The sequence below is a fragment of the Burkholderia sp. THE68 genome, assembly GCF_009938265.1.
In the GTDB taxonomy this organism is placed as follows: Bacteria; Pseudomonadota; Gammaproteobacteria; order Burkholderiales; family Burkholderiaceae; genus Caballeronia.
Genome location: NZ_AP022315.1, coordinates 1,873,909 through 1,930,264 on the forward strand (window position 1 = coordinate 1,873,909; position 56,356 = coordinate 1,930,264).

Below are 56,356 nucleotides of genomic sequence, written 5' to 3' on the forward strand. Positions count from 1 at the left end.
GCGCACGATGTTCTGCATGCGCGACGCCTGCTGCTCCATCATGTCGAGATAACGCATGCGATCGGTTTCATCGAGCGGCAATTCGCGCATCGTTTCGAGAAAGCCCGAAAGCACCGTCAGCGGCGTCTTCAGTTCATGCGAGACGTTGGCGACGAAATCGCGTCGCATCGAATCCGTGCGCTCCAGCTCGGTGATGTCCTGCGTGAGAATCAGCTTGCGATGATCGCCATACGGAAACACCTGCACCGATACCGTGTACTTGCGGTTCACGCCCATGCCGCGCATCACGAGCATCTCTTCGTAGTGATGTGCGTTCAGATAGCGGACGAAATCCGGATGACGCACGAGATGCGTGATGTGCTGGCGCAAGTCGCGCTTCGCATCGAGACCGAAATGCTCCTCGGCGATCGCGTTGCACCACTCGATCTGATCGTGATCGTCGAGCATCGCGACGCCGTTCGGCGACGCCTGGATCGCCTGAATGAAGCGCGCATGCTGCTGCTCGACCTGGCGCACTTGCGCGTGCCAGCGCTTCGCGAGCTTGTGCAGACGGTAATAGATTTCGCCCCAGACGCCGAGCGCGCTCGGCACCTCGCCGTAGACCGGCGCTTCGAGCAGGCGCCACAGACGCTGCATGTGATACGTGACGAAGAAACCCTGCACGACCAGCATGAGCACCGCGAAAGCGAGCGCGACCCGCACGCCCGCGAGTGCGCCGATCGCGGCGCTTAACGCCGCGAGCAGCGCGAGGGACACGATCGCACGCGTCCAGATGATGTTCATGTTGTCGGTGAGTCTGAGTGACGTTGATGCGGCAAGCTGGAGCGGTTCACGTTGAACCCGGACTCAGGCGCTCTTCGCCAGCCGGTATCCGCTGCCGCGCACCGTTTCGATCATAGCATCGCAGCCCGCGGGCTTGAGCGCCGCGCGCAGACGCTTGATGTGCACATCGACGGTACGTTCCTCGACGAACACGTGATCGCCCCACACCTGATCCAGCAATTGCGTGCGGCTGTGCACGCGCTCCGGATGCGTCATGAAGAAATGCAGCAGACGGAATTCAGTGGGGCCGAGATCGAGCTTGATGTCGTTGCCCGAATGACTCGCCGCCACTCGATGCGTCGCCGGATCGAGCCGCAGGCCGTTGATCGCGACCACGTCCTCCGTCAACTGCGGCGCGCGACGGCGCAGCACCGCCTTGATGCGCGCCATCAGTTCCTTCGGCGAAAATGGCTTGGTGACGTAATCGTCCGCGCCGATCTCGAGGCCGAGCACCTTGTCCTGCTCGTCGCCGCGCGCAGTCAGCATGATGATCGGGATATGCTTCGTGCGCTCGTTGTTGCGCAACTCGCGCGCGAACGAGATGCCCGACTTGCCCGGCAACATCCAGTCGAGCAGCACGAGATCGGGCAGCACGTCGCTAATCAGGTTTTGCGCCTGCTCCGCGTTGTACGCGCGAATGGGGCAATGTCCCGCATGCTGAAGATTCACCGAAATCAGTTCGGAGATCGCGGGTTCGTCTTCGACGACGAGGATACTGCTGGGCATCGGCACCTCTTGACCTTTTGCTTGAGTTAAAACGATTGCGCGCAGCCGACGCTCAACTGAGCGCCTCGCGTTCGAGCTGGTCGCGCGAGATATGGCGCACGTCCGTACCCTTCACGATATAGATGATGAATTCGGCGATGTTCTTCGCGTGATCGCCGATGCGCTCCACCGCCTTCGCGATGAACAGATAGTCGAGGCCCGCGGAAATGGTGCGCGGATCTTCCATCATGTACGTCACGAGCTTGCGCACGAAGGCGCGGAATTCATCGTCGATGGCCTTGTCGTCGCGCACGATCTGCGCGGCCGCGACCGTATCCAGGCGCGCGAACGCATCGAGCGCGCGACGCAGGATCGACACCGCCATCTCGCCCGAAAGCTTGATCTCGGCGATGTTCACCGTGCGGCCCGCGCCGTCTTCGTTGATGCGCTTCACGCGCTTGGCGATCTTCTCGGCTTCGTCGCCGGCGCGTTCGAGGTTCGTGATGGTCTTCGAGATCGCCATGAGCAGGCGCAGATCGCGCGCGGCCGGCTGACGGCGCGCGATGATGTTGCTGCACTCCTCGTCGATCTCGACTTCCATCGTGTTCAGACGCACTTCGGCGGCGATCACCTGATCCGCGATGCCGATGTCGAATTCGTTCAGCGCCTGCATCGCGTTGATGATCTGCGACTCGACCAGACCGCCCATTTCCAGCACTTTCGACGACACCGCGTTGAGATCGGCGTCGAACTGGCTCGAGAGATGTTTATCGGACATATGTGCTCCTTAAGCCTGTGTGTTTGATCCGGCTTCGATCAGCCGAAGCGGCCCGTGATGTAGTCTTCCGTTTCCTTGCGGGCCGGCTTGATGAAGATCTTTTCCGTATCGCCGAACTCGATCAATTCACCGAGATACATATAGGCAGTGTAGTCCGAACAACGCGCCGCCTGCTGCATGTTGTGCGTGACGATGACGACCGTGTAATCGCTTTTCAGTTCGGCGATCAGCTCTTCGATGCGGCCCGTCGAAATCGGGTCGAGCGCCGAGCACGGTTCGTCGAGCAACAGCACTTCCGGACGGATCGCGATGCCGCGCGCGATGCACAGACGCTGCTGCTGGCCGCCCGACAGGCCATAGCCGCTCTGCTGCAGCTTGTCCTTCACTTCGGTCCAGAGCGCCGCCTTCGTGAGCGCCCATTCGACGCGATCGTCCATCTCCGAGCGCGACAGCTGCTCGAACATCTTCACGCCGAACGCGATGTTGTCGTAGATCGACATCGGGAACGGCGTCGGCTTCTGGAACACCATGCCCACGCGCGCGCGCAGCAGCGAGATGTCGCGCGTCGTGTCGAGCAGGTTCGCGCCGTCCATCAGGATTTCGCCCTCGGCGCGCTGCTCCGGATAGAGCGCGTACATCTTGTTGAAGGTGCGCAGCAGCGTGGACTTGCCGCAACCCGAAGGGCCGATGAACGCCGTCACCTTCTTCTCGGGGATGCGCAGATTGATGTTCTTCAGCGCGTGATACTTGCCGTAGAAGAAGTTGAGGTTGTTCACCTCGATCTTCGGCTTGATGGAATCCGCCGGCTGCGAGCTGTGCGTCGGGCGGATGCTGCCCGGCGCCGGACGGCGTTCGACCGGCGTTTCAGTCTTCGGATTCAGGTGGTTGACACCACTTTCGACCATATTCATGGAATCACTCCGCCCTTATTTCTTCGAGAAGATCGCGCGCGCCAGGATATTCAGACCCAGCACGCCGAGCGTAATCAGGAACACACCGGCCCACGCGAGCGATTGCCACTGCGGGAACGGACTCATCGCGAACTTGTAGATCGTCACCGGCAGGTTGGCCACCGGCTGACTCATGTCCCACGAGAAAAACTGATTCGACAGCGCCGTGAACAAGAGCGGCGCGGTTTCGCCTGCGATACGCGCAATCGCCAGCAACACGCCCGTGACGATGCCGCCGACCGACGCCTTCAGCGTGATCGACATCACCATCTTCCACTTCGGCGTGCCGAGCGCGAAGGCGGCTTCACGCAGCGCGTTGGGCACGAGCTTCAGCATGTTTTCCGTCGTGCGGATCACGATCGGAATCTGCAGCAGGGCGAGCGCGATCACGCCGGCCCAGCCCGAGAAGCGTCCCACTTTCGCGACGACGAGCGCATACACGAACAGACCGACGACGATCGAAGGCGCCGACAGCAGAATGTCGTTGATGAAGCGCGTCACGTTCGCGAGCCAGCGCTTCTGGCCGTATTCGGCAAGGTACACGCCCGCGAGAATGCCGAGCGGCGTGCCCACGCAGGTCGCGAGCACGACCAGCATCAGGCTGCCGACGATCGCGTTGGCGAGACCGCCGCCATCGGTGTTCGGCGGCGGCGTCGATTGCGTGAAGAGATCGATCGACAATCCGCCGATGCCGAGCTTGAGCGTCGTGAAGAGAATCCACACGAGCCAGATAAGCCCGAAGGCCATTGCGGCGAGCGAAAGCGCCAGCGCGACTGCATTGGTGCCGCGGCGGCGGCGTTGCAGCTTCATGCGCGTGGCTTGCACGCGTTCGGGATCCTGATTGAACGTAGCGGGACGGCTCATTATTTACGGCCCTCCCCGCGTTCCATGCGCAAGAGCATCAGCTTCGAGAGCGCGAGCACGAAGAACGTGATCACGAAGAGAATCAGACCGAGTTCCATCAGTGCCGACGTGTGCAGCCCCGGACTCGCTTCCGCGAATTCGTTCGCGAGCGCCGAAGTGATGCTGTTGCCGGGAGAAAAGAGCGACACGTTGTCGAGCAGATTCGTGTTGCCGATGACGAACGTGACGGCCATCGTCTCGCCGAGCGCGCGGCCGAGACCGAGCATGACGCCGCCGATCACACCGGCGCGGGTATAGGGCAGCACGATCTTCCACATCACTTCCCACGTCGTGCAGCCGATGCCGTATGCCGATTCCTTCAGCAACACCGGCGTCACTTCGAACACGTCGCGCATCACCGAGGCGATGTACGGAATGATCATGATCGCGAGAATCACGCCCGCGCACAGAATGCCGATGCCGATCGGCGCGCCCTGAAAGAACATGCCGATCACAGGGACATCGCCGAGCAGATGGCCGAGCGGCTTCTCGAAGTATTGCGCGAAGATCGGCGCGAACACGAGCAGGCCCCACATGCCGTAGACGATCGACGGAATCGCCGCGAGCAGTTCGATCGCGACGCCGAGCGGTCTGCGCAGCCACGCGGGCGAAAGCTCGGTCAGAAAGAGCGCGATGCCGAAGCTCACCGGCACCGCGATGATGAGCGCGATGATCGAGGTCGCGACGGTGCCGTAGATCGGCACGAGCGCGCCGAAGCTCTCGCTGGGCGGATCCCACTCGGCGCGCCACAGGAACGAGAGCCCGAATTTCTGGATGGTCGGCATCGACGCGACGAGCAGCGAGACGATGATGCCGCCCAGCAGAAGCAGCGTGACGACGGCCGCAAGCCGCGTCAGGCCGCCGAAAATGATGTCGCCGGTACGGCTCGGCGCGCGCTGGGTATGCGCCGCCGGCACCGCCGACGATAAGTTGATGTCCGACATGGGAGCCTTGGTTACGCTACGTGTCAGACCGCGCTGCAAGCCTTCCGGCCCGCGGCGCGGCTTTTTTGTTACCGACCGTCCCTCGCCTTCGGCAGCTTAGGACAGTTTCAAACTACGCGTACTTCGCTTACTCCGCGACAGACTTGCCCGCGGCGTCCTTGACCTTCGCCTTCCACTGCGTCTTGATTTCGGCCACGACCGAATCCGGCAGCGAGATGTAGTCGAGATCGTTCGCAGCCTGATTGCCGTTCTTGAATGCCCAGTCGAAGAACTTCAGCGTTTCCGTGCCTTGCTGCGGCTTTTCCTGCGTTGCGTGCAGCAGCACGAAGGTCGCGCCGACGATCGGCCACGCGTTCTGGCCCGGCTCGTTGGTCAGGATCTGGTAGAACGACTTCGACCAGTCCGCGCCGGCAGCCGCCGCCTTGAACGTGTCCGTCTTCGGCTCGACGATCGTGCCAGCCGAGTTCTTCATGCCGACGTAGGTCATCTTGTTCTGCTTCGCATACGCCCACTCGACGTAGCCGATCGCGCCCGGCAGACGCTGCACGAAGGCCGCAACGCCGTCGTTGCCCTTGCCGCCCGTGCCCGTCGGCCAGTTCACGGTCGAGCCTTCGCCGACCTTCGACTTCCACTCCGGGTTCACCTTCGACAGATAGTTCGTCCAGATGAAGCTCGTGCCCGAACCATCGGCGCGACGCACGACAGCGATGTCGGTATCCGGCAGCTTGACCTTCGGATTCAGCGCGGCGATCGCCGGGTCGTTCCACTTCTTGATCTTGCCGAGGTAGATGTCGCCGAGCACCTGGCCCGACAGCGTCACTTCACCGGCCTTCACGCCCGGCACGTTGATCACCGGCACGACGCCGCCGACTACCGTCGGGAACTGGAACAGGCCGTCTTTCGCCAGCTCGTCGTCTTTCAGAGGAGCGTCCGAGCCCGCGAAATCCACCGTCTTCGCGATGATTTGCTTGATGCCGCCCGACGAACCGATGCCTTGATAGTTGACCTTGCCGCCGCCCGTTTTCTGGTAGGCATCCGCCCACTTGGTGTAGATGGGAGCTGCGAAGGTGCTGCCCGCGCCGGTAATATCGGCTGCTTGCGCGGAGATGGCGAACAGGGCGCCAATTACGCCAGCCAGCGCGGTTTGCATCAATTTCATGAGACCTCCAAGGTTGTGAGCGTGTGAGTCGACACCGCGAAATATAGGAGGAGTCTGTGACAGTAATATGACTCTTCGTGAAGCCGACGTGTCATTTCGCTTACGTGCTGAAAGTTTGATCACACCCGATTTGTCAAGCCCTTGATGGAAATAAAAAAAGCGGGCCGAAGCCCGCTTTTAGCGAAATGTGACGACTTTCAGTAAACGCCTACGAAGTCGCCTCTTTCACGACCTGCGCAATCGTTTCCGCGTATCGAACCGCGTCCTGCTGCGCCGACGCTTCCACCATCACGCGCAGGACCGGTTCAGTGCCCGACGCGCGAATCAAGACCCGGCCGTGCGATTCGAGGGAACGCTCGGCTTGCTCGACCGCGCGACGAATCGCGTCGCTGCTTTTCCAGTTCGCGCCCGCGTTCATTCGGACGTTGATGAGTTTTTGCGGGAACAGGCTCACGCCATCGAGCAGTTTTGAGAGCGATTTGCCGCTGCGCTGGATCGCCGCCAGCACGAGCAGCGCCGACACGATGCCGTCGCCGGTCGAATGACGATCGAGCGACAGGATATGGCCCGAGCCTTCCGCGCCCAGTTGCCAGCCGTTCTCACGCAGTTTTTCGAGCACGTAGCGGTCGCCGACGGCCGCGCGCACGAACTGCACGCCCGCCTCCTTTAACGCCACCTCGACGGCCATGTTGGTCATCAGCGTGCCGACAGCGCCTGCCACCTTGCCGTCGGTTGCGATGCGGTCCTTGACCAGCACGTAGAGCAGTTCGTCGCCGTTGTAGAGGCGGCCGGCCGAATCGACGATCTGCAAACGGTCCGCGTCGCCATCGAGCGCGATGCCGATATCCGCGTTGTGCTCCAGCACCGCGCGCACGAGCGCGTCCGGGGCGGTCGCGCCGACGCCGTCGTTGATGTTGAAGCCGTTCGGCGACACGCCGATCGGCACGACTTCCGCGCCGAGCTCATGGAAAACGTGCGGCGCGACGTCATACGCGGCGCCGTGCGCGCAGTCGACCACGAGCTTCAGGCCACGCAGGTCGAAGCTCGCGGGAAACGTGCTCTTGCAGAATTCGATGTAGCGGCCGCCCGCGTCGTCGAGACGCCGCGCCTTGCCGAGACGCTCGGACGGCGCGCATTCCATCGGCTGCTCGAGTTGGCGCTCGATTTCGAGCTCGACTTCGTCGGGCAGCTTGTTGCCGTCGGCGGAGAAGAACTTGATGCCGTTGTCGTTGTACGGATTGTGCGACGCGCTGATCACGACGCCCGCCGAGAGCCGCAGCGCGCGGGTCAGATAGGCGACGCCCGGCGTCGGCATCGGGCCGGCGAGCATCACGTCGACGCCCGCCGCCGAAAAGCCCGACTCCAGCGCCGCTTCCAGCATGTAGCCGGAGACGCGCGTGTCCTTGCCGATCAGCACCGTCGGGCGATTGCCCTTCTTTTGCTGCGCGCGATCCGCGCCCGCGAGCACCTTGCCGGCCGCGTAGCCGAGCTTGAGTACGAAATCCGGCGTGATCGGCGCGACGCCTACGCGGCCGCGGATGCCGTCCGTTCCAAAATATTGACGTGCCATTATTGCCTGACCCTCCTCGCGAACATACGGCGCCTGTTTTCGGTCCGCGACTTTAGTTGAGATTTATATCGGCGCGTGCGCCTGCGCCTGATTTCTGATGAATGTGGCCAGGTTCAATGATGCCCACTTAGGGCAGCATCTTTTGTGGCCTGCCAGACCTTCAGCGCATCGACGGTCTCCGCCACATCGTGCACGCGGATGATCGCCGCGCCCCGCTCCGCCGCGCACACCGCCGCGGCGACGCTCGCCGCGAGCCGCTCGGCCGCGCCGCGCCCGGTGACGGCGCCGAGCATCGATTTGCGCGACATGCCCGCGAGCAACGGGAAGTGCGTCCCGGCGGGCAGCGTGGCGGCGAGATGCGCGAGCAGCGCGTAATTATGCTCGACCGTCTTGCCAAAGCCGTAGCCCGGATCGAGACTGACGCGCGCCGCGGCGATGCCGGCCTGCGCAAGTGCGGCGACGCGTTCCGCGAAGAAATCGCGCACATCGGCGACGACATCTTCGTACACCGGCTCGTGAAGCTGCATCGTGCGGGGTTCGCCGAGCATGTGCATCACGCATAGTCCGCAGTCGCTGCCCTTCACGGCATCGAGCGCGCCTTCCTGACGCAAACCCCAGATATCGTTGATCATGTCCGCGCCTGCGTCGAGCACGGCGCGCATCACGGCCGGCTTGTAGGTATCGACGGAAATCGGCACCTGCACGGCGCGCAGCGCCTCGACGATCGGCACGACGCGTTCCAGCTCCTCGTCGAGCGGCACGGGCGGCGCGCCGGGACGCGTGGATTCGCCGCCGATGTCGATCATGTCGGCGCCGTCAGCGAGCAACTGGTGAGCACGTGCGAGCGCGGCGTCGCGTGAAAGGAAACGGCCGCCGTCCGAGAACGAATCCGGCGTGACATTGAGGATGCCCATCACGAGCGGGCGTTCGAAGGTCAGCGTGAAGCGCCCGCACTGGAGCGGTGCGGCTGAGAGCGGGGATGAGGTCGGTGTGGTCAAGCGAGTCGAACGATACAAAGTGGTGACCGGACGCAATCCGCCGCCGCGCTCAGCACCTGATTAAAAAGAAGGCCGGAAATTGAAAATGGGCCGGCGTGCTATGCACACCGGCCCATGAACTCCCGCAGACGACTCAGGCCGTTGCCGGCGCGTTGCCCGGCTTGACCTCGGTGCCGCTGCTGCCGCCCGATGGCGTGTCGCCGGAAGGCGGCGGCAAGTTCTTCGGCGGACGCGGCGGACGATCCGCCATGATGTCGCTGATCTGGTCCGCATCGATGGTTTCCCATTCGAGCAGCGCCTTGGTCATCGCCTCGACTCTGACGCGGTTGTCCTCCAGCAGCTTGCGGGCGAGCGCGTATTGCTCATCGAGAATCCGACGGATTTCCGTGTCGACCTTCTGCTGCGTGGCTTCCGATACCGACTTCGCGCCCATCTTCCCGAACATGCCGTTGTCTTCGGTATCGACGTAGACCATCGTGCCGAGCACGTCCGACATGCCGTAGCGCGTCACCATGTCACGCGCCATCTTGGTCGCGCGCTCGAAGTCGTTCGACGCACCGGTCGACATCGAATTCAGGAATACTTCCTCCGCTGCGCGGCCGCCGAACAGGATCGCGATCTCTTCCAGCATCTTGTCGCGATACAGGTTCACGCGGTCGTGCTCCGGCAACTGCCAGGTGACGCCCAGCGCCCAGCCGCGCGGCATGATGGTGACCTTGTGAACCGGATCAGCATGCGGCAGAAGCTTCGCCACCACGGCGTGACCGGACTCGTGGTACGCCGTGTTGCGGCGCTCTTCTTCGCGCATCACAGCCGACTTGCGCTCCGGACCCATGAAGATCTTGTCCTTCGCGTCCTCGAAATCCTGCATCTCGACGATACGCTTGCCACGCCGCGCCGCGAACAGCGCCGCTTCGTTGACGAGGTTCGCCAGATCCGCACCCGAGAAACCCGGCGTACCGCGCGCGATGACCGATGCATCGACGTCGTTTGAGATCGGCACCTTGCGCAGGTGAACCTTCATGATGTGCTCGCGGCCGCGGATATCCGGCAGACCGACGTACACCTGACGGTCGAAGCGGCCCGGACGCAGCAGCGCCTTGTCCAGCACGTCGGAACGGTTCGTCGCTGCGATCACGATGACGCCCGAGTTCGCCTCGAAGCCGTCCATTTCGACCAGCATCTGGTTCAGCGTCTGCTCGCGCTCGTCGTTGCCGCCGCCCATGCCGGCGCCGCGATGACGACCGACCGCGTCGATTTCGTCGATGAACACGATACACGGCGCGTGCTTCTTGGCCTGCTCGAACATGTCGCGCACACGGGCCGCGCCCACGCCGACGAACATTTCCACGAAGTCAGAACCCGAGATGCTGAAGAACGGCACCTTCGCCTCGCCCGCGATGGCGCGAGCCAGCAGCGTCTTACCCGTACCCGGAGGACCGACCAGCAGCACACCGCGTGGAATTCGCCCGCCGAGCTTCTGGAACTTCTGTGGATCGCGCAGGAAGTCCACCAGTTCCGACACTTCTTCCTTGGCTTCGTCGCAGCCCGCGACGTCGGTGAAATTGATCGCGTTGTTGTTCTCGTCGATCAGCCGCGCTCGCGACTTGCCGAACGAAAACGCCCCGCCTTTGCCGCCTCCCTGCATCTGCCTCATCATGTAGAACCAGAAGCCGATGATCAGGATCGTCGGTCCGAGGTAGTACAGCGCGGAGACGAGCGCGTTCGGTTCATCGTCAGCCTTGCCGCTGACCTGAACGCCGTATTTCATCAAATCGCCGACCATCCAGATGTCGCCGGGCGACACGATCTGATACTTCTGGCCGTCTGCCGGAGTGACCGTCAGATTGCGCCCTTGAACGGTGACATTCTTGACCTTGCCGCTCTTCGCGTCGTCCATGAACTGCGAATAGGACACACCTTCCTGGACGCGGGGCTTATCGAACTGCTTGAACACCGTAAACAGCACCAGTGCGATCACGAGCCACACTGCCGCTTTAGAGAACATATTGTTGTTCAAAGCACCACTCCTCACTCATAGACGGGCGCCTACATAAACCTTGCGACGCCACGAAAGCATTCTAATCCAGACCGCTAACCCCTGCCATAAGGTTTATTTACCGCACAAATAGCAGTAGAGAGGCCTTTTTCGGCATAATCCGCGCAAATATCGCCGATTTTCGCCGAATCGCTTGAGCGAGCCGTTCAGTTCGGACGCTTCAGCCGCCGCCCGAGGATAAAAGTCTCCGACGATTTGTCGCGAGAAGCCTTGGGCTTGCGCGGCGCCACCACTTTGAACTGGTGCTTGAATTTCTCGACGATCTGACTATATCCGCTGCCATGAAAACATTTGACCAGAAGCGCACCCTCCGGTTTCAGGTGGTTCTGCGCAAACTCCAGCGCCAGATCGCAGAGATGTTCGATGCGCGCGGCATCCGCACTCGCTACTCCGGACAGGTTGGGGGCCATGTCTGAAATTACAAGGTCTACTTGCCGCTCGCCAACCATTTCATCGAGTTGCGCAAGGACAGTGTCCTCGCGAAAGTCGCCCTGAATGAACGTGACGTCCGCAATCGGCTCCATCGGCAGAATATCCAGCGCGATGATCGTGCCGTCGATGCCGCCCTCGCGCTCGGCGTCGCGCTTCGTGCCTTGCGCAAGCTTGTTGCGCGCGTACTGGCTCCAGCTGCCGGGCGTCGAGCCGAGATCGACGATCACCTGCCCGGGCTTGATGAGCTTGTCCTGCTCGTCGATCTCCTTCAGCTTGTATGCGGCGCGCGCGCGGTAGCCCTCGCGCTGCGCCATCTTCACGTAGGGATCGTTGATGTGGTCATGCAACCACGATTGATTAAAACGGTTCTTTGCCATTCAAACTGAGCTCATGTGACGCGCCCGATCGTGACGAGCGGCGCGCCCGGTGCGTATTTTGCTGCCTCGTGCGAGGCTTTTAGCGGATAATACGCGTCTTGTCGGCCGGACCGGTCCTCGGGCGCTTGCGCGCGCCGAAACCCGGCATCCGGCCTGTTCTGTTTCTGATGGGCGGTGGCGCGATCGATGCGCCACGAATCGCAGCGTGTTCGAACCGCCTCGCGAGCGTGCCCGGTGTCCTGATGCCGCCCACATTTTAGTCGAGTCCCGAATTCCTCATGCCAGCTATTGAACTCTCCCCCGCCGAACGCGCCGATCTGCGCTCCCAGGCCCATGCGCTCAAGCCCGTCGTGCTCGTCGGCGCGGAGGGTCTGACCGATGCCGTGCTCAAAGAGATCAACGTGCACCTCGAAGCGCACCAGCTCATCAAGGTCCGCGTGTTCGGCGACGAACGCGAGACGCGCGTCGGGATCTACGACGAAATCTGCGATCGCCTGAACGCGGCGCCCATTCAGCATATCGGCAAACTGCTCGTGATCTGGAGGCCGGAAGGCGCCGCGCCGAAAAGCCGCGCCACCCGCACGCGCAGCACGATGCCGCCGAGCGCGGGCGAAGCCGCCGACGACCGCTCGGCAAAAGGCCGTGCGCCGCGCGTCGTCAAAGCAGTGAAAATCACGCGTGACGGACCCGCGTTCAAAAAGCCGAAAAAGCAGACGCTGAAAGTGCTGGGTAATGAGCGCGTGACCGCCGGCGGCAACGTGAAGCGCGCGAAGAAGCGTCAGACCAGTTCGAAGCGCCAGCATCAGGCCGCGAAATGATCGAACGGCGCGTGCGTTTCCGATGAGACCACGCGCCGTCCTGAATTCGGCGCGATTCAGCTTCGCGCCCGCTTCGCCGCCACCTTGGCCGATTTGCCCTTCGGCACGATCTTCACCGGCGCCGCACCCGGCAAACGCCACACCAGCGCGATGCCAAACAGGCATTCGACCAGATAGATCGCACTCGAAATGCCGTGCAGAATGCCGAACTGCTTTGCATACGGCGAACTCGCGAGATCGGTGCCCGCTTCCTGCGCGGCCATGCGCAACGAGTTCATGAAAGGCTGCAAAGCGAAGTAGCCGATCAGCACGCATACGAGCATCGCCGCGACGATCCACCGCACGCGCTTGTAATCGACGATGCCGCTTTTCACGAAGCGATTGCTGATCACGATCAGCACGAGCGCGCTGATCACGCCGATGATCGCCTCGATCCGGAAGAGCTGCGCCGCCACCGAGCCCGCCGAAGTACGGTCGAGCAACGAAAAGAGCACCGGCGCGGCAATGAGGCCGAGGGTCAGCAAACTGCCGACCCAGACCATGCTGATGGTGCGAAAGAGCTTGTGCTCCATCAGACGTAGCGAACCGCGATGATTTCGTATTCGCGCGCGCCGCTCGGTGCCTGCACCGACGCTACGTCGCCTTCCGACTTCGCGATGAGCGCGCGCGCGATCGGCGAGCTCACCGAAATGAGGCCGTGATCGATATTCGCTTCGTCATCGCCGACGATCTGATACGTGACCGTGTTGCCCGACTCCAGATCTTCCAGTTCGACCGTCGCGCCGAACACCACGCGGCCTTCGGCCTCGACCTGCGTCGGGTCGATCACTTGCGCGGCGGCGAGCTTCGACTCGATTTCCGCGATGCGGCCCTCGATGAATCCCTGCTTTTCCTTCGCGGCATCGTATTCCGCGTTTTCCGACAAGTCGCCTTGCGCGCGCGCCTCCGCGATCGCAGTGATGACCGCCGGACGCTCCACGGCCTTCAGGCGTTGCAATTCGTCGCGCAGCAACTCCGCGCCGCGCTTCGTCAAAGGAATCGTGCTCATAGACCACTCACAAACAATTTCGTCAAAAAAATTACCGCGGTTAAGCGCATCTCCCGATCAAAGGAGACGCCGCTTAACCGCGGCTCGTGATACTTAGACTGGTAATCGAAGCCTTAGTTTAGGCGAGCATGCAAGCCTTGTAAATCATAGACTTCCAAATCGCTCATATAACGCAGCCCTTCGACCGCCGCGCGCGCGCCGGACATGGTCGTGTAGTACGTGACCTTGTTGGCCTGCGCGCTCATGCGGATCGAGCGCGAATCGGCGATCGCCGCGCGCGTTTCGTCGACGGTCGTGAAGACCAGCGCGATCTCGCCGTTCTTGATCATGTCGACGATGTGCGGGCGGCCGTCCTTCACCTTGTTCACGACCTTCACCGGCACGCCGGCGGCGGCGATGGCAGCCGCCGTGCCCTTGGTCGCGACGATCGGGTAGCCGAGCTCGTGCAGCATCTGCGCGACTTCGACGGCCTTCGGTTTGTCGGCATCCATCACCGTCAGCAGCACCGTGCCCGATTCCGGCAGGCGCGAACCGGCCGCGAGCTGCGACTTGAAGAGCGCTTCGCCGAAGGTGCGGCCCACGCCCATCACTTCGCCGGTCGAACGCATTTCCGGTCCGAGCACCGGATCGACAGCCGGGAACTTGACGAACGGGAAGACCGCTTCCTTCACGCTGAAGTACGGCGGAATCACTTCCTTCGTGACGCCCTGCTGCACGAGTTTCTGACCGACCATCGCGCGCGCGGCGATCTTCGCGAGCGGCAGGCCCGTCGCCTTCGACACGTACGGCACCGTGCGCGATGCGCGCGGATTCACTTCCAGCACGTAGATGACATCCTTCTTCGAGCCGTCGTCCTGCGGAACCTGCTGGATCGCGAACTGCACGTTCATCAGGCCGATCACGTTCAGCGCTTTCGCCATTGCGGCAGTTTGTCGCTTCAGTTCGTCGACGGTTTCCTTCGACAGCGAGTACGGCGGCAGCGAGCAGGCCGAATCGCCCGAGTGCACGCCCGCCTGCTCGATGTGCTCCATCACGCCGCCGATGAACACGTCGTCGCCATCGGAGATGCAGTCGACGTCGCATTCGATCGCGTCGTTCAGGAAGCGGTCGAGCAACACCGGCGAATCGTTCGAGACCTTCACGGCCTCGCGCATGTAGCGTTCGAGATCGCGCGGCTCGTGGACGATTTCCATCGCGCGGCCGCCCAGCACGTACGACGGACGCACGACGAGCGGATAGCCGATTTCGTCCGCGAGCTTCAGCGCTTCGTCTTCCGCGCGCGCGGTGCGATTCGGCGGCTGGCGCAGGTCGAGATCCTTGAGCAGCTTCTGGAAGCGCTCGCGGTCTTCGGCGGCGTCGATCATGTCCGGCGACGTGCCGATGATCGGCACACCGTTCGCTTCGAGATCGAGCGCGAGCTTGAGCGGCGTCTGGCCGCCGTACTGCACGATCACGCCGACCGGCTTCTCGAGATCGACGATTTCGAGCACGTCTTCCAGCGTCAGCGATTCGAAGTACAGACGATCGGACGTGTCGTAGTCGGTCGAAACGGTCTCCGGGTTGCAGTTGACCATGATGGTTTCATAGCCGTCCTCGCGCATCGCGAGCGCGGCATGCACGCAGCAATAGTCGAACTCGATGCCCTGTCCGATCCGGTTCGGGCCGCCGCCCAGCACCATGATCTTCTTCTTGTCCGTCGGGTTCGCTTCGCACTCTTCCTCGTAGGTCGAGTACATGTAGGCGGTCTTGGTTGCGAACTCGGCCGCGCACGTGTCGACGCGCTTGTAGACCGGGCGCACCTTCAGTTCATGGCGCTTCTTGCGCACGTCGTCCTGCTTCGAACCCGTGAGCTTCGCGAGGCGCCGATCCGAGAAACCGCTCTTCTTCAGATACAGCAGTTCGTCGCGTGTCAGGCTTTCCAGCGTGCGACCTTCGAGCGCCTTTTCCTTCAGGATGATCTGTTCGATCTGCGCGAGGAACCACGGATCGATCGACGTCTCTTCGAAGATCTCTTCCATCGTGAGGCCGAGACGGAAGGCATCGCCGAGATACCAGATGCGGTCCGGACCCGGCTCGCCGATTTCGCGGATGACTTCGTCGCGGCTCGCGGTCTTTTCATCCAGACCGTCGACGCCCACTTCCAGACCGCGCAGCGCCTTCTGGAACGATTCCTGGAACGTGCGGCCCATCGCCATCACTTCGCCGACGGACTTCATCTGCGTGGTCAGGCGCGAATCGGCTTCGCGGAATTTTTCGAATGCGAAGCGCGGCACCTTCGTGACGACGTAGTCGATCGTCGGTTCGAACGATGCCGGCGTCTGGCCGCCCGTGATTTCGTTCTTGAGTTCGTCGAGCGTGTAGCCGCATGCGAGCTTCGCGGCGACCTTCGCGATCGGGAAGCCGGTTGCCTTCGACGCCAGCGCGGAAGAACGCGACACGCGCGGATTCATCTCGATCACGACCATGCGGCCGTCCTTCGGATTGATCGCGAACTGCACGTTCGAGCCGCCCGTATCCACGCCGATCTCGCGCAGCACCGCGAGCGACGCGTTACGCAGCACCTGATATTCCTTGTCGGTGAGCGTCTGCGCGGGCGCGACCGTGATGGAATCGCCGGTGTGCACGCCCATCGGGTCGAGGTTTTCGATCGAGCAGACGATGATGCAGTTGTCCTTTTTATCGCGGACCACTTCCATCTCGTACTCTTTCCAGCCGAGCAGCGATTCTTCGATCAGCAGTTCGCGCGTCGGCGAAAGATCGAGACCGCGACGGCAGATTTCCTCGAACTCTTCCTTGTTGTACGCGATGCCGCCGCCCGAACCGCCGAGCGTGAACGACGGACGAATCACGGTCGGATAGCCGCCGCTGCCGGTGGCTTCCGCGATCTGCGCCTGAACCGTGAGCGCTTCTTCCATCGAATGCGCGATGCCCGACTTGGCCGAACCGAGGCCGATCTTCGTCATCGCGTCCTTGAACTTCTGGCGGTCTTCCGCCTTGTCGATCGCTTCCGGCGACGCGCCGATCAGCTCGACCTTGTACTTCTCCAGCACGCCGTGATGGAACAGGTCGAGCGCGCAATTGAGCGCGGTTTGTCCGCCCATGGTCGGCAGGATCGCGTCCGGGCGCTCCTTCGCGATGATGCGCTCGACCACTTCCCACGAGATCGGCTCGATGTAGGTGACGTCGGCCGTGTTCGGGTCGGTCATGATCGTCGCCGGATTGCTGTTGACGAGGATGACCTTGTAGCCTTCCTCACGCAGCGCCTTGCAGGCCTGCGCGCCCGAATAGTCGAACTCGCACGCCTGGCCGATGATGATCGGGCCCGCGCCGATGATGAGGATGCTCTTGATGTCTGTGCGCTTCGGCATAACTGCTCTCGATGAATATTTTGCTGTGATCTGTTCTGTGGCTTTAAGCGGCGACCTTCGCCGACTCCATCAGCCTGATGAAGCGGTCGAACAGATACGCGATGTCGTGCGGGCCGGGCGACGCTTCCGGGTGGCCCTGGAAACAGAACGCGGGCTTGTCCGTGAGCGCGAAGCCTTGCAGCGTGCCGTCGAAGAGCGAGACGTGCGTGACCTTGGCGTTGGCGGGCAGCGTGGCGGCATCGACCGCGAAGCCGTGGTTCTGCGACGTGATCACCACGCGGCCGTCTTCCATGTCCTTCACCGGATGGTTCGCGCCATGGTGGCCGGTTTTCATCTTCATCGTCTTCGCGCCGACGGCGAGACCCATGATCTGATGGCCGAGGCAGATGCCGAAGGTCGGAATGCCGCGCTCGATGAACTCGCGCGTCGCGCGAATCGCGTAGTCGCACGGTTCCGGATCGCCCGGGCCGTTCGACAGGAAGATGCCGTCCGGATTGAGCGCGAGCGCCTCAGCGGCCGTGGCTTGCGCGGGCAGCACGGTCACGTGGCAGCCGCGCTCGGCGAGCATGCGCAGGATGTTGAACTTGACGCCGTAATCGAACGCGACGACGCGAAACTTCGGCGCTTCCTGCTTGCCGTAGCCGCTGCCCAGACGCCATTCGGTCTGCGTCCACTCGTAGTTCTTTTCCGTCGACACGACCTTCGCGAGGTCCATGCCCGCGAGACCCGGGAACGAGCGCGCGAGGCCGAGCGCCTTCGCTTCGTCGTCGCTGCCGCCGAGAATGCAGCCGTTCTGCGCGCCCTTCTCGCGCAGGATGCGCGTGAGCTTGCGCGTGTCGATGCCCGCGATCGCGACGACGCCTTGCGCCTTCAGATAATCGGAGAGCGACTGCTCGGAACGGAAATTGGAGGCGAGCACCGGCAGATCGCGAATGATGAGACCGGCGGCATGGACTTTGGTGGCTTCGACATCTTCGGCATTCACGCCGTAATTGCCGATGTGCGGATAGGTCAGCGTGACGATCTGGCGGGCGTAGCTCGGATCCGTCAGGATTTCCTGATAACCGGTGATGGCGGTGTTGAACACCACCTCGCCGATCGTCGAACCGGGTGCGCCGATCGATTGACCACGAAAGACCGTGCCGTCGGCAAGTGCGAGTAGTGCGGGGGAAAATGACGGCAACACGGGAAGCTCCTTGGGGAACACCCTGTTACCGACCTGTCTGTCCGAAATTCAGGCTTGGCTTCCCGTCGTTCGAAGAACGAGGGTTTCCTTGGCAACGAAAGCGGCGGCTCGCGGGGCGCGCATCGCGGCTCGAACCGGCACGCTCGTGCGTGACAACGGAGGATTCAAGCAGGCGGACGGCGGCATGCGGCGCGCATTTCGTGCGCAGCGAACGACGGTGAATGGGAGGTAGGCGCTAGGGTGCGGGTTGATATGCTCAAACCTTCGAATTATAGCGTGAAAACGCCACATCCGCCAGATTTGGGAACTGTCCGCTTGCAGTCGCCTGACGGGTTGCGCCCTGCCGGTCACGGCGCCGCGCGTTCCACGTCGCGATCGATCTTGTGCAGCACGCGGCTCGGGAATACGTACCAGACCGCGCTTGCGACCTGCAGTGCGATGAGCACGATCCACACCGTCAGATGCGCCGACACGGGATACCGACCGCCCTCCGATGGCCACAGCGACAGCATCCCGCCGACGCCTACCTGGAAGCCGAAGATCAGCAGGAAGATCACGAGCGTGAGCGTGGTATGCGCGCGTCCGATCATCTGCGACGGAAAGTACTCCGCCGCGACCGCGTAGCTCAGAATTCCCGTGCCGCCGAAAATCCCGTATGCGGTAATCAGCGCCGACGGCGGTAACGGCACGCGCAGCACCATCAGCAGTTGCGTGGCGACGAACAGCACCATGCCGGTTCCGCAAAACGCGTACACCGACACGCCGCGTCGCTCCATCCCGCGCGCCGCCGCGCCGAAGCCGACGCAGCCGAACATCATCGCGAAGCCGAGCACCGACACGAGCGCCGCGGCATGCGCGGGCGCGAGATTCATCACATCGAGCAAATAGGGGCGAATCCATAGCGATTGCATCGCGTAGAAAACGCCCTGCGTGACGACGGAAAACGAGGCGATCTTCCAGAACACGCCGCTCTTGAGAATGAGCCACGTGCCCTTGAACTGCGTGACGACGTCCGCCCGATGATGCGGATCGGTTTCCGCCTTGCGTGGCGCGAGCAGGGCGATCGCGGCAGCGACGACGAGCGTGAATACGCCGAGCCCCACGCACACCTGGCGCCAGGTCGCCACATGCAGCAGGGACGCGAGCGGCGATCCCACCGCGACGCCGCCCAGGCCGCCGACCGCCATCGTCAATCCGTTGACGAGCGGCAGACGCGCGAGCGCGAAATGCTGCGCCGACGCCTTGAACGCCGCGCTCAGACACACCGACACGCCGACGCCGATCAGCAGCCGGCCGATCATCAGTCCCGCGAGTCCGTGCGACGCGCCGAACACCCAGATGCCCGCCGCCGCGAAAATCAGCATGCTGGCGGTCACGCGTCGCGGGCCGAAATGATCGAGCAACACGCCGACGGGAATCTGCGCCAGCGCGAAACCGATGAAATACAGCGACGTCAGCAGACCGAGATCCGCCGCCGACAAACCGAGATCGTGCGTGATGAGCGGCGCGAAGCCGAGATTGACGCCCCGGAACACGTACGAGACGAAGTAACCGGCGGCGAAGAGGAAAAAGACGCGGAGACGAACGGAGGACGACATGCGGAGCGGGCGATTCTTCGATTCTTCTGGAACGCCAGTGTAGCGGACGCACCAAAAAACACGCCGTCACCTTGGTGACGGCGTGGATTTGCGTCTCGAGTGAAAGACCTGCGCTTACTTCTTCTTGGCGGTTTTCGTGGTTGCCGCCGGTTTCGCGACCTTGGCCGTGGCGGCAGGCTTCGCCGCCTGCGACGCCGTCGGAGCGGAAACTTTCGACACCTTCCCCGATGATGCGTGCGCGCTCGTCTTGCCGCCGCGCGCGGGCTTGGCCTCCGGCACGCGCGTGCCGATCTTCGACACGCCGCCCGACGAACGGCTGGACGCCGCCACCGCCTCCACGCGCACCGGACCCGGTTCGGCCGGCACCGGGCGGCCATAAGGCACGTGCAGAACGACCACCTGCCCGGGCATGAACATGTCGCCGCGCGTGCGGTTCCAGGAGCGCACTTGCGCCGCCGACAGGTTGTAGCGGTCCGCCAGCGTCGTGACGGCCTGCTTGCGGCGCACGCGAATCACGAGCCTGCGCGTGTCGGGAACGTCGCGCTCGATGGCGAGCATCGCGTTTTCGGCGACGTCGGCGCTGATGTCTTCGTCGTCGTCATCTGTGCGCGGCACGACGATCGTCGAACCGGGCTTCAGACGCATCCCCGCCGGAATGCGGTTGACCGACATCAGTGTGTCCGCGTCGACGCCGATTTTTTCGGCGATCGCCGCCGGGCGCGAACGCTCGGTCACGGTGTACGTGGTCCACGACGACAGCGCGCCCGTGTATGAAGACAGATTGCGCTGGAAAGATGCCGCGTTGTCGAACGGCAGCAGGATCTGCGGATTCGTTGCGCCGAGAATCACCGGCTTCGCGAACGACGGATTCAGCGAGCGGAATTCCTCCACGCTCATGCCGGCGAGCTTAGCGGCCATCGTCACGTCGATGTCGCGCGCGGTCGTGACCGTCACGAAATACGGGTGATTCGGGATGTCCGGCAGCGCGAGCCCGTACATCTGCGGGTTGCTCACGATGTTCTTGACCGCCTGCAGTTTGGGCACGTAGTTGCGCGTCTCGTTGGGCATGCGCAGGTTTTCGTAGTCGGTGGGCAAGCCCGCCGCCTCGTTGCGCGCGATGGCCCGCTGCACGTTGCCCTCGCCCCAGTTGTACGCGGCGAGCGCGAGATGCCAGTCGCCGAACATGTCGTGCAGGCGCGAGAGATAGTCGAGCGCGGCGCTCGTCGACGCGAGCACGTCGCGACGCTCGTCCTGCCACATGTTCTGCCTGAGCTTGTAGTCGCGACCGGTGCCGGGCATGAACTGCCACATGCCGGCGGCCTTCGCCACCGAGAGCGCCTGCGGACTGTAGGCCGACTCGATGAACGGCAGGAGCGCCAGTTCGGTCGGCATGTGACGCTGCTCCAGTTCCTCGACGATGTGATACAGGTACTTTTGCGAACGCGTGGTCATGCGCTCGACATAGTCGGGGCGCTGGGCGTACCAGTTCACCTGCATGTCGACGAGATCGCTTTGCAGATCGGGAATCTGGAAACCACCACGAATGCGGTTCCAGAGATCGGACGAGCCCGCGAGCGACGTCACCGGCGTCTTGTCGACGTCGATGGTTTCCTTGGCTGCTGCGGTGCGGCGAATCGTGTCGGCGACTTGTTGCTGCGAACCGGTGGAAGTGGCTGATGAAATAGGATCGGACGCTGTGGGTCCCTGGCTCGCACAGGCGGCGAGCATCAGGACGGACAGCGCGCTAAGAGTTAGTCGCATGGAACGTCGGCTTCCAAAAAATGATGCTTGGAATTTTGCAGCCGATAGTACGGAACAGCACTTAAGACGTCAATAAGAATGCGCGCAAAACCCCTGCAAAATCCTGTATCTAACAGCGATTCCAACGTTTCGGATGAAGTTGCCCTTAATAGTTCTCGGTTAGCGGAACTTATCCTTCCAGCCGCGCATCATGCGAAACGCTTCCAGGCGGTCCGAAACCGGCGTGCCGAACTGTGACGAAAGTGTCGCCTGAATCGCGGGAATGTCCGCGCGCAGAAACGGATTCACCGCTTTTTCGTGGCCGATGGTGGTCGGCAAAGTCGGCTTGCCCGCGGCGCGCAGCGCCTGCGCGTCGTCGCTCCAGCGCAGCAACGCGGCGTTGTCCGGTTCGCATGCGCGCGCGAATCTGATGTTCGACAGCGTGTACTCGTGTGCGCAATGAACCTGCGTGGTTTCGGGCAGCGCGGCGAGCGAATCGAGCGAGTTGAGCATCTGCTGCGGCGTGCCTTCGAAGAGACGGCCGCAGCCGCTTGCGAACAGCGTGTCGCCGCAAAAGAGATGCGGCGTGCCATTCTGGCCGCCCGCCTGAAAATACGCGATGTGACCGGCCGTATGACCTGGCACGTCGATCACGCTGAGTTCGAGCGCCGGGTGCGCGATGCGGACCGTGTCGCCGCCCGTGACGCGCTGGGTCAGATGCTCGATACGCTCGCCCGCCGGGCCATAGACGGGTATGCCGCCCTCTGCCGTTCGGCTATCGAGGAGCGCTTTCACGCCGCCGACATGGTCCTGATGGTGGTGCGTGAGTAAAATAGCGGTCAGTCGCCAACCGCGGCTCGCGAGATAGGCCTCGACGGGTGCGGCATCGCCGGGGTCGACCACGACCGCATCGCGCGAGTCCGACACGAGCCAGATGTAGTTGTCCTCGAACGCCGGAACCGGCACGTATTCGAGTGCATTCTGAGCAGGCAAATTCTTGGCAAGCGAATTCATGGCGATCTTCTATGCGGCTATTCGAAAATGTCTGACCGACCGATTATAGACTGGCCCACCTGGACGAGCTCGGCGCCCGGACGCTACGTGCTCGACTGGGAGCAGGCGCAGCTCGATCACGTGGTGTCCGACATCTTCGGCTATCACGCGCTGCAGCTCGGCATGCCGCAGCTCGACGCGCTGCGCGAAAATCGCATGACCGGCCGTGCGCTCGTGCTGGACGCCGAAAGCGCATCGAGCGCGCCCTACACGCCGCCGCGCTCCACCACGCCCGGCGTGAGCGCGCTGCCCGCCGCGAGCGCGCCCGATGGCCGCACCACCGTATGGTGCGACTTGCTCGACCTGCCGTTCGAAGCGCAGAGCGTCGATCTGCTCGTGCTCCCGCATACACTCGAATTCTCGCCGGATCCGCACCGGCTCCTGCGCGAGGCCGAGCGCGTGCTGGTGCCCGAGGGGCAGCTGATCATCCTCGGCTTCAATTCGCTGAGCCTGTGGGGCGCGCGGCAATCGCTCGGCAAGGTGGCGGGACGGCCGTTCGTGCCGGCGGCGCACGAGATGATCGCGTTCACGCGCATCAAGGACTGGATCAAGCTGCTCGGGTTCGATCTTGAACGCGGGCGCTTCGGCTGTTATCGTCCGCCGCTCGTCACCGACAAATGGCTGCAGCGCTATGAATTCATGGAAGCCGCCGGCGACCGCTGGTGGCCCATCTTCGGCGCGGCGTACATGATCACGGCGGTGAAGCGCGTGCGCGGCATGCGTCTCATCGGTCCCCGCAAGCTGAAGAAAACCGCGCTCTCGGCCGGCCTCGCGCCGGTCGCCGCTCCGCACACGCGCAACGAGACTCGCAACGAGCATTGATGACTCAAGAATCCGCATCGAACAAGATAATCGACATCTACACGGACGGCGCCTGCAAAGGCAATCCCGGCCCTGGCGGCTGGGGCGCCCTGCTCCGTTTCGGCTCGCTGGAAAAGGAACTGTTCGGCGGCGAGCCCGCAACGACCAACAACCGCATGGAACTGATGGCCGTGATCTCGGCGCTCGAAGCCCTGAAGCGCCCGTGCCACGCGATCATCCACACCGATTCGCAGTATGTGCAGAAAGGCATCAGCGAATGGATCCACGGCTGGAAGAAAAAGAACTGGATGACGGCCGCGAAGACGCCGGTCAAGAACGCCGATCTCTGGAAGCGGCTCGACGCGCTCGTCGCGCAGCATGAGATCGAATGGCGCTGGGTCAAGGGCCACGCCGGCCATCCCGAGAACGAACGCGCCGATGCGCTCGCCAATCGTGGCGTGACCTCGCTCGCGGACAGCTAATCAACTTAGACGCCATCTATGCGCCAACTGATACTGGACACCGAAACCACCGGCCTGAACGCGAGAACGGGCGACCGGATCATCGAAATCGGCTGCGTCGAGCTGGTGAATCGCCGGCTGACCGGCAATAACCTGCACCTCTACGTGAACCCCGAACGCGACAGCGATCCCGGCGCGCTCGCGGTGCACGGCCTCACCACCGAATTCCTGAGCGACAAACCGAAGTTCGCGGAGATCGCGGCGCAACTGCGCGACTTCATCGCCGGCGCGGAGCTGATCATCCATAACGCGCCCTTCGACGTCGGCTTTCTCGACATGGAGTTCGCGCAACTCGGGCTGCCGAAAGTCTCGGAGACATGCGGCGGCGTGATCGACTCGCTCGCGCAGGCCAAGCAGATGTTCCCCGGCAAGCGCAATTCACTCGATGCGCTGTGCGACCGCTTCGGCATCAGCAACGCGCATCGCACGCTGCACGGCGCACTGCTCGACTCGGAGTTGCTCGCGGAAGTCTATCTCGCGATGACGCGCGGCCAGGAAAGCCTCGTCATCGACATGCTCGGCGACCAGCAGGCGCCGGGCTCGGTTTCCACGTCGCGCATCGCGTTCGACGATCTCGATCTGCCGGTGCTCGCTGCCAGCGCGGAAGAACTCGCGGCGCACGAAGCCGTGCTGACCGGCCTCGACAAGGCGGTCAAGGGCACGAGCGTATGGCGCACGGAACCGGCTCCGGCCGAAGGCGACGCCGTTCCCGCATAATTTTTCGATTTTGCTTTAAGAAGCCCTTTACGAAATGCGAAACGCCTGACATAATCTTGCTTCTCTTCGGGTGGTTAGCTCAGCGGTAGAGCACTGCCTTCACACGGCAGGGGTCACTGGTTCGATCCCAGTACTACCCACCAGGATTCTGGTGTTGGTAAAGACAAGCACCGAAGAACAAAAGGCCCAGGTTTCACGACCTGGGCCTTTTTCATTTTCAGCATCGCCACGCGCTCACCGCGCATCTAGGACGCCCACACGCCCCGCGCCATGCCGCTCGCGGCGATCACCATCACCATCACGAGTCCCGCTTCCAGATCGCTCATCCACGCGAAGCGCCGTGCGCGCGTGAGATCGATCGGTCCACCCTGCGCGAGCGCGATGCGCCAGCGGATCAGGGCCAGCATCGGCGAAACCTCGATCAGCAGAATCACGACGAGCGCCGTCATCTTCAAATGGAAAAGCGGTTCGTGCAGGTAGTACGCGCCGCCCTTCTCGAAGCCGCCGAACGCGCGCGTCACGCCGGTCACGATCAGCACGATCGCGGTGATGCCCCACACGCTGTCCGAGCGAAACACGTCGCGTAGGCGCAGTTCGTTGGCCTGAATGGATTGCGCGGCATCGAGGCGCCGCAGCGCGCGGGCGCGCGCGAGCACCGAACCGAGCGCGAAACCGAAAGCAAGCAGATGAAGCGCGGCCAGCAACCAGCGTAACAGCATCCTTTCCTCCCTGAAGCGATCGGAACGACGTGTACGGCAATTCAGGCTAACGATGTCCGGCGAATGCGGGCGATTCAGACCTGCCGCAGCGTGGCATCGAGCGCCCGCGCGGCATTGCGATCGCCTTCACCGGCGAGCGGCGCGCGAAACACGGTGGTGCGATTGTGCCCCGCCGCGGCGGGCGAGTCCCACAGCAATTCGACTTTCGGCCGACGCGCGAACACGCCGCGCCGTACTTCGCCGCTCGCGCGAATCGACGGACCGGCAGGCTCGGTAGCGGGCGCGAGGATCGTCGCGGAAGGCGAAATCTCCGGCGACGGCGCCGGCCATTTCAGCGACAGTTCGCGTGCATCGTACTGGCCGAGCTTGCGGCTTTCCGCCCAGACCACGGCCGTGCGCGTGACAGGATCGAGCGAGATCGCATAGCGGCCGATCGCGAAACGGCGCGCCGCGACATTGGTGCGCCAGAGCGCGCGCGGCCGGCAGATCCACATGATGATCGCATACAGCGCCGGCCCGACGACGAGCCATCCGTTCGTCTCGGCAAGCGCCTGCGTGAAGCGCCGCCAGCCGGCGCTCCAGACGAATGCGCCGACCGAGAACATCGCAAAACCGAAGGTCAGGAGCGCGAGCAGGCGCAGCGCCTGCCGCAGCCATTGCGGCAGCGGATGCAGCGGCCGCTCCATGCGCGCCTTCGCGCCCGGCAGCACGACGAGCAGAAAGATCAGGACGAGATTCACGCAGGCCCACGGCGACGACGTCATCCCGCGCAGCGAGGACAGATAGCCCATCTGCGACATGGAGAACGCCCACCGCGCCGCAAGCACCAGCCCGATTGCCCGCAGGGCGAACACGGTGCCGGCGCCCGGTGCCGGGCTCGCGCTGATTTGCTTGGGTCTTGCCAAGGAAAAACTCCTGTCCACGAACGATGCATGCCGCTTCGCGCACTGCGAAGCCCGGTCATTATAGGGAGATTACGGATGTCGTCAGAGGTTTCACAACCGTAGCGCGGTCTGCCGCGCGAAAGGCATGCCTGTATGTGCTATTACGACAACGCCCCGCGCGCCTTGAGGCGCGCGGGGCGTTGTTTTGCAGCCTTTGCCGCGCGAGGCGGCAAGACTTGCTCAGCTCGCGTTGACTTCGCGCAGCACGGTGCGGCGCTTCTGGCGCAGCATCTCTTCGTACACGCTGACGTAGTTGCGCGCCATCACCTTCGACGAGAAGCGCGCTTCGAACGCGGCGCGGACCTTCGCGCGCGACAGCGTGTCGAGACGCTTCACGGCGGCGATCGCGCTCAGTTCATCTTCGACGACGAAGCCCGACACGCCGTTTTCGATCACTTCCGGCACCGAGCCGCGATTGAACGCGATGACCGGCGTGCCGCAGGCCATCGCCTCGATCATCACGAGACCGAAGGGCTCCGGCCAGTCGATCGGGAACAGCAGCGCGTGCGCGTTGCCGAGGAACTCGGTCTTTTCGGCTTCGCTGATTTCACCGATGTACTCGACGTGCGGCAGCGCGAAGAGCGGTTTGATCTCTTCTTCGTAGTAAGCGCGGTCGGCCTTGTCGAGCTTCGCGGCGATCTTGATCTTCATGCCCGCGGCCTGCGCGATGCGGATGGCGCGATCGACGCGCTTTTCCGGCGAGATGCGGCCGAGGAACGCGAGATAGCCCGGCTCGACGTTCGGGATCGGCTTGAGCAGGTTTTCCGGCAGGCCGTGATAGACCGTCGACAGCCAGTTCGCCTGCGGCAGCGGCTGACGCTGGTTGTCCGAAATCGAAATGACCGGCACGTCGCTGAACGTGCTGAAGATCGGCTGCAGTTCGGGCAGATCGAGACGGCCGTGCATCGTCGTCAGGAACGGCACCGGCTGACGCGCAAACAGCGAGAACGGGTAGTAATCGATATGGAAGTGCAACACGTCGAACTCGTCGGCGCGGCGGCGGACTTCCTCGAGCAGCAGCATGTGCGGCGCCATCGTGTCGCGGATGGTCGGGTCGAGGCGCAGCGCCTGCGGCCAGAATGCTTCGAGCTTCGCGGACGTTTGCGAATCACCGCTCGCGAAGAGCGTGACATCGTGTCCAGCATCCACGAGTGCCTCGGTCAGATAAGACACCACGCGTTCCGTGCCGCCATACAGCTTCGGCGGAACAGCTTCGTGGAGGGGCGCGATTTGAGCGATTCGCATGTTCGTGAAACTCCTAATGAAAGGTCAGGCAAGAACTACTGTCATGTTGACGTTGGGGAGCGAATCGCTCGGCTCGGGCGAAGCTTGCCGCGGCGCGTGGGCCGCGGCGCTGGTGCTGATGCTCGAGTGAAAAAGCGTGGTCGCCCGATCACCGGTTTGTCGCGCAGGCGTTCGAACCAAGCAAGTGCGGTTCCATATCTCGAAAATCGCCGCGCGCCAGCAATTAACGCACGTGCGCTTTGGCGGTTGACGGGAACTTGCAAAAACCTGTCGGTTGCCTAGGGGCAAACCCGGAGCGGATTATGGAGCTTTTTACAGAGTCGCGGCGGTAGTCATTTCAACTTATTTACCTTGTTACACGCGGGATACATTTTGCAAACCCCTGTTTATTAAGGTTGTTCTACATTGGAGCACGGGCTTCGGCGACGCTCGGGCGGCAGCACGCACTTCACGGCGGCAAATCAGCGCCGGCCCGATGTCTGGCGCGACGCGTGCTTTTCAGATCGCTGCCGCGACGCAACACCAGACGCGCGCGCCGGGCCGGCGAGCGCTTCATCGCAAAAAACTGCGCAATGTGCTTACAATGCGCGCCCATGCCGTAAGCCGCGCGCTCGCAGCCAGCCGGCACCAGCGACGGCCCGATTTTTACCCCGGGCGATGTTCGGACGGCCACATGCGCCGAGCATCATGTGCCCAAAGACGCGTTGCCTCATCGCGATACTGGCTACAATTCGTGATGGAGACGGCGCAGCGTCGCCTCGCTTGACGTCAGTCGCGCCGGATCGGGCGACGCATCGCATGCCGGTTGCCGCAGACGATACCGCGCATGGCACTGCCCGAAGGCGCAACACACGCTCAACCGCTCTACGACCAAAAAAGACCATTGGACCAACTCACCGTCTCCCAGCGTAACGCGCACAATGCGAAGCTTTCGAGCTACGCGCATCGCCCGCTCGCGTTCCTGTTGCGCTACATCCGCCGGCATCCGGTTGCGCATGCCATCGTGCTCTTCAGCGTGTTCGCCGCAGTCGGCTGCGCGCTCGCCTCACAGTACGCGATCAAACATCTGATCGATGTGCTCGGGCAAGGCCGCGGACATCCCGGCCCGCTCTGGGGCGCGTTCATGATCCTTGTCGGGCTGATCGCCGCCGACAACCTGCTGTGGCGGGTCGGCGGCTGGGTCGGCGCGCACGTGTTCGTGATCGTCACGGGCGACTTGCGCAAGGATCTCTTTTCCTATCTGTCCGGCCACTCGCCGACCTACTTCTCCGAGAAGCAGCCCGGCATGCTCGCAAGCCGGATCACGGCGACCTCGAACGCGATCTACACCTCCGAGAACGTGATGGCGTGGAACGTCCTGCCGCCGTGCATCGCGGTGCTCGGCGCGATCGTGATGATCGTCTCCGTCAATCCGCTGATGGCCGCCGGCCTGATGACCGCGTCGGTGATTCTCTCGCTGATCCTCTACCGGCTGGCCAAGCGCGGTTCGGCGCGGCATCACAGCTTCGCGTCGAAGGCGGCGTCGGTCGACGGCGAACTCGTCGACGTGATCGGCAACATGGCGCTCGTGCGTGCGTTCGGCATGACCTTCCGCGAGCAGAAGCGCTTCGGCTCGACGGTGAAGGCGGAAATGGTCGCGCGCCAGCAAAGCCTGCTGTATCTCGAAAAGCTGCGCCTGTTCCATGCGGTCGTGACGGCAATTCTCTCCGCCGGCCTGCTCGGCTGGGCGCTGTGGCTGTGGTCGCAGGGTCGCGCGACTTCGGGCGATATCGTGCTCGTCAGCTCGCTCGGCTTCACGATCCTGCACGGTACGCGCGATCTGGCGGTCGCGCTCGTCGATGTGACCCAGCACGTCGCCCGTCTCGCCGAAGCCGTGCAAACACTGCTGGAGCCGCACGGCATGCCGGACCGGTCGGATGCGACCGAACTCGTGCCGCAAGGCGGCCGCGTCGATTTCGAAAACGTCACGTTCGCCTATCCGCGCCGCCGCCCGATTCTCGACAACTTCCATCTGCATATCGAGCCGGGCCAGCGCGTCGGGCTGATCGGCAAGTCGGGCGCGGGCAAGTCGACCGTGCTCGCACTGCTGCAGCGCTTCTACGAGACGCAGAAAGGCAGCATCAGGATCGATGGCCAGGATATCGGCGCGATCACGCAGGACAGCCTGCGCCATGCGATCGCGCTGGTGCCGCAGGATATTTCGCTGTTCCACCGCACCGTGTTCGAGAACATCGCTTACGGGCGTCCCGAAGCGAGCCGTGAGGAAGTGCTCGCCGCCGCGCGCGAGGCGCGCTGCACGGACTTCATCGAAGCGATGCCGGAAGGTTTCGACACGATCGTCGGCGACCGTGGCGTGAAGCTCTCGGGCGGCCAGCGTCAGCGCATCGCGATCGCGCGCGCGATCCTGAAGAACGCGCCCATTCTGCTGCTCGACGAAGCCACGTCCGCGCTCGACAGCGCATCGGAAGAAGCGATCCAGCAGGCGCTCGACCGGCTGATGGTCGGCCGCACGGTGATCGCGATTGCGCACCGCCTGTCGACGTTGCAGAACTTCGACCGCATCATCGTGATGAGCGCGGGCAAGGTCATCGACGACGGCTCGCCGCAGGAATTGCGCGATCGTCCGGGGCTGTATCGCGAGCTGCTCGCGAAGCAGCACGGCAAGGTGCCGTCGATCGTCGCGACGCCGCACAAGCAGCCGGCCTGAGCGCTGCGCCAATCGAAACAGCCGCGTTTCTGCAAGGAAACGCGGCTTTTTTTACGTTCAACGCGCCTTGAGATCGCGCAGGAAGTTGTCGCGCCAGACGGAGACGTTGTTGTCGCGAAGCTGCTGCATCATCTCGTCGTAGCGTGCGCGGCGCTCGGCGAGCGGCATCTTGAGCGCGGTGGCGAGCGCATCGGCCATGCCGTCGACATCGAGCGGATTGACGATCAGCGCCGCCGTCAGCTCGCGCGCCGCGCCCGCGAACTGCGACAGCACGAGCACACCGGGATCGTCCGGATCCTGCGCCGACACATATTCCTTCGCGACGAGATTCATACCGTCGCGCAGCGGCGTGACCAGGCCGACATGGGCCTCGCGAAACAACGCCGCGAGCACCGGCCGCTCGTACTGACGATGGATATAGCGGATCGGCGTCCAGTCCAGTTCGGCATAGCGGCCGTTGATGCGGCCCGATTCCGCTTCGAGCTGCAGCCGGATGTCGCGGTAGGCATCGACATCCGAGCGCGTCGGCGGCGCGATCTGCAGGAACGACACGTTGTTGCGCTGATGCGAATCGTGCTCGATCAGACGCTCGAACGCGCGAAAGCGCTCGACCAGACCCTTCGAATAGTCCAGCCGATCGACGCTCATCACGAGCTTGCGATGATGCAGCGTCGACTTGACGATCTCGACGTCGCGCCCGCTTTCGCCGTCCTTCGCGAGCGCGGCGATCTCGTCGGGATAGACGCCGATCGGATACGCCGCCGCGCGCAGCGTCTGGCCGAACGCGCGCACCTCGACCGGTTTCGCGCCGTCGCGCAGCAAGACGCCGTCCGCTTCCGTTTCGATGTAATCGCAGAACGCGCGCAGATCCGGTTCGGTCTGAAAGCCGAGCAGATCGAACGCGCACAGCGCCTCCACCAGTTCGCGATGTCGCGGCACGCTCAACAGGATCTGCGCCGCAGGAAACGGAATATGCAGGAAGAAGCCGATCCGGTTCTTCACGCCCAGGCGTCGCAGCGCCTGCGCGAACGGAATCAGGTGATAGTCGTGCACCCAGATCACGTCGTCGGGCTTGAGCAGCGGCGCGAGCTGCTCGGCGAGCCAGCGGTTCACGCGGCAATAGCCGTCGTATTCGTGCCGGTCGAACTCGATCAGGTCCGGGCGATAGTGAAACGCGGGCCACAACGTCGCGTTGGAAAAACCGCGATAGTACTGGTCGTAATCGCGCCGCACGAGCCCGATGGTCGCGAAGGTCACCGGCCCGTGCTCTTCCAGCTTGATGCCGTCGGGCGTGGTCGTGAGCACGTCGCCGCTCCAGCCGAACCACATGCCGCCGGTTTCCTTCAACGCGTCATAGACGCCGACGGCAAGGCCGCCCGCCGCGGGTCCGCCTTCGGAAATCGGCGCCACGCGGTTCGATACGATGATCAGCCGGCTCACGCGTGCTTCCCCGCCGTGCCCGCGATCACCTGCAGCCAGTCGAGCAGCAATTCGACCGATTCGATGCGCGCGCGCGCGACCGTATCGCCCGGGCCGATCTTGATGGACAGGCCGTCGAACTCGTTGACCACGGCGAAGCCCTTTTCATCGGTGAGATCGTCGCCGATGAACACGGGCTTGCGGCCCGTGAACGGTGGCTCGGCCATGTACGCGCGCACCGCGCGTCCCTTGTCGACGTCCTTCGGCTTGATCTCGTAGACCATCTTGCCCGGCTGCAACACGTAGGCGTCGGCGTATTGCGCGACGAGCTTCTCGGTGGCCGCACGCGCGACCGGCTCGCGATCCGCCGCGTTGCGATAGTGCAGCGCCAGCGCCGCGCCCTTGATTTCGAGCAGCATGCCCGGATTCGCGTTGACGACCTTTTCGAGCGCGTGCTCCATGCGCAGCAGCCGCTCGTCGTTGAAGCCGATGCGCTGCACGTCGCCGTTTGAATCGCGCCGTTCCGCGCCGTGCATGCCCGCGACGGGCAAATCGTCCATCTGCAGGAACGAGTCGATATTGTCGATGCCGCGTCCCGACACGACCGCGACCGCGCCGTTGGTCGCGCGTCTGAGCGCGGCGAGGATGTCGGGCACCGAGCGCGGCACGAAGATGCCGTCGGGCGTGGAGGCGAGTTCGACGAGCGTGCCGTCGAAATCGAAGAAAAAGGCGGTCTCGGCAAGAGACAGGGAATCGGGAAGAATTTGCATCGATCTTTAGCCTGTAGTTTGCCTGTTTCGTGGCGTTGCACGGCGCCGCTCGAGATGCCGCTGTCGCGCGTGAAGATTGCGCATCTTACCGCGCGGGGTCTTTCGGTTAAGAAAGGTCCTAGCTTACAACCTTGCCCGAATCCCCTTTCGATGAGCCTGAATCGTGCGGCAAATCGTCTCAAAAATAGTCCGATAGCGAGATAATGCGCTCGCCGCGCGGCCAAAGGCGTGTATTTTGCGGCGTGACCCGTACTGAATCATCCTGCAACGCGATCCCCGATGCACGCTTCGTTCCTCGCCCTTCCCAGACTTCCCGCAAGGCGCACGCTCCGCAACCTGTTTGCTCTGGCCTCGCTGTGCGCGCTCGCCGCCTGCTCGAAACCCGCCGAGCCCTGGCATCTGACCGACGTATCGGGCCATTTGCCGGACCTGGACTTCTCGCTCGTCGACGATGGCGGAGCACCCGTCACCGGCCAGTCGTTCGCGGGCAAGGCCACGCTCGTCTACTTCGGCTACACGCATTGCCCCGATGTCTGCCCTGAAACGATGGCGCGCCTCATGCAGGTGCTGCAGCGCGTGGGGCCGGATGCGGACCGGACGCGCATCGTGTTCATCTCCGTCGATCCCGCGCGCGATACACCCGCGCTCCTGCGATCCTACGTGCGCGCCTTCGACGACAAACACGCGGTCGGCCTGACGGGCACGGACCGCGCGATCGAATCGGTCGCGCAGCGCTATCGCGTGGCGTATCAGATGGAAAAGCGCGATCCGGACGGCGCGTACGAGGTGACGCACAGCTCGGCCGTCTATCTCTTCGATGCCGCCGGTCACGCGCGCCTGCTCGCGACCGATCACGATTCCATCGACGCCATTGCGAGCGATCTGAAGCGCGTGATTCACGCGCAGGGCGCCTGACGATGAGCACGCTCCTGTACTGGCTCGATCCGTGGGAACCGTCGCCGACGGTCGTGATCGCCGTGCTCGTCGCCGCGATCCTGTTTGCGCGCGGCGCGCGGCATGCGCGCGTGTCGGTGTCGCGGCGCATCGCTTTCTGGTTCGGGCTGAGCGCGCTCTATGTCGCGCTGCATACGCGGCTCGATTATTTCTTCGAGCACGAGTTCTTCATGCATCGCTTGCAGCATCTCGTGCTGCATCATCTCGGGCCGTTTCTGATCGCGCTGTCGCATCCCGGCGCGGCATTGCGCGCGGGCATTCCGTTCGCGTGGCGGCGGCGCTGGCTGCGGCCGGCCGCGCAGACGCGCATCGCGCGCGTGTTCTTCGATATCGTGTTCAACCCGGTGATCGCGGTCACACTGTTCGTCGGGCTGATCTACTTCTGGCTGCTCTCGCCGATCCACTTCAAGGCGATGCTCGACTACCGGCTCTATCGCGTGATGAACTGGAGCATGGTGATCGACGGTCTGCTGTTCTGGTGGCTGATTCTGGACCCGCGCCCCGCGCCGCCCGCGCGGCTCGCGCCCGGCAGACGCGTGCTGGTGGTGATCGCCGCGATCCCGCCGCAGATCATTCTCGGCGCGTATATCTTCTTTACGCCGCACGAGCTGTATCCGATCTACTCGATCTGCGGCCGCGCGTTCACGTGGATCACGCCGATGCGCGATCAGCAGATCGGCGGCCTTCTGCTATGGATTCCCGGATCGATGATGAGCGTGATCGGCGCGCTGATCGCGCTGCGCCACTGGCTGCGGCTGTCGGCGCGTGCGCGTCTGCGCAGCGAGCGCAACGCGCCTGTGCGAATCAGCGGGACGAAGGCCGCGACCTCATGACCCGAAGCCGGGACGGCGCATCCACACGTGCGGAATGCCGTCTTCATCATGAATCCCCGACGACGGCACGAAGCCGAATGCGCCATAGAAACGCTGCAAATGCGCCTGCGCGTGCAGGCTGATCGGCTGATCGGGCCATTGCGCGAGGATGTGTTCGAGCGCGCGTTCGAGCATCGCGCTGCCGAGTTTCAGGCCACGGAAGTTGGCGGTCGTCAGCACGCGGCCGATTCGCACGTCCTTCTCGCTCTCGCCCGGATAGCCCGGCAACAGCACGCGCAAGTAACCCGCGAGCGCCGGGCGCGTGTCTCCCTTGCCGTACGCGAGCAAATGCCACGCATCGACATCGAGCCCGTCGATATCGCCATACACGCAGTTCTGCTCGACGACGAACACGGCGCTGCGCGCGGCGAGCATGTCGTAGACCTCGGCGGTCGTCAGGTCGTCGAAGCGCTTCCAGCGCCATTCGAGTTGCGAGAGTTGATCGGTCATGAGAGTCGGTGTGCCAGAAGTACGGAGATTATGCCGCGCGGCGAACGGACGCAAAAATCGGCTGAGCACCGGCGTCCGGAAAAGGTCCGGAAAAGAAAAAAGCCCTGACGGATCAGGGCTTTTCAAGTGGAGGCGCGGACCGGAGTCGAACCGGTCTAAACGGCTTTGCAGGCCGCTGCATAACCGCTTTGCTACCGCGCCACAAGCGGTTCTGGTGTAACCGGTCATGGGGCCGGCTTGGTTCACCAAACAAAAAGGGAAGCTTGGCTTCCCCTTTGACTGGAGCGGGAGACGAGTCTCGAACTCGCGACCTCAACCTTGGCAAGGTTGCGCTCTACCAACTGAGCTACTCCCGCAAAATCCTGCAACGTACTGCCGGTTCCGATGCTTCATGTCGCTTTGCCAGATCAGCGCCGACGACACCGAAACCTTCAAAATCTGGAGCGGGAGACGAGTCTCGAACTCGCGACCTCAACCTTGGCAAGGTTGCGCTCTACCAACTGAGCTACTCCCGCATGTGCTGCTTTTCTTCCGCTACAGTGCTTGTTGCGTCGCGCCGTGCATCAGAGAAACGAGATTATGTAGAAGCTAAAGAGGGCTGTCAACTGTTTTGTGAGAGGAATTTTCTGGTTCGACGCAATTTTTCTCGATCACCTTTTCGTGCTTCGTTCGGCGCGTCAGAGCATGCCGCCGCGCTCGCGAATTTGCGGCCACGCGAGCTTCATGTAGTAGAACATCGACCAGACGGTGAGGACCGCCGCGACGTAGATGAGCCACAAGCCCCACACGCGCGTGTCGATCATCCATTGCGTGCCGGAGAACTTGAGCGGGCCGTAGAACAGCAACATCGGAATTGCGACCATCTGGCAGACGGTCTTGAATTTGCCGAGTTGATTGACCGCGACGCTTTTCGAAGCGCCGATCTGCGCCATCCATTCCCGCAGCGCCGAAATCGTGATCTCGCGCCCGACGATGACGAGCGCGATCACCGCATTCAGACGCCCCAGCTGCACGAGCACGAGCAGCGCGGCGGTGACCATCAGCTTGTCGGCGACCGGATCGAGGAACGCGCCGAACGCGGACGTCTGATCGAGCTTGCGCGCGAGAAAGCCGTCGAACCAGTCGGTGAGCGCGGCGAGCACGAAGATGACCATGCCGAGCAGATTGCGATGCTCCGGGCTCATCATCATGTCCGGCAGATAGAACACGCCCACGACGAGCGGAATCAGCACGATTCGCAGCCACGTCAGGAAGATCGGTAGATTGAACGGCATGGGCGAATACGGTTGAGGGACATGTAAGGAAGCCGCCATTGTGCCGCGTCGATCCCGCGCTCACAAGGCAACGCGCCGCGCGGCTGGCCTGTGAGCTGGCCGTGCCGCTCAATGCAACTGACGATAGATCTGTTGCGCGAGCGCGAGCGAAATGCCTTCGACGCTCGCCAGGTCCTCGACGCTCGCCGCCTGCACGCCGCGCAATCCGCCGAAGCGCGACAGCAGACGCTGCCGGCGTTTCGCGCCCACTCCTTCCAGTTCCTCCAGCCGCGAGGTCTGGCGCGCCTTCGCCCGCTTCGCGCGCATGCCGGTGATGGCGAACCGGTGCGCCTCGTCGCGAATCTGCGCGACGAGCATCAGCGCGGCGCTTTCCTTGCCGAGTTCGAGCGCGGCGCGGCCGTCGGCGAACACGAGCGTTTCGAGCCCGACCTTGCGCCCTTCCCCCTTCGCGACGCCCACCAGCATGCCGTGATCCAGACCGAGTTCGGCGAACACCTGCCGCGCGATCTCGACCTGACCCTTGCCGCCGTCGATCAATACGATGTTCGGCAGCGTGCCGCCCGCGGCGACCGGCTCGGCGGCGTCCGGCGTGACGTTGGGATCGGCGGCGTCGTCGGGTTGCAGGGTCGTGGTTTCGTCGTTCGCGTTCGCGGCGGCCTGCGCGACCATCTTTTCGTAGCGGCGCGTCAGCACCTGGCGCATCGCGGCGTAGTCGTCGCCGGGCGTGATGCCGGTGATGTTGTAGCGGCGGTATTCGCCCGACTGCATCTTGTGATGGTGATAGACGACGCACGACGCCTGCGTCGCCTCGCCCATCGTATGACTGATGTCGAAGCACTCGATGCGCAGTTGCGCGAGATCGTCCATTTCCATCGAAAGCGTTTCGGCGAGCGAGCGCGTGCGCGCCTGCTGCGAGCCCTGCTCCGACAGAAGCCGCGCGAGCGCGAGCTTGGCGTTGTTTTCGGCCATCGAAAGCCACGCGCGCTTCTGTCCTTGCGGCTGACGCAGCAGCGTGACCTTGTGCCCCGCCTGCTCGGTCAGCAGGTCGACGAGTTCGCGGCTCGCCGGCGCATGACTCACGACGAGCACCGGCGGCACGCGATTGCCGATGTAATGCTGCGCCATGAACGCTTCGAGCACTTCGGATTCGAGCGCGCGTTCGCGTGGTTCGGTTTCGGTTTCGGTTTCGGTTTCCGCCCCGGATTCCACCGGCGCCACATCCGTTGCGATCGCTTCGTCGACCTCGGGCAGATCGTCTTCATCGGCGAGGGCGATCGCGCTCTCGACGTGCGCCGGGAAATACGCCTTGTCGCCCAGATGCCGGCCGCCGCGCACCATCGCGAGATTCACGCACACCTTGCCGCCGAGCGCGACGACCGCGAGGATATCGACGTCGCTTTCGCCGCCCACTTCGATCGCCTGCTGATGCAGCACGGTCGCAAGCGAGCTCATCTGGTTGCGCACCGCCGCGGCCTGCTCGAACTTCAGATCGGCGGCGAACGCGTGCATCTTCTGCTCGAGTTCCTTCATCACTTCGCCCTGACGGCCGAGCAGAAAGCGCGATGCGTTCGACACGTCCCGCGCGTAATCCTCGTCCGTGATCAGCCCGGTGCACGGCGCGGTGCAGCGGCCGATCTGATGCAGCAGACACGGCCGCGTGCGATTGTTGAACACCGAGTCCTCGCAGGTGCGCAACTGAAATACGCGCTGCAGGATCTGGATGCTCTCGCGCACCGCCCACGCGCTCGGGAACGGGCCGAAGTACTGATTCTTCTTGTCGACCGCGCCGCGGTAATACGCCATGCGCGGAAACTTGTGGCCGGTGAGCTTCAGGAACGGATACGACTTGTCGTCGCGAAACAGGATGTTGTAGCGCGGCGCGAGCGCCTTGATGAGATTGTTTTCGAGCAGCAGCGCCTCGGCTTCGGAGCGCGTGACGGTCGTCTCGATCTTGCGGATGCGCGTCACCATCATCGCGATGCGCGGCGAATGCAGCGTCTTCGTGAAGTAGCTCGACACGCGCTTCTTCAGATTGCGCGCCTTGCCAACGTAGAGCACGCTGCCGTCGCCGTCGTAGTAACGGTATACGCCGGGCAGATGCGGCAGTTGCGCGAGCGTCTTCTTCGGGTCGAAATCCGGTTGGGGGGCGTCGGTGTCAGTCATGCAGCAAGGGGGACGGAAAGGCATCGGCACGAGCGTGAGCCGTGCCGGGAGCGTTATCTTAGAATCGCCAGTTTAGAACATTACGCCGCGCGCCTTCCTCCTCATGACTACGCATCCAGCCGCACCCGAACTCGCCTGCGACATCTTCTGCGCGGTCGTCGACAACTTCGGCGACATCGGCGTGTGCTGGCGGCTCGCGCGGCAATTGCGCGCCGAGCACGGCTGGCGCGTGCGCCTTTTCGTCGACGATCTGACGGTGTTCCACGCGCTCTGCCCCGCCGTCGATGCAACGCTCGCGCGCCAGGAAGCCATGGGCGTGGCGATCGAGCACTGGCGCGAACCCGCGCACGCGGGCGACACGCTCGCCATCGCGGATGTCGTCATCGAAGCGTTCGCCTGCGAACTTCCGCACGCGTACATCACCGCGATGGCGCGGCGCGATCCGAAGCCCGTGTGGATCAATCTCGAATATCTGAGCGGCGAAGACTGGGTCGCGGATTTCCATCTGCGGCCGTCGCCGCATCCGCGTTATCCGCTCGAAAAGAGCTTCTTCTTTCCTGGGCTCGGCAAAGGCACGGGCGGCGTGCTGAAAGAGCGCGATCTCGATGCGCGTCGCGAGCGCTTTGATGCAGCGGCGTGGTGGCGCGAGCGTGTCGGCATCGAGCGGCCGGGCGCAGAGCAGACGGTCGTGTCGCTCTTCGCGTATGAAAACCCGGCGGTGGACGCGCTGCTCGAGCAATGGCGCGACGGCGCTGCGCCGGTCGTGCTGCTCGTGCCCGAAGGCCGTATCTCCGGCGCGCTCGCCCGCTTTTTCGGTCTGCCGAGGTTCGCGGCCGGCATGTCGGCGCGCGCCGGCGCGCTGGAGGCGCACGCGCTCGGCTTCGTCGAACAGCCTCGTTTCGACGAACTGCTCTGGGCCGCCGACATCAATTTCGTGCGCGGCGAGGATTCCTTCGTGCGCGCGCAATGGGCGGGCAAACCGTTCGTCTGGCACATCTACCCGCAAGCCGACGACGCCCATTTGCCCAAGCTCGACGCCGCGCTCGCGCATTACACGCACACGCTCGACGCGCCCTCGCGCGACGCGGTCACACGCTTCTGGCACGCATGGAATGGCGCGGGCGTGCCGGACTGGGCGGCGTTCTGGGGCCATCGGCCGGCGCTCGAGACGCGCGCGGCGCGCTGGGCCTTCGAGCTGGCCGGCATCGGCGATCTGGCGGGCAATCTCGTCGCTCATGCCGCCTCGCGCATGGCTCGATGAATCATGCGCCGCCACGTTTCGCCAGCACCGACCGACTGGCCAAATAAGCAAAAACTCAGTTAAAATAAGCGGTTATCCGAGAAAGCAGGTCGCAGTTCCGGCATCGCCAACATTGCGCCGCGCAAATCAGATTGAGTCAGCCCGAGGGCGAGTCCCTCGCGCAGGAACTCTCGCGCGGCGGCGGCAGCAAAACCGAGACACTGCCGCCGTCCGATCGATTCATTCCAGGCATTCAAGCCAAATCCATTCGTACAGGACCCAGTTTTATGAAGACCGCACAAGAACTCCGCGTCGGCAACGTCGTCATGATCGGCAGCGATGCCATGGTCGTGCAGCGCGCCGAGTACAACAAGTCGGGCCGCAACTCCGCGGTCGTGAAGATGAAGTTCAAGAACCTGCTGACGGCCGCCGGCATGGAAACCGTGTACAAGGCGGACGACAAGTTCGACGTCGTCATGCTCGACCGCAAGGAAGTGACGTACTCGTACTTCGCAGACCCGATGTACGTCTTCATGGACGCCGACTACAACCAGTTCGAAGTCGAAGCCGAAATGATGGGCGACGCGCTCAACTACCTCGAAGACGGCATGGCGTGCGAAGTCGTGTTCTACAACGAGAAGGCCATCTCGGTCGAACTGCCGACCACGCTGGTTCGCGAGATCGTCTACACGGAACCCGCCGTGAAGGGCGACACGTCGTCGGGCAAGGTGCTGAAGACCGCCAAGCTGAACACCGGTTTCGAACTGCAAGTGCCGCTCTTCTGCAATATCGGCGACAAGATCGAAATCGACACTCGCACGAACGAATATCGCAGCCGCGCGTAAGCCTTACGACACTGCACCGTAAGCGCAGCGGCTCGTACCACGCCGCTCACGCTGACATCGAAAAAGCGCCCCATCGCGGGCGCTTTTTCTTTTGCATGAATTTTTTGACAAATTCAGGCAAACTTTACCGCTCCCTCCCCTTTTAATGCGGATACCGATGGCCGCCCGCCTCGGCGCGGGACCGACGCGGATCGCATACATCGGAAAAATTAACTGCGTGGCACGATTTCTGCTCGGTCAGGCAGATCAATATTTCGGAACCGACATGCACAGCGCGCCTTTCATCCGAAGCCGGTTTCTGATCGCCGCGGCGCTCGCGGCGGCTGCCCTGGCTTTCACCGGAGGCTGCAAGTCGACGCCTGCTCCGTCGACCGCCAACGCGGGCGGCGAAATCGCCAGCGACGACGCAACGCTGGCTGCCCGCGTGAAAAGCGCGCTCGTCGCGGATCCGGAATTGAAGGCCTTGCCGATGAGCGTCGCGACGTATCGAGGTGTCGTGCAGCTGTCGGGATACGTGAATTCGGAGGGTCAGATTGAGAAAGCGCTTGCCGTGACGCGAGGCGTTCCAGGCGTGCAATCCGTCAGTAACGATCTGCATGTCCGGCAATGAAGCGCTCGCGGCGAAAGTTGACGAACGAGTGACGCAGAACAAAAACCGCAGCGGGGCACGCGCCAGACGCCGGAACGAGGCGCCGTATTCCGCTTACGACACGCTCGAGCCCCAGGAGGGGACGGCGCATTACAGTCCACTTTGATACGTTGGTCCGCCATGCCACACGCACTGATTGTCGAAGACGATCCCAATAGCCTCTCCGGCCTGTCCGCGATCCTCACGGCAGACGGCTTTTCCGTCGATACCGCGACGACGCTCGCCGAGGCGCGCTCCGCACTGACGCGCTTTATCCCCGATGTCGTGCTGATCGACCTGAACCTGCCGGACGGCAGCGGGCTCGACCTGCTGCCGAGCCTGCCTTCGCAACCGCCCGATGGCGCATTGCCCGTCATCGTGATGACCGGCAACGCGACGGTCGAAAGCGCGATCGAAGGCTTGCGGCACGGCATCTGGGACTATCTGCTGAAGCCCGTGAACATTCCGCGTCTGCGCAGCCTGCTCGCGCGCATTCCGCGACCGTACGAGCTCACGGAGGAAGTCCAGGCGCTGCGCTCGACGCTGCGCGAACTGGGCCATTTCGGCGACATGATCGGGCGCAGCGCGGCCATGCAGCACGTCTACGATCTGATCGAGCACACTGCCCCGACCGAAGCCGCCGTGATGATCTGCGGCGAGCCGGGCACGGGCAAGAAGATCGCCGCGCGCACGATTCATCAATTGAGCCGGCGTCGCAAGGGCCCGTTCATCACCTTCGACTGCTCCGCGCAGCGCACTGCCGCCGACGGCTCGCAGCGTTCGATGGAAAGCGTGCTGTTCGGCCACGAGCGCAACGCGTTCGCGGGCGCGGAGAATCGCGAGCCGGGCCTGCTCGAACAGGCCGGCGGCGGCACGCTGTTCCTCGATCAGATCGATTCGCTGCCGTCTGCGCAACAGGAAGCGCTGTTGCGCGCGCTCGATTCGCAAACCTTCATGCGCGTCGGCGGCAGCAACCGCATCATGACGGACTTCCGGCTCATCGCCGCGTCCCGCATGCCGATGCGCGAGGCGGTCGCGAGCGGCGCGATGCGCGAGGATCTGTTCCAGCGTCTGTCGGCTTCGTCGATCATGCTGCCGCCGCTGCGCGAACGCGACGACGATATCGCGTTGATCGCGGAAACGCTCGTCGACGAACTGAATCGCGAGAATCATATCGCCGGGATCACGAGCGGGTCACCGAAGCGCATCAGTCCGGCGTTCATCCGCGAGTGCATCGTCAACGAATGGCCGGGCAATGTGCGCGAGATGCGCGAGCGGGTGAGACGCGCTTATCACGCGTCGGGCGAGACTATCGAGACGCTGCGCGTGGACGAACCGGGCGGCCTCGGCGGACGCGGGCTGAACGGCAGCAGCGTGCAGGTGACGGTGGGAACCGCGCTCGCGGATGTCGAGGATATGCTGATTCGTGCGACGCTCGAAGCGGTCGGTGGCACGCGGCATCGTGCGGCGACGCTGCTCGGCATCAGTCCGAAGACGCTCTATAACAAGTTGCAGAGGATGAAGCTGGAATCGTCGTGATGGGCGGCTCCAGTTAGAAAAAAAGCCACGGTCTCCGTGGCTTTTTCGTTCAGCACGCTCAGCCGAGCATCTCCTTGACGAGCGCCCGCGCCGCCTGATAGTCGGCATGCCCCTGCAACTTGCTCCACCGCAGCGCCTTCCCACGCGGACGCATCTGCCGAACACGCTGCACGGAGGCCTTCGACGGCGTGAAACGCAACTGCTCGAGCACCTTACCCGCCTCGTCCGGCTGATTGCAGATCAGCACCACATCGCAACCCGCCTTGAGCGCCGCCGTGGCGGCCTCCGTCAGCGTGCCGCCCGCACGCGCCGCTTCCATCGACAGATCGTCGCTGAAGATCGCGCCATTGAAGCCGAGCTTGCCGCGCAGGATGTCCTGCAGCCAGATGCGCGAGAAACCAGCGGGTTTGTCGTCGACCTGCGTGTAGATCACGTGCGCCGGAATTACCGACGCCAGCGACATGCCGAGCCAGTCGTACGGACGCACGTCGGCGGCGAGAATTTCGTCGAGCGGGCGATCGTCGGTCGGCAGCGCGACGTGCGAATCGGCTTCGGCAAAGCCGTGTCCCGGAAAGTGCTTGCCGCAGTTCGCCATGCCGGCGAGCGCGAGGCCGTGATTCAGGCTCTTGGCGAGCATCGTCACGACGCGCGGATCGCTGTGCAGCGCGCGATCGCCGATCACCTTCGACTGTCCGTAGTTCAGATCGAGCACCGGCGTGAAGCTCATGTCGATGCCGCACGCGCGCAACTCCGCCGCGAGCACGTAGCCGAACGCGGTCGCGGCCTTGGTCGCGGCGAGCACGTCGCGGTCCCACAGCTCGCCCAGCTTGCCCGGCGCGGGCAGCACGGTGAAGCCGTCGGTGCGAAAGCGCTGCACGCGCCCGCCCTCGTGATCGACGGCGATCAGGATGTCGTCACGCACCGCGCGGATCGCATCGGTCAGCGCGACGAGTTGGGCGCGGTCCTCGAAATGCCGCGCGAAAAGAATAATGCCGCCGGTCATCGGATGCACGATGCGCTCGATATCCGCATCGGTCAGCTTCGTGCCGGCGACGTCGAACATGACGGGCCCGGGAGTGCGTTTCATCGGATTCAATTGGCTTTCTTGTGCGTTGATTGATTGAATTCAGGTGCGATCGGGCACTTCCGCGATCACGAACGACACCGCGTAGTCGCGTTCGTCGCTCACCGTGACCTTCGCGGTGATGCCGCGTTGCGCGAGCCAGTCGGCCAGTTCGCCGGATGCGGCGATCATCGGCTTGCCGCTCGGCTCGTTGAGGGTTTGCAGCGCGCGCCAGGTCATCGGCCAGCGCATGCCGAGGCCGATCGCCTTCGAGAAGGCTTCCTTGGCCGAAAAGCGCGTCGCGAGAAACGCGATCCCGCGCACTTCCGAGCGCGCGTTGCGCGCGTGATAGATGCGCAATTCGTCGGGTCCGAGCACCTTTTCGGCGAACCGCCCTTTCGTGCGTTTCATCACCGCCGCAACGCGGCTCACCTGCACGACGTCCGTGCCGATTCCGTAGATCGCCATGACGTGCGCTCAGCGTGCGTGGATCGACGCGAGACGCGACGCGACCATAATCGCCTTCATCTCGCGCACGGCGTTGTCCCAGCCCGCGAAGATCGAATGCGCGACGATCGCGTGCCCGATATTCAGCTCGACGATGCCCGGCAGCGCGGCGATCGCCTGCACGTTCGTGTAGTGCAGGCCGTGCCCGGCGTTGACCTTCAGCCCGAGCGCGTTGCCGAAATCGACGCTCGCCGCGACGCGCTCGAACTCGCGTTGCTGTTCGGCTTCATCGTGCGCTTCGGCATACCGGCCCGTGTGCAGCTCGATGACGGGCGCGCCCGCTTCGTGCGCGGCGCGAATCTGCGTCTCGTCCGGATCGATGAAAAGCGACACGCGCGCGCCCGCATCGGCGAGTTGCCTGCACGCGGCCTTCACTTCCTCGAACTGACCCGCGACATCGAGGCCGCCTTCGGTCGTCACTTCCTGGCGCTTTTCCGGCACGAGGCAGACATCGTGCGGCCTGATCTCGCAGGCGATGTCGAGCATCTCGCGCGTCACCGCGCATTCGAGATTCATGCGCGTCTTGAGCAGCGGCCGCAGCGTGCGCACATCGGCATCGACGATATGGCGGCGATCCTCGCGCAAGTGCAGCGTGATGGCGTCGGCGCCCGCTTCCTCGGCGGCGAGCGCCGCGCGGATCGGATCGGGATAGGACGTGCCGCGCGCATTGCGCAAGGTGGCGACGTGATCGATGTTCACGCCCAGATCGATCACGCTCGCAGGCGACGAGAGAAAGAAGCTCATAGTTTTTGCAGGTCGATCAGTATCTGACGGGTGGCGAGCGGCGCGCCGCCCAGGTAATGGTTGAGCAGGAAGCGCATCAGCGTCTTGCTCTGCACGGCCGTCTGCGGGCTGCTGGTGTCGTCGCGTTCCATGTCGATGAGCGTCTGTCCCGAAATCACCGGCCACTGGCCGGGAAAATCGTCGGACGCTTCGCGCACGCCGCGGTCGGGATCGAAGACATAGCGGCCTTCGGCCACGACCGGCTGGCGCGTGACGGTGCGCGTGAGGTTCATCGCATAGCCGGTTTCGCGCAACAGCACGCGCTCGAACGAACGCAGCACGTGCACGGCGGGCTCGTCGTGCGCAAGACGCGAGAGCGTCAGCACGTAGTGATTGAAGAGCGCCGGATGCGCGTCCTCGCGCGCGCAGAACTTCACGAGCAGTTCGTTCACGTAGAAGCCGCAGAGCAACGCATCGCCGGTCAGCGGCAGCATGCCGCCGACCCATTCGGCAGTCGTCAGCGTGCGGACTTCGCCCTTGCCGGACCACGACAGCCCGAGCGGCTGAAACGTCTGCAACACGCCGCGCAACGCGGAATGCGGACGTTTCGCGCCCTTCGCGACGAGCGCGACCCGGCCGAAATCACGCGAAAACACGTCGATGATGAGACTCGTCTCGCGATACGGATAGCTATGCAGCACGAAGCCCGGCTGCTCGGCGATACGAAAGTCGGAGCGCGGCGCGGCGCGCGGCCGCTTCTCTCCACCGTCGCTGGGCGACGTCGACGGCGACGCCCGCTTGCGCTTCGGCACCGCGCGCGCGGCCGGGCGCTCGTCCGCGTCGAAATCGTCGTCGGGTCGATCATCGGCGGGCGGCGGAATCATCCGGGCGTCGTTCGTGCCGTCGTCCATGCATCACTCGTAGCCGTATGCGCGCAGGCCGGCTTCGTTGTCCGCCCAGCCGCTCTTCACCTTGACGAAGGTTTCGAGATACACGGGGCCATCGAAGAGCTTCTCCATGTCGAGGCGCGCCTCGGTGCTGATCTGTTTCAGCTTCGCGCCCTTCTGGCCGATGATCATCGCCTTGTGGCCGTCGCGATCGACGAGAATCGTCGCGAAGACGCGGCGCAGCCGCCCTTCGGTCTCGAACTTGTCGATGAGCACCGTGCTCGTGTACGGCAACTCGTCGCCGGTCCAGCGGAACACTTTCTCGCGCAGGATCTCCGCCGCGAGAAAGCGCTCGCTGCGGTCGGTCAGGTCGTCCTCGCCGTAGATCGGCTCGCCTTCCGGCAGATAAGGCTTCACGACCGACAAAAGCCGCTTGATGTCCTCGGGATGCTTCGCCGACAGCGGCACGATCTCGCGGAAGTCGCGCAACGCCGACATCTGCTGCATGAAGGGAAAGAGCGTCTCTTTGTCAGCGACGCGATCGAGCTTGTTGGCGATCAGGAGCGTGGGTGTGCCGGGCGGAATCAGGTCGAGCACTTTCTGGTCGTCGGGGCCGAAGCGGCCGGCCTCGATCACGAAGAGGATCGCATCGACGGAGGTCAGCGTCGACGTCACCGCGCGATTCAGCGAGCGATTGAGCGCGCCGCTATTGCGCGTCTGGAAACCGGGGGTGTCGACGAAGACGTACTGCGCGTCGTCGAAGGTGTTGATGCCGGTGATGCGGTGGCGGGTCGTCTGCGCCTTGCGCGACGTGATGCTCACCTTCTGGCCGACGAGCGCGTTCATCAGCGTCGACTTGCCGACGTTCGGCCTGCCGACGATCGCGACCATGCCGCAGCGGAAACCGGGAGAAACAGGAGCGTTCATCATAAATGTATGCGGCAGGAAGTCGTTGGGGCGCGAGTGCGCGATATGCGCGGCACGGATCAATGGCCGGCGTCAGTGGCCGGCGTCGGCGGCGCGCACGACACGGTCCGCCGGGGCGGCGCTGTCGCGCGTGTCGGTATCGGCTGCGGGCGCGTCGTCGCGATGATCGGGATCGGCGGGCGCGGGCTTGTCCTGCGTCGGTTCGCTCTTCGACGCTCTCTCCGGCTTGTGGATCACGGCGCGTTCCGGTTTGTCCGCGGCAGCGTAGGCGCTCGCGGACGGCTCGACGTGCGTCGCGCGAATCACCGCGAGCGGCGCAGCGGACGCGGGGCGCTCATGCGCGCCGGCTTGTGCGCCGTGCGATGCCGGATGACGTTCGCGCCGGTCCGGTGAACGCAGATCCAGCGCCGTCTGGATGCCCGTCACGCCGGGTACCACTTCGAGCTCCGCCTGCTTGGCGGCGCGCGCGCCCTTGCGCTTGGGCTTCACGCCGAGCGACGGCACGGCGGCGACCACCTCGTCCAGCGCCTTCTTCGCGGCGGCCTGCTCGGCCGCGCGGCGGCTCGCGCCCGAACCCGACACCTTCACGTCGAGCTTCGGCACCGTGCACTCGACCTCGAACTGCTGGTTGTGCGCGGCGCCGTGCGTCGCGACGACCGTGTAGGTGGGCAGCGCGATCTTGTGTCCCTGGAGATACTCCTGCAGCAGCGTCTTGGCATCCTTGCCGATGGTGCGCGGATCGATGTGATCCAGCACCGGCGTATAGAGCCGCTTGATGACGACCGACGCGGCGTCGAAACCGCCGTCGAGGAAGATCGCGCCGAAGATGGCTTCGAGCGTGTCGGCGAGAATCGACGGACGGCGAAAACCGCCGCTGCGCAATTCGCCTTCGCCGAGCCGGAGCCCTTCGGACACGTTGAGGGCCTGCGCGATTTCGTAGAGCGACTGCTGTTTGACCAGATTCGCCCGGACGCGCGACAGGTCGCCTTCATCGAGTTTGCCGAATCGTTGGAACAAAAGCGCAGCCACCACGCAATTTAGAACGGAATCGCCGAGAAATTCAAGCCGTTCATTGTGCGTGGCGCTGTGACTGCGGTGGGTCATCGCCTGGCGCAGTAATTCCGCATTGCGAAATTCGTACCGCAGCCGGCTTTCCAACGGAGAAGATGGCATGGAGAGAGTATAACGCGGGCGCGCGGACGGGCGATTGCGCCGGCCGACGCCGGAAAACGCGTGGCGAGACGGTGTTAGCCGCGCTTCTTCACGCCATTTCGAAGCTTGTTTTAATGATCAGAAACGCCGGCGGTCGCCGAGCGACGCGCCGGCGTGTCGGCTCATCACTGGAACGAGCCGACGCGCTTCAGATTGCTGAAGTTCATCCAGATGAAGAACGCGCGGCCGACGATATTCTTGTCCGGCACGAAGCCCCAGTAGCGGCTGTCCGCGCTGTTGTCGCGGTTGTCGCCCATCATGAAGTAGTTGCCCGGCGGCACCTTGCAAGTGACGCCCTGCGCGTTGTAGTTGCAGTTGTCGCGGAACGGGAAGTCATCCGCGCCGACGACGAATGGCGGCACCTGCGGATTGTTCAGAATCGCGTTCTTGCGGCCGTCGAGATCTTCCTCGAACTGCTTCGCGTAACCGATGCGCTCGTCGTCGAAATAGTCCGGCAGCGGCGTCTCGGGCACGGGCTTGCCGTTGATCGTGAGCTTCTTGTCTTCGTACGCGACGGTGTCGCCCGGCAGCCCGATCACGCGCTTGATGTAGTCGACCGATTCGTCCTTCGGGTAGCGGAACACCACGACGTCGCCGCGCTTGAGCGGGCTGCCGTTCGTCAGCTTGGAGTTGGTGATCGGCAGGCGCAGACCGTATTCGTACTTGTTCACGAGGATGAAGTCGCCGACGAGCAGCGTCGGGACCATCGAGCCCGACGGAATCTTGAACGGCTCAATGATGAACGAGCGCACGACGAACACCGCGAGGATCACCGGAAAGAAGCTCGCCGTGTATTCGAGCCACCACGGCTGGCGCAGCTTCTCGTCGCGCAGACGGGCGCGCGTCTGCGCGGCGTTCTCATCGGCGAAACGCTCGCCCACGCGTTCCTGCTGACGGTCGAAATCGGCCACCGCTGCCTCGGCGGCGCGGCGTCGTTGCGGTTGAAACACCAGCTTGTCGAGCACCCAGGCAATACCCGTCAAGACGACGAGAATCAAAAGAATCAGTGCGAAATTCATCAAACGCTTCCGGTTGTTATCGTTGTTTGCTTCGCGGCGCCAGGCGTCACTCGTCGACGCGCAGGATCGCCAGGAAAGCCTCTTGCGGGATTTCGACCGTACCGACCTGCTTCATGCGCTTCTTGCCGGCCTTCTGCTTTTCGAGCAGCTTCTTCTTGCGCGAGATATCGCCGCCGTAGCACTTCGCGAGCACGTTCTTGCGCAGCGCCTTGATGTTCTCGCGCGCGATGATGTTCGAGCCGATGGTCGCCTGAATCGCCACGTCGTACATCTGACGCGGAATCAGCTCGCGCATCTTCGCCGCGACTTCGCGGCCGCGATGCTGGCTCTGCGAACGGTGCACGATGACCGACAGCGCATCGACCTTGTCGCCGTTGATGAGCATGTCCACCTTGACCACGTCGGCCGCGCGATATTCCTTGAACTCGTAGTCCATCGACGCATAGCCGCGCGACGTCGACTTCAGTCGGTCGAAGAAGTCGAGCACGATTTCCGCCATCGGGATTTCGTAGGTCAGCTGCACCTGACGGCCGTGATACTGCATGTTGATCTGCGAGCCGCGCTTGGCCGTGCACAGCGTGATGACCGAGCCGACATACTCCTGCGGCATGTACAGGTTCACGGTGACGATCGGCTCGCGCACTTCCTCGATCTTCGGCGGCTCCGGCATCTTCGCCGGATTCTCGACGGAGATGGTCGTGCCGTCGCGTTGCACGACTTCGTAGATCACCGTCGGCGCGGTGGTGATGAGGTCCATGTCGAACTCGCGCTCGAGCCGCTCCTGCACGATTTCCATGTGCAGGAGGCCGAGGAAGCCGCAGCGGAAACCGAAGCCGAGCGCCTGCGATACTTCCGGCTCGTATTGCAGCGAGGCGTCGTTGAGCTTCAACTTTTCGAGCGATTCGCGCAGCGCGTCGTACTGGTTCGCTTCGACCGGATAGAGGCCCGCGAACACCTGCGGCTTCACTTCCTTGAAGCCCGGCAGCGGCGTTTCGGCGGGACGCGTCGCGAGGGTGACGGTATCGCCCACTTTGGCGGCCGTCAGTTCCTTGATGCCCGCGATCACGAAGCCCACCTGCCCCGCCGACAGTTGCGCGAGGTTCGTCGACTTCGGCGCGAATACGCCGACGTGCTCGACCGGATATTGCGCGCCGGTCGCCATCATCTTGATCTTGTCCTTCGGCTTGAGCGTGCCGTTGACGATCCGCACCAGCATCACGACGCCGACGTAGTTGTCGAACCACGAATCGATGATGAGCGCCTGCAGCGGCGCGTCCGTATTGCCCTTGGGCGGCGGCACTTTCGCGATCAGCGATTCGAGCACGTCCTCGACGCCCAGACCGGTCTTCGCGCTGCAATGCACGGCGTCGGTCGCATCGATGCCGATGACATCCTCGATCTCGGAGATCGCGTTCTCGGGGTTCGCTGCGGGCAGATCGATCTTGTTGAGCACCGGCACGACTTCGACGCCGAGTTCGATCGCCGTGTAGCAGTTCGCGACCGTCTGCGCCTCGACGCCCTGCGAGGCGTCGACGACGAGCAGCGCGCCCTCGCACGCGGACAGCGAACGGCTGACTTCGTAGGAGAAGTCGACGTGCCCGGGGGTATCGATCAGATTGAGGTTGTAGACCTGGCCGTCGCGCGCCTTGTAGGTCAGCGCCGCGGTCTGCGCCTTGATCGTGATGCCGCGCTCGCGCTCGAGGTCCATCGAATCGAGCACCTGCGCTTCCATCTCGCGGTCGGACAGGCCGCCGCACAACTGGATGATGCGGTCGGCGAGCGTCGACTTGCCGTGGTCGATGTGCGCGATGATCGAGAAGTTACGAATATGATCCATTCAGTGCCGCAAGCCCGAAAAAAGCGAAAAAGGCGCGCCCTCACCAACGCGGGAGCACGCCTTGAAAATTTTGGGAAAACTTCAGCATTTTAGCCGAAATCGGGGGTGGCCCGTCGGATTTCGCCTTTAGCGGCCTCGCGGCTCGCGCGCGTCGAGCGCAGCGTTCACGGCGCGGACGTCGAGCCGGTACTGGCACAACTCGACGCCGTCGAGCATCAGCACCGGCACGCGCTCGTTGTAACGCGCCTCCAGCAGCGGATCCTCGTCGATGTCGATCCATTCGACGCCCAGGCCGTGTCGCGCCGCGATCGGCTCCAGTTCGGCCCGCATGTCCTCGCACAGATGACACCAGGCGCGTCCGTACAGGACGAAAGGCGCGCCGGAAGCCCGCTTCATGCGCTTACTTCTGTGCCGGCACGCGCGGGCGCAGCGGCACGAACTGCGTGTTGTCGCCGCGACGCACGAGCACCGCGACCATCTTGCTCGCGTCGAGATTCTGCGCGACGGCCTCGAACTGCTTCGCGCTCGTGATATCCGTGTCGCCGATGCGCAGGATGATGTCGCCCTTCTGGAAGCCCGCGCGCGCAGCCGGCCCTTCGACCGCGTCAACCTGCACGCCGGTGCTCAGCTTCAGCGCCTTTCTCTGGTCGGCGGGAATGTCGCTCACCGCGAGCCCGAGCGAATTGCTCGCGCGCTCCTTCGGCTGCGGCGACTTCTTCTGCTCGGTCTTCGCGACCTTGTCCGGCTGCATCTCGGCGACGGTGACAGGCAGATCGCGCGTCTGGCCCTTGCGCCAGATCGTGAGCGTGGTCTTCGTGCCCGGCTTCGTCTCGCCGACCATGCGCGGCAGATCGGTCGCGGTCTCGACGTTCTGACCGTTGAACTTGAGGATGATGTCGCCCGGCTGCACGCCCGCCTTGTCGGCCGGACCACCCGCTTCGACGCTGGATACGAGCGCGCCCTGCGCCTTCGGCAGCCCGAGCGAATCCGCGACGTCCTTCGTGACTTCGCCGATCGCCACCGCGATGCGGCCGCGCACGACCTTGCCCGAGGTCTTGAGCTGATCGGCCACGCGCATCGCTTCATCGATCGGAATCGCGAACGAAATGCCCATGAAGCCGCCCGTGCGGCTGTAGATCTGCGAGTTGATGCCGATGACTTCGCCCGCCATGTTGATGAGCGGACCGCCCGAGTTGCCCGGATTCACCGCGACATCGGTCTGGATGAACGGCAGGTAATCGCCGGTGTCGCGCCCCTTCGCGCTGACGATGCCCGCGGTCACCGTGTTGTCCAGGCCGAACGGCGAGCCGATCGCGAGCACCCATTCGCCGACGCGCACCTTGTTCGAATCGCCGATGGTGATGGCCGGCAGGTTCGTCGCGCTGATCTTCACGACGGCCACGTCCGTGCGCTCGTCGACACCGACGAGACGCGCCTTGAATTCGCGTTTGTCGGTGAGCGTGACGTAGATGGTGTCCGCGTCGTCCACCACGTGCGCGTTGGTCATCACGTAGCCATCGGTCGACAGGATGAAGCCCGAGCCGACGCCGCTGCTTTGTTCCGAGTTGTCCTGGTTGTCGTCGGGCGCGCTCCGGCTGCCGCCCTTGCCCTGATCGCCGCCGCTGCCGCCGCCGTTATTGCCGCCGCCACCGCCTCCGCCGCCGCGCGGGGGCTGGCCCGGCATCGGAATGCCGAAGAAGCGGCGGAAGAATTCGGACATGTCGCCGTCGTCGAGACCGGGCGGCAGGCCGCGCAGATCGCTGCTGGTACCGACGCGCGAAGTCGTGCGAATGTTCACGACCGAAGGCCCGACCCTGTCGACGAGCGTCGTGAAGTCTGGCAGGTTCACCGTGGGCGCCGCCGCCGACGCAGATTGCGATACGAACGGCAGGCACACGGCGAGCGCCGCGGCCGCGATGAACTTGCGCAGCGAGAAGTTGCTCATAGGTTGGAGGCCGGGATCTGAATTACTTGGAAGGCTTGTATTCTATGGTAGAAGCAAATTGCTGCAACGTGGCTTGCGGCACTTCCCCCAGCAAGGTGATCCAGAAATCCCCGCGGCGCTTCACCAGTACGTGCGTGGCGCCGCTGTTGCCCGCGCCTTCCTTGCGCGTACTTTTTTCCACCGGCTCGACGAAAACCGAGATCGTGGCGAGGCCATCGGAGAACACGGCCTGATCGACCGGAATCGGCGGCTGGCCTTGCTGGCTCGACGCCATCGGACGGCGCAGTTCGCGAATCTTGCGAAAACCCGCGATGCCCGGCGCGAGTTGCCAGCCCTGCGCTTCCATGTCGACCGGCTGCACCGGCAGCCGCACGATGGTCCAGCCCGACGTGCTGCGAATGCCGTTTGCGATCGGCGCCTTGTCGATCGGCCCGCCGATGCGTACCTGCGAGAACGAAAGCTGTTCGAGCACCTGGCCGTCCGGGTCGAGCGTCTGCGCGCGCAGCAGCAAGCCGGTCTTGGTGTCCGCCCACAGTTTGTAGGCGAAACGCCAGGAATCTTTCGGATCGAGTTCCAGCACTTGACTGTCGACGCCCGCGACGCGGTCGTTGCCGAGCAGTTTCGGCTCGTAGAAGGACAGCACCTGATCGCCGCTGGTTGACAGCAGTGCGGGGAACGAATCCCGGTTCTGCCGATGTTCGACCGTGAGCAAGTGCCGTTCGGGCACGAACGTGAACATGTCGTCGTCGTGACGCAGCATCTTGCGCGGCGCGCCGTCGAGACTTTCGAGCGATTCGTATTCGCCGTCGCCGCGCGTGGCCACATGCGTGATGCGCGACGATTGAACCGTCGCGCCACGCTGATAGACGAAGGTGCCTTCGTAATTCTGCTGTTGCGCCGCTTCGTGAATGCGGTTGAGCATTGCGGCGGCCGATTTGCGGGTCGCGGCGGGATCGTCTCCCTGCGCGAAACTGACCGATGCCGCCGTCAACAACGCGGCTGCGCAGAGCATCAATGCCGGCAGCCGTCCCCAATAGTTCGTTTTAGTCAACCGCACACTCGGCATCAAATTATTGACTCTGCGATGTAGCCGCCGCGCGAATCAAGGGCATGGAACCTGGCATCACAGGCTGTTGAGAGAACTGCTGATGGGCTTCGAGATACTGGTCGAGACTGGCGTCGCGAATGATGTTCGCTTCCACGATTGGCGTGCGCGTGGTCGCCGCCGGCACCGACGCGAGCGCCACGCGCTGCATCGAATCCGCCGGTGCGACGCTCGCCACCTGCGCGCCGGGGTGGCTGTCCACGCCTTGCAGCTGCGGCACCACGATCCACGTCAGCGTGGCGGCGGCCGCGGCCACCGCGAAAGCCGGCATCACGCGACGGCGCAGCATGCCGCCACGCGCTTTCGCCGCTGCGGCCGGCAGCGCGGCTGGCGCCAGCACATGCGCTTCCGCCTCGAAACGTTCGGAGAATGCGGCCATGAACACGCTGCTGCGCGCCGGACTGACCGCGAGATCGTCGGAGCGCAGCGCGTCGCCGATCAGGTGATAGGCCGACCACGCCGCGCGATCGTCGTTTTTCAGTTCCGCGAGAAACTGGCTGACGCTGCCGATTTCGTCGAGCGATTCACCGTCGACGAACGCCGACATGCGCTCGCCGCGCGGACCTGCCTGTGTTTGATTCTGCATCGAGACCGACCCCATGATGCTCCCCATCTTTGACCACACCCCGTTGTGACACCACCAACCCAGATATCGCGCCCTTGCCCCGAGGATTTGCGCCGCTTACCAGCGCTTGCCTTCGGGAGTGTCCAACAACGGACGCAATTTTGCCGCAATGGCTTCGCGAGCACGAAAAATTCTCGATCTGACGGTGCCGATCGGGCAATCCATCATTTCGGCGATTTCCTCGTAACTCAGTCCTTCAATCTCCCGGAGCGTGATGGCGGTGCGCAGTTCCTCCGGCAGTAACGCCATCGCGGCGTTGACTGTCTGAGCGATCTGCTTGCTCATCAACATCGACTCGGGCGTGTTGATATCCCTTAGTTGGTCCGCGTCGGAGAAAGTTTCCGCTTCTTCAGCATCGGCTTCGGTAGATGTGGGAGCGCGGCGGCCCTGCGTCGCAAGATAGTTCTTTGCGGTGTTCACCGCAATCCGGTAGAGCCACGTATAGAAGGCCGATTCGCCCCGAAACTGCGGCAGCGCGCGGTAAGCCTTGATGAAGGCGTCCTGGGCGACGTCCTCGACCTCGGCGGGGTCGCGCACGAGGCGCGAGATCAGTCGAATGATCTTGCGGTGGTATTTGGCGACCAGCAGTTCGAACGCAGCCTTGTCGCCCTTCTGGACACGCTCGACCAGCAATTGGTCGATTTCTTTTTCGCTCACCTGGGAAATCCGTTTAACTTGGGGTGTTGCGCGGAGGGCTATTGTAGCGTTACCGCCTGTAAGGCAACCGGAACGCTCATGGGCCGTTACAGTCGTTACAGGTGAGACGCGGCGGCGCGGCGCGCCTGGACGGCAAGCTGGCGGAAGGTGTCGGCATCGACGGAATCAGCCGCGACGACGAGCGTTTCGCGCCGCCCGCGCGCATCGGCGAGTGTCAGCGCGAGGAGTCGGCCGCCCCATTGCGCGCATCCCGCGACGCGCGTGTGCCGCGTTTCGCCGGTTCGGCTCACGATCGTGAGACCGTCCGGGTGCAGGCTGAGCGCCCTTGGCTGAGCGCGCATCCATCGATATGACGCGAGTCCGAGCGCCGCCACGGTTACCGCGCTTGCCACGGCGGCATGGCCGACATGTTCCGCGTGCGCGAAAACGCACTGGAAAACCGACGCGCCCGCGAGCCCGATGAATGCAAGCGACACGACCCGCAGAAAACGCGACGGCCGCATCGCGACGCCCGGCGTCGAGCCGGTGTCACGATGCGGCCGTTCCACGCACGCGCCCGTCATATGGATCCCCGTGATGACGAGCGCGCCGTGCTCAGTGGCGCTTGAAGACGAGCGAGCCGTTCGTTCCGCCGAAGCCGAACGAGTTCTTCACCGCCACGTCGATCTTCATTTCCCGCGCGGTGTTCGCGCAGTAGTCCAGGTCGCACTTCGGATCCTGATTGAAGATGTTGATGGTCGGCGGCGACACCTGATTGTGGATCGCCAGCACGGTGAACACCGACTCCAGGCCGCCCGCGCCGCCCAGCAGGTGGCCGGTCATCGACTTGGTGGAGTTCACCACGACTTTCTTCGCCTGATCGCCGAGCGCGCGCGTGATGCCGATGGTCTCGGCGATGTCGCCGAGCGGCGTCGACGTGCCGTGCGCGTTGACGTAGTTCACTTCATCGGCGTTGACGCGCGCGTTCTTCATCGCGTTGACCATCGCGCGGCGTCCGCCGTCGCCGTCTTCCGGCGGCGCGGTCATGTGATACGCGTCGCCGCTCATGCCGTAGCCGAGCACTTCGGCGTAGATCTTCGCGCCGCGTTTCTTCGCATGCTCGTATTCTTCGAGCACCATCACGCCCGCGCCTTCACCGAGCACGAAGCCGTCGCGGTCGGTGTCCCACGGACGGCTGGCCGTCGCGGGATCGTCGTTGCGCTGAGAAAGCGCGCGCGCCGCCGCGAAACCGCCGATGCCGAGCGGAGACACCGTGGCCTCCGCGCCGCCCGCGATCATGACGTCCGCGTCGCCGTATTCGATCAGGCGCGATGCCTCGCCGATGCAATGCAGGCCGGTGGTACACGCCGTGACCATCGACAGGTTCGGGCCCTTGAAGCCGAAACGGATCGACAGATGGCCCGAGATCATGTTGATGATCGACGCCGGCACGAAGAACGGCGAAATGCGGCGCGGGCCGCGATTGAGCAGCTCGGTCTGCGTGACTTCGATCATCGGCAGACCGCCGATGCCCGAGCCGACCACGACGCCCAC

54 protein-coding genes and 4 tRNA genes (2 of these 58 running past the window's edge) are annotated in these 56,356 nt (G+C 63.8%); 13 read left to right on the top strand and 45 right to left on the bottom strand.

What is annotated here, in order from left to right; all coding sequences use genetic code 11:
• The 11 genes from phoR to BTHE68_RS08910 all read right to left on the bottom strand — a co-directional run.
• Window positions 1-783: the 5' portion of a phosphate regulon sensor histidine kinase PhoR gene (phoR, locus tag BTHE68_RS08860; RefSeq protein ID WP_162066011.1), read on the bottom strand. 531 nt of this gene lie to the left of the window's left edge; 783 of the gene's 1,314 nt are visible here — the first part of the coding sequence; its start codon is at window positions 781-783; its stop codon lies off the left edge, out of view.
• Between the two features lie 63 nt (window positions 784-846).
• A complete protein-coding gene (gene phoB, locus BTHE68_RS08865) occupies window positions 847-1,548 on the bottom strand; it encodes a phosphate regulon transcriptional regulator PhoB (protein ID WP_061120967.1) in 702 nt (233 codons plus the stop codon).
• Window positions 1,549-1,600: 52 nt separating this feature from the next.
• A complete protein-coding gene (gene phoU / locus BTHE68_RS08870) occupies window positions 1,601-2,305 on the bottom strand; it encodes a phosphate signaling complex protein PhoU (protein ID WP_061179048.1) in 705 nt (234 codons plus the stop codon).
• A 38-nt stretch (window positions 2,306-2,343) separates the two neighbouring features.
• Window positions 2,344-3,216 carry a phosphate ABC transporter ATP-binding protein PstB gene (pstB, locus tag BTHE68_RS08875; protein WP_162066012.1) on the bottom strand — a complete coding sequence of 291 codons (873 nt, stop codon included), beginning with the start codon at window positions 3,214-3,216 and terminating at the stop codon, window positions 2,344-2,346.
• A 15-nt stretch (window positions 3,217-3,231) separates the two neighbouring features.
• Complete coding sequence (gene pstA, locus BTHE68_RS08880; protein WP_162066013.1) at window positions 3,232-4,119, bottom strand: phosphate ABC transporter permease PstA; 888 nt, start codon at window positions 4,117-4,119, stop codon at window positions 3,232-3,234.
• On the bottom strand, window positions 4,119-5,102 hold the full coding sequence (gene pstC, locus BTHE68_RS08885) for a phosphate ABC transporter permease PstC (RefSeq protein ID WP_162066014.1): 984 nt from the start codon (window positions 5,100-5,102) through the stop codon (window positions 4,119-4,121). Before pstC ends, pstA begins: the two co-directional genes overlap by 1 nt.
• A 127-nt stretch (window positions 5,103-5,229) precedes the next feature.
• Complete coding sequence (pstS, locus tag BTHE68_RS08890; RefSeq protein ID WP_162066015.1) at window positions 5,230-6,261, bottom strand: phosphate ABC transporter substrate-binding protein PstS; 1,032 nt, start codon at window positions 6,259-6,261, stop codon at window positions 5,230-5,232.
• Window positions 6,262-6,469: 208 nt separating this feature from the next.
• Window positions 6,470-7,831 carry a phosphoglucosamine mutase gene (gene glmM, locus BTHE68_RS08895; RefSeq protein WP_162066016.1) on the bottom strand — a complete coding sequence of 454 codons (1,362 nt, stop codon included), beginning with the start codon at window positions 7,829-7,831 and terminating at the stop codon, window positions 6,470-6,472.
• Between the two features lie 113 nt (window positions 7,832-7,944).
• The gene (gene folP / locus BTHE68_RS08900) at window positions 7,945-8,745 is read right to left on the bottom strand and encodes a dihydropteroate synthase (RefSeq protein WP_162066836.1); all 801 of its coding nucleotides are present in this window, start codon (window positions 8,743-8,745) and stop codon (window positions 7,945-7,947) included.
• Between the two features lie 217 nt (window positions 8,746-8,962).
• Window positions 8,963-10,849 carry an ATP-dependent zinc metalloprotease FtsH gene (gene ftsH, locus BTHE68_RS08905; RefSeq protein WP_162066017.1) on the bottom strand — a complete coding sequence of 629 codons (1,887 nt, stop codon included), beginning with the start codon at window positions 10,847-10,849 and terminating at the stop codon, window positions 8,963-8,965.
• Between the two features lie 185 nt (window positions 10,850-11,034).
• The gene (locus tag BTHE68_RS08910) at window positions 11,035-11,697 is read right to left on the bottom strand and encodes an RlmE family RNA methyltransferase (protein WP_162066018.1); all 663 of its coding nucleotides are present in this window, start codon (window positions 11,695-11,697) and stop codon (window positions 11,035-11,037) included.
• A gap of 278 nt (window positions 11,698-11,975) precedes the next feature.
• Between BTHE68_RS08910 and BTHE68_RS08915 the strand changes: the two genes are divergently transcribed.
• On the top strand, window positions 11,976-12,515 hold the full coding sequence (locus tag BTHE68_RS08915) for a YhbY family RNA-binding protein (protein WP_162066019.1): 540 nt from the start codon (window positions 11,976-11,978) through the stop codon (window positions 12,513-12,515).
• 56 nt (window positions 12,516-12,571) lie between these two features.
• On the opposite strand, the gene BTHE68_RS08920 is transcribed toward BTHE68_RS08915, so the two are convergent.
• The 7 genes from BTHE68_RS08920 to gloB all read right to left on the bottom strand — a co-directional run bounded on the left by BTHE68_RS08920 (window position 12,572) and on the right by gloB (window position 22,469).
• Entirely contained in the window at window positions 12,572-13,087 is a 516-nt protein-coding gene (locus BTHE68_RS08920; protein ID WP_162066020.1) for a DUF4149 domain-containing protein, read from the bottom strand.
• On the bottom strand, window positions 13,087-13,563 hold the full coding sequence (gene greA / locus BTHE68_RS08925; protein WP_061123967.1) for a transcription elongation factor GreA: 477 nt from the start codon (window positions 13,561-13,563) through the stop codon (window positions 13,087-13,089). Before greA ends, BTHE68_RS08920 begins: the two co-directional genes overlap by 1 nt.
• 113 nt (window positions 13,564-13,676) lie before the next feature.
• Window positions 13,677-16,931 (bottom strand): carbamoyl-phosphate synthase large subunit, encoded by a 3,255-nt coding sequence (carB, locus tag BTHE68_RS08930; RefSeq protein WP_162066021.1) that lies wholly within the window; start codon window positions 16,929-16,931, stop codon window positions 13,677-13,679.
• Window positions 16,932-16,974: 43 nt separating this feature from the next.
• The gene (gene carA, locus BTHE68_RS08935; RefSeq protein WP_162066022.1) at window positions 16,975-18,117 is read right to left on the bottom strand and encodes a glutamine-hydrolyzing carbamoyl-phosphate synthase small subunit; all 1,143 of its coding nucleotides are present in this window, start codon (window positions 18,115-18,117) and stop codon (window positions 16,975-16,977) included.
• Between the two features lie 347 nt (window positions 18,118-18,464).
• A complete protein-coding gene (locus tag BTHE68_RS08940) occupies window positions 18,465-19,715 on the bottom strand; it encodes an MFS transporter (protein ID WP_162066023.1) in 1,251 nt (416 codons plus the stop codon).
• A 114-nt stretch (window positions 19,716-19,829) separates the two neighbouring features.
• On the bottom strand, window positions 19,830-21,476 hold the full coding sequence (locus BTHE68_RS08945) for a transglycosylase SLT domain-containing protein (protein ID WP_162066024.1): 1,647 nt from the start codon (window positions 21,474-21,476) through the stop codon (window positions 19,830-19,832).
• A gap of 159 nt (window positions 21,477-21,635) precedes the next feature.
• Window positions 21,636-22,469 (bottom strand): hydroxyacylglutathione hydrolase, encoded by an 834-nt coding sequence (gene gloB, locus BTHE68_RS08950; RefSeq protein WP_162066025.1) that lies wholly within the window; start codon window positions 22,467-22,469, stop codon window positions 21,636-21,638.
• A 27-nt stretch (window positions 22,470-22,496) separates the two neighbouring features.
• Here gloB and BTHE68_RS08955 point away from each other — a divergent pair, with 27 nt between their 5' ends.
• From BTHE68_RS08955 to BTHE68_RS08970, 4 genes are all read left to right on the top strand, one after another.
• Window positions 22,497-23,330, top strand: coding sequence for a class I SAM-dependent methyltransferase (locus tag BTHE68_RS08955; protein WP_162066026.1), 834 nt, complete (start codon window positions 22,497-22,499; stop codon window positions 23,328-23,330).
• Window positions 23,330-23,791, top strand: a complete 462-nt coding sequence (gene rnhA / locus BTHE68_RS08960; RefSeq protein ID WP_061179065.1) for a ribonuclease HI — start codon at window positions 23,330-23,332, stop codon at window positions 23,789-23,791. Before BTHE68_RS08955 ends, rnhA begins: the two co-directional genes overlap by 1 nt.
• An 18-nt stretch (window positions 23,792-23,809) precedes the next feature.
• Window positions 23,810-24,547 carry a DNA polymerase III subunit epsilon gene (gene dnaQ, locus BTHE68_RS08965; RefSeq protein WP_162066027.1) on the top strand — a complete coding sequence of 246 codons (738 nt, stop codon included), beginning with the start codon at window positions 23,810-23,812 and terminating at the stop codon, window positions 24,545-24,547.
• Window positions 24,548-24,615: 68 nt separating this feature from the next.
• Window positions 24,616-24,690: transfer RNA gene (locus tag BTHE68_RS08970), tRNA-Val, on the top strand.
• 102 nt (window positions 24,691-24,792) lie between these two features.
• On the opposite strand, the gene BTHE68_RS08975 is transcribed toward BTHE68_RS08970, so the two are convergent.
• From BTHE68_RS08975 to BTHE68_RS08985, 3 genes are all read right to left on the bottom strand, one after another.
• Window positions 24,793-25,266, bottom strand: coding sequence for a DUF2214 family protein (locus BTHE68_RS08975; RefSeq protein WP_174258000.1), 474 nt, complete (start codon window positions 25,264-25,266; stop codon window positions 24,793-24,795).
• Between the two features lie 74 nt (window positions 25,267-25,340).
• Window positions 25,341-26,171 (bottom strand): hypothetical protein, encoded by an 831-nt coding sequence (locus BTHE68_RS08980; RefSeq protein ID WP_162066028.1) that lies wholly within the window; start codon window positions 26,169-26,171, stop codon window positions 25,341-25,343.
• A gap of 219 nt (window positions 26,172-26,390) precedes the next feature.
• Window positions 26,391-27,455: a glycosyltransferase family 4 protein gene (locus tag BTHE68_RS08985; protein ID WP_061179069.1), complete on the bottom strand. Its 1,065-nt coding sequence runs from the start codon at window positions 27,453-27,455 to the stop codon at window positions 26,391-26,393.
• Between BTHE68_RS08985 and BTHE68_RS37160 the strand changes: the two genes are divergently transcribed.
• Both BTHE68_RS37160 and BTHE68_RS08990 read left to right on the top strand, forming a co-directional pair.
• Window positions 27,454-27,585, top strand: a complete 132-nt coding sequence (locus tag BTHE68_RS37160; RefSeq protein WP_286202774.1) for a hypothetical protein — start codon at window positions 27,454-27,456, stop codon at window positions 27,583-27,585. The genes BTHE68_RS08985 and BTHE68_RS37160 overlap by 2 nt on opposite strands.
• Before the next feature lie 696 nt (window positions 27,586-28,281).
• Window positions 28,282-30,162, top strand: coding sequence for an ABC transporter ATP-binding protein (locus tag BTHE68_RS08990; protein WP_225936156.1), 1,881 nt, complete (start codon window positions 28,282-28,284; stop codon window positions 30,160-30,162).
• A 57-nt stretch (window positions 30,163-30,219) separates the two neighbouring features.
• Here the strand turns inward: BTHE68_RS08990 and otsA are convergent, their stop codons facing one another.
• Complete coding sequence (gene otsA / locus BTHE68_RS08995) at window positions 30,220-31,602, bottom strand: alpha,alpha-trehalose-phosphate synthase (UDP-forming) (protein ID WP_162066029.1); 1,383 nt, start codon at window positions 31,600-31,602, stop codon at window positions 30,220-30,222.
• On the bottom strand, window positions 31,599-32,351 hold the full coding sequence (gene otsB, locus BTHE68_RS09000) for a trehalose-phosphatase (protein ID WP_162066030.1): 753 nt from the start codon (window positions 32,349-32,351) through the stop codon (window positions 31,599-31,601). The genes otsA and otsB overlap by 4 nt, the downstream gene beginning before the upstream one ends.
• A gap of 279 nt (window positions 32,352-32,630) precedes the next feature.
• On the opposite strand from otsB, the gene BTHE68_RS09005 reads away from it, so the two are divergent.
• Window positions 32,631-33,266 (top strand): SCO family protein, encoded by a 636-nt coding sequence (locus tag BTHE68_RS09005; RefSeq protein WP_162066031.1) that lies wholly within the window; start codon window positions 32,631-32,633, stop codon window positions 33,264-33,266.
• Window positions 33,267-33,268: 2 nt separating this feature from the next.
• Window positions 33,269-34,138: a cytochrome c oxidase assembly protein gene (locus tag BTHE68_RS09010; RefSeq protein WP_162066032.1), complete on the top strand. Its 870-nt coding sequence runs from the start codon at window positions 33,269-33,271 to the stop codon at window positions 34,136-34,138.
• Here the strand turns inward: BTHE68_RS09010 and BTHE68_RS09015 are convergent.
• From BTHE68_RS09015 to uvrC, 6 genes are all read right to left on the bottom strand, one after another.
• Complete coding sequence (locus BTHE68_RS09015; protein WP_162066033.1) at window positions 34,133-34,627, bottom strand: GNAT family N-acetyltransferase; 495 nt, start codon at window positions 34,625-34,627, stop codon at window positions 34,133-34,135. The genes BTHE68_RS09010 and BTHE68_RS09015 overlap by 6 nt on opposite strands.
• A gap of 127 nt (window positions 34,628-34,754) precedes the next feature.
• Window positions 34,755-34,828: transfer RNA gene (locus BTHE68_RS09020), tRNA-Cys, on the bottom strand.
• 79 nt (window positions 34,829-34,907) lie between these two features.
• A tRNA-Gly gene (locus BTHE68_RS09025) sits at window positions 34,908-34,983 on the bottom strand.
• Window positions 34,984-35,066: 83 nt separating this feature from the next.
• Window positions 35,067-35,142 (bottom strand) — tRNA-Gly (locus BTHE68_RS09030).
• Window positions 35,143-35,304: 162 nt separating this feature from the next.
• Window positions 35,305-35,901, bottom strand: coding sequence for a CDP-diacylglycerol--glycerol-3-phosphate 3-phosphatidyltransferase (pgsA, locus tag BTHE68_RS09035; protein ID WP_162066034.1), 597 nt, complete (start codon window positions 35,899-35,901; stop codon window positions 35,305-35,307).
• Window positions 35,902-36,009: 108 nt separating this feature from the next.
• Window positions 36,010-38,064 carry an excinuclease ABC subunit UvrC gene (uvrC, locus tag BTHE68_RS09040; protein ID WP_162066035.1) on the bottom strand — a complete coding sequence of 685 codons (2,055 nt, stop codon included), beginning with the start codon at window positions 38,062-38,064 and terminating at the stop codon, window positions 36,010-36,012.
• Between the two features lie 103 nt (window positions 38,065-38,167).
• On the opposite strand from uvrC, the gene earP reads away from it, so the two are divergent.
• Entirely contained in the window at window positions 38,168-39,325 is a 1,158-nt protein-coding gene (gene earP / locus BTHE68_RS09045; protein ID WP_162066036.1) for an elongation factor P maturation arginine rhamnosyltransferase EarP, read from the top strand.
• A 59-nt stretch (window positions 39,326-39,384) separates the two neighbouring features.
• Here earP and BTHE68_RS09050 read toward each other — a convergent pair whose 3' ends face one another.
• Window positions 39,385-39,561 (bottom strand): hypothetical protein, encoded by a 177-nt coding sequence (locus BTHE68_RS09050; RefSeq protein ID WP_162066037.1) that lies wholly within the window; start codon window positions 39,559-39,561, stop codon window positions 39,385-39,387.
• A gap of 30 nt (window positions 39,562-39,591) precedes the next feature.
• Here BTHE68_RS09050 and efp point away from each other — a divergent pair, with 30 nt between their 5' ends.
• From efp to BTHE68_RS09065, 3 genes are all read left to right on the top strand, one after another.
• On the top strand, window positions 39,592-40,149 hold the full coding sequence (gene efp, locus BTHE68_RS09055) for an elongation factor P (RefSeq protein WP_061179078.1): 558 nt from the start codon (window positions 39,592-39,594) through the stop codon (window positions 40,147-40,149).
• A 265-nt stretch (window positions 40,150-40,414) separates the two neighbouring features.
• Window positions 40,415-40,759 carry a BON domain-containing protein gene (locus tag BTHE68_RS09060; RefSeq protein ID WP_162066839.1) on the top strand — a complete coding sequence of 115 codons (345 nt, stop codon included), beginning with the start codon at window positions 40,415-40,417 and terminating at the stop codon, window positions 40,757-40,759.
• Between the two features lie 159 nt (window positions 40,760-40,918).
• On the top strand, window positions 40,919-42,316 hold the full coding sequence (locus BTHE68_RS09065; protein ID WP_061179080.1) for a sigma-54-dependent transcriptional regulator: 1,398 nt from the start codon (window positions 40,919-40,921) through the stop codon (window positions 42,314-42,316).
• Window positions 42,317-42,374: 58 nt separating this feature from the next.
• Here BTHE68_RS09065 and nagZ read toward each other — a convergent pair whose 3' ends face one another.
• From nagZ to fabF, 15 genes are all read right to left on the bottom strand, one after another.
• Window positions 42,375-43,403 (bottom strand): beta-N-acetylhexosaminidase, encoded by a 1,029-nt coding sequence (gene nagZ, locus BTHE68_RS09070; protein WP_162066038.1) that lies wholly within the window; start codon window positions 43,401-43,403, stop codon window positions 42,375-42,377.
• 39 nt (window positions 43,404-43,442) lie between these two features.
• Window positions 43,443-43,847, bottom strand: a complete 405-nt coding sequence (gene acpS, locus BTHE68_RS09075; protein ID WP_162066039.1) for a holo-ACP synthase — start codon at window positions 43,845-43,847, stop codon at window positions 43,443-43,445.
• A gap of 9 nt (window positions 43,848-43,856) precedes the next feature.
• A complete protein-coding gene (gene pdxJ / locus BTHE68_RS09080; RefSeq protein WP_162066040.1) occupies window positions 43,857-44,630 on the bottom strand; it encodes a pyridoxine 5'-phosphate synthase in 774 nt (257 codons plus the stop codon).
• On the bottom strand, window positions 44,627-45,520 hold the full coding sequence (gene recO / locus BTHE68_RS09085; RefSeq protein WP_162066041.1) for a DNA repair protein RecO: 894 nt from the start codon (window positions 45,518-45,520) through the stop codon (window positions 44,627-44,629). Before recO ends, pdxJ begins: the two co-directional genes overlap by 4 nt.
• 3 nt (window positions 45,521-45,523) lie before the next feature.
• Window positions 45,524-46,423, bottom strand: coding sequence for a GTPase Era (era, locus tag BTHE68_RS09090; protein ID WP_174258032.1), 900 nt, complete (start codon window positions 46,421-46,423; stop codon window positions 45,524-45,526).
• A 72-nt stretch (window positions 46,424-46,495) separates the two neighbouring features.
• Window positions 46,496-47,596, bottom strand: a complete 1,101-nt coding sequence (gene rnc, locus BTHE68_RS09095) for a ribonuclease III (protein WP_162066042.1) — start codon at window positions 47,594-47,596, stop codon at window positions 46,496-46,498.
• 164 nt (window positions 47,597-47,760) lie between these two features.
• Window positions 47,761-48,654 carry a signal peptidase I gene (gene lepB / locus BTHE68_RS09100; RefSeq protein ID WP_162066043.1) on the bottom strand — a complete coding sequence of 298 codons (894 nt, stop codon included), beginning with the start codon at window positions 48,652-48,654 and terminating at the stop codon, window positions 47,761-47,763.
• Between the two features lie 46 nt (window positions 48,655-48,700).
• Window positions 48,701-50,491 carry a translation elongation factor 4 gene (lepA, locus tag BTHE68_RS09105; protein ID WP_162066044.1) on the bottom strand — a complete coding sequence of 597 codons (1,791 nt, stop codon included), beginning with the start codon at window positions 50,489-50,491 and terminating at the stop codon, window positions 48,701-48,703.
• Window positions 50,492-50,617: 126 nt separating this feature from the next.
• Window positions 50,618-50,887, bottom strand: a complete 270-nt coding sequence (locus BTHE68_RS09110) for a glutaredoxin family protein (RefSeq protein ID WP_162066045.1) — start codon at window positions 50,885-50,887, stop codon at window positions 50,618-50,620.
• A 4-nt stretch (window positions 50,888-50,891) separates the two neighbouring features.
• On the bottom strand, window positions 50,892-52,436 hold the full coding sequence (locus tag BTHE68_RS09115) for a DegQ family serine endoprotease (RefSeq protein ID WP_162066046.1): 1,545 nt from the start codon (window positions 52,434-52,436) through the stop codon (window positions 50,892-50,894).
• 22 nt (window positions 52,437-52,458) lie between these two features.
• On the bottom strand, window positions 52,459-53,502 hold the full coding sequence (locus BTHE68_RS09120) for a MucB/RseB C-terminal domain-containing protein (protein ID WP_162066047.1): 1,044 nt from the start codon (window positions 53,500-53,502) through the stop codon (window positions 52,459-52,461).
• Between the two features lie 4 nt (window positions 53,503-53,506).
• A complete protein-coding gene (locus BTHE68_RS09125; RefSeq protein ID WP_162066048.1) occupies window positions 53,507-54,142 on the bottom strand; it encodes a sigma-E factor negative regulatory protein in 636 nt (211 codons plus the stop codon).
• Between the two features lie 81 nt (window positions 54,143-54,223).
• Entirely contained in the window at window positions 54,224-54,823 is a 600-nt protein-coding gene (gene rpoE / locus BTHE68_RS09130) for an RNA polymerase sigma factor RpoE (protein ID WP_008342103.1), read from the bottom strand.
• Window positions 54,824-54,918: 95 nt separating this feature from the next.
• Window positions 54,919-55,386 carry a protein YgfX gene (locus BTHE68_RS09135; protein WP_162066049.1) on the bottom strand — a complete coding sequence of 156 codons (468 nt, stop codon included), beginning with the start codon at window positions 55,384-55,386 and terminating at the stop codon, window positions 54,919-54,921.
• Window positions 55,387-55,417: 31 nt separating this feature from the next.
• A protein-coding gene (gene fabF, locus BTHE68_RS09140) for a beta-ketoacyl-ACP synthase II (RefSeq protein WP_062267159.1) crosses the window boundary here: on the bottom strand, window positions 55,418-56,356 show its 3' portion. The gene runs 300 nt beyond the window's last position; 939 of the gene's 1,239 nt are visible here — the last part of the coding sequence; the start codon falls outside the window, past its right edge; its stop codon occupies window positions 55,418-55,420.

Bases quoted from the DNA above. Each gene is read 5' to 3' on its own strand.
- BTHE68_RS08985 (WP_061179069.1), bottom strand. From the start codon at position 27,455: ATGCGAATCGCTCAAATCGCGCCCCTCCACGAAGCTGTTCCGCCGAAG.
- pstC (WP_162066014.1), bottom strand. From the start codon at position 5,102: ATGTCGGACATCAACTTATCGTCGGCGGTGCCGGCGGCGCATACCCAG.
- BTHE68_RS09115 (WP_162066046.1), bottom strand. From the start codon at position 52,436: ATGAGCAACTTCTCGCTGCGCAAGTTCATCGCGGCCGCGGCGCTCGCC.
- BTHE68_RS09005 (WP_162066031.1), top strand. From the start codon at position 32,631: ATGCACGCTTCGTTCCTCGCCCTTCCCAGACTTCCCGCAAGGCGCACG.
- BTHE68_RS09015 (WP_162066033.1), bottom strand. From the start codon at position 34,627: ATGACCGATCAACTCTCGCAACTCGAATGGCGCTGGAAGCGCTTCGAC.
- rnhA (WP_061179065.1), top strand. From the start codon at position 23,330: ATGACTCAAGAATCCGCATCGAACAAGATAATCGACATCTACACGGAC.
- otsB (WP_162066030.1), bottom strand. From the start codon at position 32,351: ATGCAAATTCTTCCCGATTCCCTGTCTCTTGCCGAGACCGCCTTTTTC.
- BTHE68_RS08940 (WP_162066023.1), bottom strand. From the start codon at position 19,715: ATGTCGTCCTCCGTTCGTCTCCGCGTCTTTTTCCTCTTCGCCGCCGGT.
- carB (WP_162066021.1), bottom strand. From the start codon at position 16,931: ATGCCGAAGCGCACAGACATCAAGAGCATCCTCATCATCGGCGCGGGC.
- BTHE68_RS09135 (WP_162066049.1), bottom strand. From the start codon at position 55,386: ATGACGGGCGCGTGCGTGGAACGGCCGCATCGTGACACCGGCTCGACG.
- pstS (WP_162066015.1), bottom strand. From the start codon at position 6,261: ATGAAATTGATGCAAACCGCGCTGGCTGGCGTAATTGGCGCCCTGTTC.
- earP (WP_162066036.1), top strand. From the start codon at position 38,168: ATGACTACGCATCCAGCCGCACCCGAACTCGCCTGCGACATCTTCTGC.
- BTHE68_RS08955 (WP_162066026.1), top strand. From the start codon at position 22,497: ATGTCTGACCGACCGATTATAGACTGGCCCACCTGGACGAGCTCGGCG.
- BTHE68_RS08915 (WP_162066019.1), top strand. From the start codon at position 11,976: ATGCCAGCTATTGAACTCTCCCCCGCCGAACGCGCCGATCTGCGCTCC.
- BTHE68_RS08910 (WP_162066018.1), bottom strand. From the start codon at position 11,697: ATGGCAAAGAACCGTTTTAATCAATCGTGGTTGCATGACCACATCAAC.
- lepB (WP_162066043.1), bottom strand. From the start codon at position 48,654: ATGAATTTCGCACTGATTCTTTTGATTCTCGTCGTCTTGACGGGTATT.
- pstA (WP_162066013.1), bottom strand. From the start codon at position 4,119: ATGAGCCGTCCCGCTACGTTCAATCAGGATCCCGAACGCGTGCAAGCC.
- BTHE68_RS09110 (WP_162066045.1), bottom strand. From the start codon at position 50,887: ATGAAGCGGGCTTCCGGCGCGCCTTTCGTCCTGTACGGACGCGCCTGG.
- BTHE68_RS09120 (WP_162066047.1), bottom strand. From the start codon at position 53,502: ATGCCGAGTGTGCGGTTGACTAAAACGAACTATTGGGGACGGCTGCCG.
- gloB (WP_162066025.1), bottom strand. From the start codon at position 22,469: ATGAATTCGCTTGCCAAGAATTTGCCTGCTCAGAATGCACTCGAATAC.
- lepA (WP_162066044.1), bottom strand. From the start codon at position 50,491: ATGGATCATATTCGTAACTTCTCGATCATCGCGCACATCGACCACGGC.
- recO (WP_162066041.1), bottom strand. From the start codon at position 45,520: ATGGACGACGGCACGAACGACGCCCGGATGATTCCGCCGCCCGCCGAT.
- BTHE68_RS08920 (WP_162066020.1), bottom strand. From the start codon at position 13,087: ATGGAGCACAAGCTCTTTCGCACCATCAGCATGGTCTGGGTCGGCAGT.
- pstB (WP_162066012.1), bottom strand. From the start codon at position 3,216: ATGAATATGGTCGAAAGTGGTGTCAACCACCTGAATCCGAAGACTGAA.
- era (WP_174258032.1), bottom strand. From the start codon at position 46,423: ATGAACGCTCCTGTTTCTCCCGGTTTCCGCTGCGGCATGGTCGCGATC.
- BTHE68_RS37160 (WP_286202774.1), top strand. From the start codon at position 27,454: ATGTTCGTGAAACTCCTAATGAAAGGTCAGGCAAGAACTACTGTCATG.
- BTHE68_RS08975 (WP_174258000.1), bottom strand. From the start codon at position 25,266: ATGCTGTTACGCTGGTTGCTGGCCGCGCTTCATCTGCTTGCTTTCGGT.
- uvrC (WP_162066035.1), bottom strand. From the start codon at position 38,064: ATGACTGACACCGACGCCCCCCAACCGGATTTCGACCCGAAGAAGACG.
- BTHE68_RS09065 (WP_061179080.1), top strand. From the start codon at position 40,919: ATGCCACACGCACTGATTGTCGAAGACGATCCCAATAGCCTCTCCGGC.
- BTHE68_RS08990 (WP_225936156.1), top strand. From the start codon at position 28,282: ATGGCACTGCCCGAAGGCGCAACACACGCTCAACCGCTCTACGACCAA.
- phoU (WP_061179048.1), bottom strand. From the start codon at position 2,305: ATGTCCGATAAACATCTCTCGAGCCAGTTCGACGCCGATCTCAACGCG.
- BTHE68_RS08945 (WP_162066024.1), bottom strand. From the start codon at position 21,476: ATGCGACTAACTCTTAGCGCGCTGTCCGTCCTGATGCTCGCCGCCTGT.
- dnaQ (WP_162066027.1), top strand. From the start codon at position 23,810: ATGCGCCAACTGATACTGGACACCGAAACCACCGGCCTGAACGCGAGA.
- rnc (WP_162066042.1), bottom strand. From the start codon at position 47,596: ATGCCATCTTCTCCGTTGGAAAGCCGGCTGCGGTACGAATTTCGCAAT.
- glmM (WP_162066016.1), bottom strand. From the start codon at position 7,831: ATGGCACGTCAATATTTTGGAACGGACGGCATCCGCGGCCGCGTAGGC.
- nagZ (WP_162066038.1), bottom strand. From the start codon at position 43,403: ATGAAACGCACTCCCGGGCCCGTCATGTTCGACGTCGCCGGCACGAAG.
- folP (WP_162066836.1), bottom strand. From the start codon at position 8,745: ATGGGCATCCTCAATGTCACGCCGGATTCGTTCTCGGACGGCGGCCGT.
- pgsA (WP_162066034.1), bottom strand. From the start codon at position 35,901: ATGCCGTTCAATCTACCGATCTTCCTGACGTGGCTGCGAATCGTGCTG.
- efp (WP_061179078.1), top strand. From the start codon at position 39,592: ATGAAGACCGCACAAGAACTCCGCGTCGGCAACGTCGTCATGATCGGC.
- BTHE68_RS09060 (WP_162066839.1), top strand. From the start codon at position 40,415: ATGCACAGCGCGCCTTTCATCCGAAGCCGGTTTCTGATCGCCGCGGCG.
- pdxJ (WP_162066040.1), bottom strand. From the start codon at position 44,630: ATGAGCTTCTTTCTCTCGTCGCCTGCGAGCGTGATCGATCTGGGCGTG.
- phoB (WP_061120967.1), bottom strand. From the start codon at position 1,548: ATGCCCAGCAGTATCCTCGTCGTCGAAGACGAACCCGCGATCTCCGAA.
- greA (WP_061123967.1), bottom strand. From the start codon at position 13,563: ATGAGCACGATTCCTTTGACGAAGCGCGGCGCGGAGTTGCTGCGCGAC.
- acpS (WP_162066039.1), bottom strand. From the start codon at position 43,847: ATGGCGATCTACGGAATCGGCACGGACGTCGTGCAGGTGAGCCGCGTT.
- BTHE68_RS09010 (WP_162066032.1), top strand. From the start codon at position 33,269: ATGAGCACGCTCCTGTACTGGCTCGATCCGTGGGAACCGTCGCCGACG.
- BTHE68_RS09125 (WP_162066048.1), bottom strand. From the start codon at position 54,142: ATGGGGTCGGTCTCGATGCAGAATCAAACACAGGCAGGTCCGCGCGGC.